Origin of the sequence: Hoylesella nanceiensis DSM 19126 = JCM 15639, assembly GCF_000379965.1 — a bacterium.
Lineage (GTDB): Bacteria > Bacteroidota > Bacteroidia > Bacteroidales > Bacteroidaceae > Prevotella > Prevotella nanceiensis.
The window spans coordinates 1-57,671 of sequence record NZ_KB904332.1; the positions used below are offsets into that span (position 1 = coordinate 1).

General features: G+C 38.2%; 50 protein-coding genes, 2 tRNA genes, 1 other RNA gene and 2 pseudogenes (1 of these 55 running past the window's edge). 32 read left to right on the forward strand and 23 right to left on the reverse strand.

Annotated features, from left to right (window positions below; all coding sequences use genetic code 11):
- Positions 1–111 precede the first annotated feature (111 nt).
- From A3GM_RS0107790 to A3GM_RS0107830, 9 genes and pseudogenes are all read left to right on the forward strand, one after another.
- Positions 112–3,426, forward strand: coding sequence for a SusC/RagA family TonB-linked outer membrane protein (locus A3GM_RS0107790; protein WP_018362826.1), 3,315 nt, complete (start codon positions 112–114; stop codon positions 3,424–3,426).
- Between the two features lie 18 nt (positions 3,427–3,444).
- Positions 3,445–5,011, forward strand: a pseudogene (locus A3GM_RS11145) (RagB/SusD family nutrient uptake outer membrane protein).
- 57 nt (positions 5,012–5,068) lie between these two features.
- Positions 5,069–6,112: a glycoside hydrolase family 18 gene (locus tag A3GM_RS0107800; protein ID WP_018362827.1), complete on the forward strand. Its 1,044-nt coding sequence runs from the start codon at positions 5,069–5,071 to the stop codon at positions 6,110–6,112.
- A gap of 6 nt (positions 6,113–6,118) precedes the next feature.
- Positions 6,119–7,258 (forward strand): DUF1735 and LamG domain-containing protein, encoded by a 1,140-nt coding sequence (locus A3GM_RS0107805; protein ID WP_018362828.1) that lies wholly within the window; start codon positions 6,119–6,121, stop codon positions 7,256–7,258.
- A gap of 31 nt (positions 7,259–7,289) precedes the next feature.
- Positions 7,290–8,681 carry a BT_3987 domain-containing protein gene (locus tag A3GM_RS0107810; protein ID WP_018362829.1) on the forward strand — a complete coding sequence of 464 codons (1,392 nt, stop codon included), beginning with the start codon at positions 7,290–7,292 and terminating at the stop codon, positions 8,679–8,681.
- Between the two features lie 46 nt (positions 8,682–8,727).
- On the forward strand, positions 8,728–9,708 hold the full coding sequence (locus tag A3GM_RS0107815) for a porin family protein (protein ID WP_026216158.1): 981 nt from the start codon (positions 8,728–8,730) through the stop codon (positions 9,706–9,708).
- A gap of 413 nt (positions 9,709–10,121) precedes the next feature.
- Positions 10,122–10,697, forward strand: a complete 576-nt coding sequence (locus A3GM_RS11150; protein WP_018362831.1) for an RNA polymerase sigma-70 factor — start codon at positions 10,122–10,124, stop codon at positions 10,695–10,697.
- Between the two features lie 227 nt (positions 10,698–10,924).
- An RNA gene (gene ffs, locus A3GM_RS11445) (signal recognition particle sRNA small type) lies at positions 10,925–11,022 on the forward strand.
- Position 11,023: 1 nt separating this feature from the next.
- Positions 11,024–11,097: transfer RNA gene (locus A3GM_RS0107830), tRNA-Thr, on the forward strand.
- Between the two features lie 115 nt (positions 11,098–11,212).
- On the opposite strand, the gene A3GM_RS0107835 is transcribed toward A3GM_RS0107830, so the two are convergent.
- The 5 genes from A3GM_RS0107835 to A3GM_RS0107855 form a co-directional block, all read right to left on the reverse strand.
- Complete coding sequence (locus tag A3GM_RS0107835) at positions 11,213–12,373, reverse strand: glycoside hydrolase family 76 protein (protein WP_018362832.1); 1,161 nt, start codon at positions 12,371–12,373, stop codon at positions 11,213–11,215.
- A gap of 19 nt (positions 12,374–12,392) precedes the next feature.
- Complete coding sequence (locus A3GM_RS0107840) at positions 12,393–13,553, reverse strand: SusE domain-containing protein (protein ID WP_018362833.1); 1,161 nt, start codon at positions 13,551–13,553, stop codon at positions 12,393–12,395.
- A 30-nt stretch (positions 13,554–13,583) separates the two neighbouring features.
- Positions 13,584–15,197, reverse strand: a complete 1,614-nt coding sequence (locus tag A3GM_RS0107845) for a RagB/SusD family nutrient uptake outer membrane protein (protein ID WP_018362834.1) — start codon at positions 15,195–15,197, stop codon at positions 13,584–13,586.
- 49 nt (positions 15,198–15,246) lie between these two features.
- Complete coding sequence (locus A3GM_RS0107850; RefSeq protein WP_018362835.1) at positions 15,247–18,324, reverse strand: SusC/RagA family TonB-linked outer membrane protein; 3,078 nt, start codon at positions 18,322–18,324, stop codon at positions 15,247–15,249.
- Positions 18,325–18,718: 394 nt separating this feature from the next.
- Positions 18,719–19,162, reverse strand: coding sequence for a DUF2147 domain-containing protein (locus tag A3GM_RS0107855; protein ID WP_018362836.1), 444 nt, complete (start codon positions 19,160–19,162; stop codon positions 18,719–18,721).
- Between the two features lie 674 nt (positions 19,163–19,836).
- On the opposite strand from A3GM_RS0107855, the gene A3GM_RS0107860 reads away from it, so the two are divergent.
- The 11 genes from A3GM_RS0107860 (at position 19,837) to A3GM_RS0107910 (ending at position 30,195) form a co-directional block, all read left to right on the forward strand.
- Complete coding sequence (locus A3GM_RS0107860) at positions 19,837–20,358, forward strand: DUF4199 domain-containing protein (protein WP_018362837.1); 522 nt, start codon at positions 19,837–19,839, stop codon at positions 20,356–20,358.
- Positions 20,359–20,430: 72 nt separating this feature from the next.
- A complete protein-coding gene (locus tag A3GM_RS0107865) occupies positions 20,431–21,381 on the forward strand; it encodes a glycosyltransferase family 2 protein (RefSeq protein WP_018362838.1) in 951 nt (316 codons plus the stop codon).
- Between the two features lie 35 nt (positions 21,382–21,416).
- Complete coding sequence (locus tag A3GM_RS0107870) at positions 21,417–21,893, forward strand: DUF6452 family protein (protein WP_018362839.1); 477 nt, start codon at positions 21,417–21,419, stop codon at positions 21,891–21,893.
- Positions 21,844–22,566, forward strand: coding sequence for a DUF6048 family protein (locus tag A3GM_RS0107875; protein ID WP_018362840.1), 723 nt, complete (start codon positions 21,844–21,846; stop codon positions 22,564–22,566). Before A3GM_RS0107870 ends, A3GM_RS0107875 begins: the two co-directional genes overlap by 50 nt.
- Positions 22,567–22,652: 86 nt before the next feature.
- The gene (locus A3GM_RS0107880; RefSeq protein WP_018362841.1) at positions 22,653–23,681 is read left to right on the forward strand and encodes an FAD:protein FMN transferase; all 1,029 of its coding nucleotides are present in this window, start codon (positions 22,653–22,655) and stop codon (positions 23,679–23,681) included.
- A 3-nt stretch (positions 23,682–23,684) separates the two neighbouring features.
- Positions 23,685–24,371, forward strand: coding sequence for a Crp/Fnr family transcriptional regulator (locus A3GM_RS0107885; RefSeq protein ID WP_018362842.1), 687 nt, complete (start codon positions 23,685–23,687; stop codon positions 24,369–24,371).
- A 17-nt stretch (positions 24,372–24,388) separates the two neighbouring features.
- Entirely contained in the window at positions 24,389–26,470 is a 2,082-nt protein-coding gene (locus A3GM_RS0107890) for a M3 family metallopeptidase (RefSeq protein WP_018362843.1), read from the forward strand.
- Positions 26,471–26,479: 9 nt separating this feature from the next.
- Entirely contained in the window at positions 26,480–26,911 is a 432-nt protein-coding gene (locus A3GM_RS0107895; protein WP_009228337.1) for a dCMP deaminase family protein, read from the forward strand.
- A gap of 21 nt (positions 26,912–26,932) precedes the next feature.
- A complete protein-coding gene (locus tag A3GM_RS11155; RefSeq protein ID WP_422723606.1) occupies positions 26,933–28,594 on the forward strand; it encodes a S41 family peptidase in 1,662 nt (553 codons plus the stop codon).
- Positions 28,595–28,609: 15 nt separating this feature from the next.
- Positions 28,610–29,152 carry a 5-formyltetrahydrofolate cyclo-ligase gene (locus A3GM_RS0107905; RefSeq protein WP_018362845.1) on the forward strand — a complete coding sequence of 181 codons (543 nt, stop codon included), beginning with the start codon at positions 28,610–28,612 and terminating at the stop codon, positions 29,150–29,152.
- A gap of 401 nt (positions 29,153–29,553) precedes the next feature.
- Positions 29,554–30,195: a porin family protein gene (locus tag A3GM_RS0107910; RefSeq protein ID WP_018362846.1), complete on the forward strand. Its 642-nt coding sequence runs from the start codon at positions 29,554–29,556 to the stop codon at positions 30,193–30,195.
- Between the two features lie 89 nt (positions 30,196–30,284).
- On the opposite strand, the gene A3GM_RS0107915 is transcribed toward A3GM_RS0107910, so the two are convergent.
- Positions 30,285–30,578, reverse strand: a complete 294-nt coding sequence (locus A3GM_RS0107915) for a DciA family protein (protein WP_018362847.1) — start codon at positions 30,576–30,578, stop codon at positions 30,285–30,287.
- Position 30,579: 1 nt separating this feature from the next.
- On the reverse strand, positions 30,580–31,689 hold the full coding sequence (gene recF, locus A3GM_RS0107920; RefSeq protein ID WP_018362848.1) for a DNA replication/repair protein RecF: 1,110 nt from the start codon (positions 31,687–31,689) through the stop codon (positions 30,580–30,582).
- A 265-nt stretch (positions 31,690–31,954) separates the two neighbouring features.
- Between recF and A3GM_RS0107925 the strand changes: the two genes are divergently transcribed.
- The 3 genes from A3GM_RS0107925 to A3GM_RS0107940 all read left to right on the forward strand — a co-directional run bounded on the left by A3GM_RS0107925 (position 31,955) and on the right by A3GM_RS0107940 (position 33,728).
- Positions 31,955–32,656, forward strand: a complete 702-nt coding sequence (locus A3GM_RS0107925; RefSeq protein WP_018362849.1) for a tetratricopeptide repeat protein — start codon at positions 31,955–31,957, stop codon at positions 32,654–32,656.
- Positions 32,657–32,661: 5 nt separating this feature from the next.
- Positions 32,662–33,138 (forward strand): 6,7-dimethyl-8-ribityllumazine synthase, encoded by a 477-nt coding sequence (ribH, locus tag A3GM_RS0107930; RefSeq protein WP_018362850.1) that lies wholly within the window; start codon positions 32,662–32,664, stop codon positions 33,136–33,138.
- Positions 33,139–33,344: 206 nt separating this feature from the next.
- Positions 33,345–33,728, forward strand: a complete 384-nt coding sequence (locus A3GM_RS0107940) for a hypothetical protein (protein WP_018362852.1) — start codon at positions 33,345–33,347, stop codon at positions 33,726–33,728.
- A 102-nt stretch (positions 33,729–33,830) separates the two neighbouring features.
- Here the strand turns inward: A3GM_RS0107940 and A3GM_RS0107945 are convergent, their stop codons facing one another.
- Positions 33,831–34,280 carry a nucleoside deaminase gene (locus tag A3GM_RS0107945; protein WP_018362853.1) on the reverse strand — a complete coding sequence of 150 codons (450 nt, stop codon included), beginning with the start codon at positions 34,278–34,280 and terminating at the stop codon, positions 33,831–33,833.
- Between the two features lie 99 nt (positions 34,281–34,379).
- Between A3GM_RS0107945 and A3GM_RS0107950 the strand changes: the two genes are divergently transcribed.
- Genes A3GM_RS0107950 through pyrH form a run of 3 tightly spaced genes read left to right on the forward strand, consistent with a single transcriptional unit; the run spans position 34,380 to position 36,257 of the window.
- Positions 34,380–34,754 carry a YraN family protein gene (locus A3GM_RS0107950; protein WP_018362854.1) on the forward strand — a complete coding sequence of 125 codons (375 nt, stop codon included), beginning with the start codon at positions 34,380–34,382 and terminating at the stop codon, positions 34,752–34,754.
- A 9-nt stretch (positions 34,755–34,763) separates the two neighbouring features.
- Positions 34,764–35,501 carry a biotin--[acetyl-CoA-carboxylase] ligase gene (locus A3GM_RS0107955; protein ID WP_018362855.1) on the forward strand — a complete coding sequence of 246 codons (738 nt, stop codon included), beginning with the start codon at positions 34,764–34,766 and terminating at the stop codon, positions 35,499–35,501.
- A gap of 45 nt (positions 35,502–35,546) precedes the next feature.
- On the forward strand, positions 35,547–36,257 hold the full coding sequence (gene pyrH, locus A3GM_RS0107960; protein WP_018362856.1) for a UMP kinase: 711 nt from the start codon (positions 35,547–35,549) through the stop codon (positions 36,255–36,257).
- 506 nt (positions 36,258–36,763) lie between these two features.
- On the opposite strand, the gene A3GM_RS0107965 is transcribed toward pyrH, so the two are convergent.
- The 3 genes from A3GM_RS0107965 to A3GM_RS0107975 are packed head-to-tail and all read right to left on the reverse strand — an operon-like array spanning position 36,764 to position 38,533.
- Positions 36,764–37,033, reverse strand: coding sequence for a DUF4834 family protein (locus tag A3GM_RS0107965; RefSeq protein WP_018362857.1), 270 nt, complete (start codon positions 37,031–37,033; stop codon positions 36,764–36,766).
- A gap of 23 nt (positions 37,034–37,056) precedes the next feature.
- Positions 37,057–37,803 carry a CDP-diacylglycerol--serine O-phosphatidyltransferase gene (gene pssA / locus A3GM_RS0107970; protein ID WP_018362858.1) on the reverse strand — a complete coding sequence of 249 codons (747 nt, stop codon included), beginning with the start codon at positions 37,801–37,803 and terminating at the stop codon, positions 37,057–37,059.
- A gap of 34 nt (positions 37,804–37,837) precedes the next feature.
- A complete protein-coding gene (locus A3GM_RS0107975) occupies positions 37,838–38,533 on the reverse strand; it encodes a phosphatidylserine decarboxylase family protein (RefSeq protein ID WP_018362859.1) in 696 nt (231 codons plus the stop codon).
- Positions 38,534–38,660: 127 nt separating this feature from the next.
- Here A3GM_RS0107975 and dnaE point away from each other — a divergent pair, with 127 nt between their 5' ends.
- Together dnaE and trxA are read left to right on the forward strand one after the other, a co-directional pair.
- Positions 38,661–42,371, forward strand: coding sequence for a DNA polymerase III subunit alpha (gene dnaE / locus A3GM_RS0107980; protein WP_018362860.1), 3,711 nt, complete (start codon positions 38,661–38,663; stop codon positions 42,369–42,371).
- A 55-nt stretch (positions 42,372–42,426) separates the two neighbouring features.
- Positions 42,427–42,741, forward strand: coding sequence for a thioredoxin (gene trxA / locus A3GM_RS0107985; protein ID WP_018362861.1), 315 nt, complete (start codon positions 42,427–42,429; stop codon positions 42,739–42,741).
- Positions 42,742–43,081: 340 nt separating this feature from the next.
- Here trxA and A3GM_RS11620 read toward each other — a convergent pair whose 3' ends face one another.
- The 5 genes and pseudogenes from A3GM_RS11620 to rsmI form a co-directional block, all read right to left on the reverse strand.
- On the reverse strand, positions 43,082–43,231 hold the full coding sequence (locus A3GM_RS11620) for a hypothetical protein (protein WP_154648132.1): 150 nt from the start codon (positions 43,229–43,231) through the stop codon (positions 43,082–43,084).
- A gap of 476 nt (positions 43,232–43,707) precedes the next feature.
- Positions 43,708–44,289, reverse strand: a complete 582-nt coding sequence (locus A3GM_RS11160; RefSeq protein ID WP_018362864.1) for an SMI1/KNR4 family protein — start codon at positions 44,287–44,289, stop codon at positions 43,708–43,710.
- Between the two features lie 698 nt (positions 44,290–44,987).
- A complete protein-coding gene (locus tag A3GM_RS0108005; protein ID WP_018362865.1) occupies positions 44,988–46,523 on the reverse strand; it encodes a sulfatase in 1,536 nt (511 codons plus the stop codon).
- Between the two features lie 339 nt (positions 46,524–46,862).
- A pseudogene (locus A3GM_RS11165) lies at positions 46,863–47,716 on the reverse strand (Cbp1 family collagen-binding glycoprotein adhesin).
- 24 nt (positions 47,717–47,740) lie between these two features.
- Complete coding sequence (rsmI, locus tag A3GM_RS0108015) at positions 47,741–48,418, reverse strand: 16S rRNA (cytidine(1402)-2'-O)-methyltransferase (protein WP_025829927.1); 678 nt, start codon at positions 48,416–48,418, stop codon at positions 47,741–47,743.
- A 93-nt stretch (positions 48,419–48,511) separates the two neighbouring features.
- Between rsmI and A3GM_RS0108020 the strand changes: the two genes are divergently transcribed.
- The 3 genes from A3GM_RS0108020 (at position 48,512) to A3GM_RS0108030 (ending at position 50,435) form a co-directional block, all read left to right on the forward strand.
- The gene (locus tag A3GM_RS0108020; RefSeq protein ID WP_025829929.1) at positions 48,512–49,096 is read left to right on the forward strand and encodes a thymidine kinase; all 585 of its coding nucleotides are present in this window, start codon (positions 48,512–48,514) and stop codon (positions 49,094–49,096) included.
- A 102-nt stretch (positions 49,097–49,198) separates the two neighbouring features.
- The gene (locus A3GM_RS0108025; protein ID WP_018362868.1) at positions 49,199–50,299 is read left to right on the forward strand and encodes an AI-2E family transporter; all 1,101 of its coding nucleotides are present in this window, start codon (positions 49,199–49,201) and stop codon (positions 50,297–50,299) included.
- A gap of 63 nt (positions 50,300–50,362) precedes the next feature.
- Positions 50,363–50,435: transfer RNA gene (locus tag A3GM_RS0108030), tRNA-Lys, on the forward strand.
- A 373-nt stretch (positions 50,436–50,808) separates the two neighbouring features.
- On the opposite strand, the gene A3GM_RS0108035 is transcribed toward A3GM_RS0108030, so the two are convergent.
- Positions 50,809–50,976, reverse strand: a complete 168-nt coding sequence (locus A3GM_RS0108035) for a DUF362 domain-containing protein (protein ID WP_018362869.1) — start codon at positions 50,974–50,976, stop codon at positions 50,809–50,811.
- 278 nt (positions 50,977–51,254) lie between these two features.
- On the opposite strand from A3GM_RS0108035, the gene porT reads away from it, so the two are divergent.
- On the forward strand, positions 51,255–52,001 hold the full coding sequence (gene porT, locus A3GM_RS0108040; RefSeq protein ID WP_018362870.1) for a type IX secretion/gliding motility protein PorT/SprT: 747 nt from the start codon (positions 51,255–51,257) through the stop codon (positions 51,999–52,001).
- A gap of 324 nt (positions 52,002–52,325) precedes the next feature.
- Here porT and A3GM_RS0108045 read toward each other — a convergent pair whose 3' ends face one another.
- The 6 genes from A3GM_RS0108045 to A3GM_RS0108070 all read right to left on the reverse strand — a co-directional run.
- The gene (locus A3GM_RS0108045) at positions 52,326–53,741 is read right to left on the reverse strand and encodes a tetratricopeptide repeat protein (RefSeq protein ID WP_025829931.1); all 1,416 of its coding nucleotides are present in this window, start codon (positions 53,739–53,741) and stop codon (positions 52,326–52,328) included.
- Positions 53,742–53,818: 77 nt separating this feature from the next.
- Positions 53,819–54,778 (reverse strand): PstS family phosphate ABC transporter substrate-binding protein, encoded by a 960-nt coding sequence (locus tag A3GM_RS0108050; RefSeq protein ID WP_018362872.1) that lies wholly within the window; start codon positions 54,776–54,778, stop codon positions 53,819–53,821.
- 779 nt (positions 54,779–55,557) lie between these two features.
- Positions 55,558–56,124: an energy transducer TonB gene (locus tag A3GM_RS0108055; RefSeq protein WP_018362873.1), complete on the reverse strand. Its 567-nt coding sequence runs from the start codon at positions 56,122–56,124 to the stop codon at positions 55,558–55,560.
- Between the two features lie 109 nt (positions 56,125–56,233).
- Positions 56,234–56,827: an energy transducer TonB gene (locus A3GM_RS0108060; RefSeq protein WP_018362874.1), complete on the reverse strand. Its 594-nt coding sequence runs from the start codon at positions 56,825–56,827 to the stop codon at positions 56,234–56,236.
- A 131-nt stretch (positions 56,828–56,958) separates the two neighbouring features.
- Positions 56,959–57,441 (reverse strand): energy transducer TonB, encoded by a 483-nt coding sequence (locus A3GM_RS0108065; RefSeq protein ID WP_018362875.1) that lies wholly within the window; start codon positions 57,439–57,441, stop codon positions 56,959–56,961.
- A 120-nt stretch (positions 57,442–57,561) separates the two neighbouring features.
- Positions 57,562–57,671, reverse strand: the final stretch of a protein-coding gene (locus A3GM_RS0108070) for an energy transducer TonB (protein WP_018362876.1). Its footprint extends 451 nt past the window's final position; only the last 110 of its 561 coding nucleotides appear in the window; its start codon lies beyond the right edge, outside the window; the stop codon is at positions 57,562–57,564.

Sequence of the window (57,671 nt, forward strand, 5' to 3'; positions counted from 1 at the left end):
CTGTTAGGCATGTGTTAACAGTCAATGGATATGGGGGAAGACAGACAAAGGAAAATGAGAAAAGTTAGTGTTTTAAGGGGTGGGAAACTTTAGTAACTAAAATACTACATCATGTCTAAACAGAAAAAACAAATCATGACATTGTGTTTTCTCTTGGGAATGAATGCTGGCGCAATGGCACAGAACGTACAAATGAAACTTGGAAAGGTTTCTGTTAAGCAAGCCATCGCTACATTAAAGGACAAGAGCGGATACTCTTTTGTTTATGAAATGAATGACCTCGACTTGAACAAGAAGGTAGATGTAAATGCAACTACTTTGTCTGAGAGCATTCAACAAATTCTAAATGGTCAACAAGTAAATTACGAAATCAAGGGTAATACCGTGATTGTGAAACATCAAGGCGTTACTAAAGACCAAAAAGAAAATGCGACTCACACAGTAAGTGGAATCGTTAAAGATGAAAACGGCTTACCAATTATTGGCGCAACCGTTAAAGTTCGTGGAGCACAAATGGGCGTTGTGACCGACATCGACGGTAAGTTTAGCTTAAAAACAAGCGTTGGTTCTGTCTTAACCGTATCTTATATTGGTTATAAAACCCAAGATATCAAGGTGCAAGAAGGCGGTAGCTTGAATATTAAACTTGAGCCAGAATCAAAGCAACTCAATGAAGTTGTAGTGACAGCTCTTGGTATTAAGCGTTCACAAAAAGCCCTAAGCTACAACGTTCAACAAGTAACTAGCGACGAGTTAATTCGCAATAAAGATGCGAACTTCATCAATTCGCTTGCAGGAAAGGTTGCTGGTGTGAACATTAACACCTCTTCTGCGGGTGTAGGTGGTGCTTCTAAAGTGGTGATGCGTGGTGCAAAAGCTATCGAACAATCGAGCAATGCCCTCTATGTTATCGACGGTGTACCTATGTTTAACTTAGGACAAGAAGGCGGAAAGGGTTTTGAATCGAGCGGAACAACTGAGGCAATTGCCGACATTAACCCTGAAGATATCGAGAGTATGTCGGTGTTAACGGGTGCAGCTGCAGCGGCTTTGTATGGTAGTAGAGCTGCCAATGGTGCAATTGTTATTACAACTAAGAAGGGAAAGGTTGGACATACTGAAGTAACTTTCTCGCAAAACACTGAGTTTTTAAGTGCTTTTAGATTGCCAGAGTTCCAAAATCGCTACGGAACAGGTTCTCAATTGAGTTCTGTTGAGGTTGCTGATAAGAGCTGGGGAAAACGCTTAAACGAAGTAAATTCATACGGATACGATCCTAAGAGCGACTATCTAAAGACTGGAGTCGTTACAACTGAAACCGTAACACTATCTACTGGCTCTGAAAAGAATCAGACTTACCTTTCTGCAAGTGCTGTAAACTCTGCAGGAATTGTACCTAACAACAAATACAATCGTTATAACTTCACTTTTAGAAACACTACTTCTTTCTTACAAGACAGAATGACTTTAGACGTTGGAGCTAGCTATATTAAGCAAAACGACTTAAATATGGTGAACCAAGGAAGTTATTCTAACCCTCTTGTTGAGGCTTATCTCTTCCCACGTGGCGATGATTGGCAAACCATAAAGATGTATGAACGTTATAACACTCAACGTAAAATATATACTCAATACTGGCCTCAAGGACTTAATGAGTTCACTGGTCAGAACCCATATTGGATTAATTATCGTAACCTACGCACCAACTTTAAAGACCGTTATATGCTTAATGCGGGCTTAACCTACAAGATTTTGGATTGGTTAAACGTTGCTGCACGTATCAGAGTGGACAACTCTGCAAACAAATACGAACGTAAGTTGTATGCAAGTTCTAACACTACACTCACAGAAGGTTCTGGAAATGGTTTCTATGCCATATCAAAAACCGACGATAAGCAAACCTATGGCGACCTAATGGTCAACATCAATAAGAGCTTTGAGAATACACTTAGCCTACAAGCAAACGTTGGTGCATCGCTTTCTGATATCCAACAAGATGTGTTAAGCAATTCAGGTCCATTACGTAATGATCTCTTTGCTAATAAATTCACTGTGTTCCAATTAGATGATAGCAAAGCTGCTCGCTTCCAAAGTGGATATCACGACCAAGTGAAATCTCTCTTTGCGAGTGTTGAATTGGGCTATAAGGGAGCTTATTACCTTACATTAACAGGTCGAAACGATTGGCCTTCTCAACTTGCAGGACCCAATTCAACTCAGTCTTCGTTCTTCTATCCATCAGTAGGAACATCATTTGTGCTTTCAGAAATATTCCATTTGCCAAAACAAATCGATTATTTAAAGGCACGAGCATCATATGCTTCGGTTGGACTTCCATTCCCTCGATTCCTTGCTAACCCAACTTTTGAGTGGGATACAGCATTAAGACAATGGAAGAGTAAGGCCAATTATCCTTTGTATAACCTTAAACCTGAGAACACAACATCATGGGAAATTGGTTTAACAGCTCGTTTCTTGAAACACTTTAACCTTGATGTTACATTGTATCATACAACAACTTACAACCAAACATTTAATCCTCAAATATCTGTTTCTTCTGCTTATAGCACTCTATACGTACAAACTGGTAGCGTATCTAACAAGGGTATAGAGCTTTCTTTGGGCTATAAAAACAAGTGGGGAGACTTCGGTTGGGCTTCAAACTACACCTTTAGTGCCAACAGAAACAAAATTAATGAATTGGTTAGAAACTACGTTCACCCTGAAACAGGAACGGTTATCAACAAAGACCGTCTTGATGTTGGAGGACACGGACAAGCTCACTTCATTCTAAAAGAAGGCGGAACTCTTGGCGACTTGTATTCTTTATCAGACATCAAACGTGATAGTCAAGGTAGAGTTTATATCGACAACGAAGGCAAAGTCTATACAGATAACAACGTTGGAGATATTAAATTGGGTTCAGTATTCCCTAAATGCAACATGGCTTGGCGCAATGATTTCTCTTGGAAGGGCTTAAATGTGGGCTTAATGTTCAGTGCTCGCTTCGGCGGTATTGTTTATTCGGCTACACAAGCAACGCTAGATACTTATGGAGTGTCTGAAACTACAGCGCAAGCACGTGACCTTGGCTATGTAGAAGTAAACGGTGGAGACCGCATTAACCCTGAAACTTGGTACACAACTATCGGTAGTAAGAATGGAGTTCCACAATATTATACTTATAGTGCAACAAATATTCGCTTACAAGAAGCAAGTATTGGCTACACCATTAAGAAGAATAAGCTTTGGAATGTTGGTGATATCACCTTGTCACTTGTAGGTAGAAACCTTCTAATGCTTTACTGCAAGGCTCCTTTCGACCCTGAAGCTACAGCCTCAACAGGTAACTATTATCAAGGAATTGACTATTTCATGACTCCTAGCACAAGAAGTATTGGTTTTAATGTAAAGGTTAAATTCTAACAATCAACAATCATCATTATGAAAAAAATAATATTAAATATATTGTCAATTGGCATTTTAACGGGTGTAACTGCTTGTACAAGCGATTACGTTCACTATAATACTAACCCTTATGATGCCACTCAAAACGAGATGGAACGTGATGGATACAGCACTCGTTCTGCTCTAACTAACTTACAAGGATGGGTTGTTCCTCTTGATGTTAACACCAATCAGTTTACTGAATGTTTGTTAGGTGGTTCGTATGGAGGTTACCTTGCAGACTCAAACAATGGTTTTAATGGCAAAAACTTTGCACAACTCAATCCTGAAGAGCATTGGCTTCAAGTGATGTTTAACAGCGTTATTCCTAAGATTTTCGAGAATTATAAGCGCATAAAGGGTGTTACTAAAGACCCAGTTACATTGTCGGTGGCTCAAATTGTGAAGGTAGCAAGTCTTCAAAAGAGTAACTGATACTTATGGACCTATGCCTTATTCGAAAGTTGGAGAAGATGCAAAAATCACTGCACCATACGACTCTCAGAAGGATATTTACACTAAGATGTTCGCTGAACTCGATGAGAGTATTGAGCAATTGACCAACCATCGCACCGAAGACTTTAACGAACAAGCCGATTGGGTGTTCCAAGGTAAGGTTGAAAAGTGGATTAAATTTGCTAATTCTCTTAAGCTTCGCATGGCCATTCGCATTTCAAATGTAGAGCCACAGCTAGCAAAACAAAAGGCAGAAGAGGCTGTTTCGCACTCTATTGGCGTGATGACAAGCAATGCCGACAATGCTTTTGTAACCTGCCAGAACATCAATCCATTTAAAGTGGTGATGTATGATTATAACGAAGGCGACTCTCGTGTTTCTGCAGACCTCACCAGTTACATGACAGGTTTGAAAGATCCACGTTGCGAAAGCTATTTCACTAAGTCTACATTCGACCTTCCTGAGGCTAATGGTTTTGTGGGATTGCGTTCTGGAATACAAATTCCTTCAGGCAAAACCATCAAACAATATAGCAATATGAAGGTGCAATCAAATAGCAAAATGCTATGGATGAACGCTGCAGAAGTGGCTTTCTTAAAGGCTGAAGGAGCGTTAAGAGGTTGGACTATGGGCGCAACTGCAAAGCAATTGTACGAAGATGGAGTTAAACTTTCATTCGAACAACACAATGCAGACGGTGTAGATGCTTACTTAGCAGACAACACTAGCACTCCAGCTCTTTACAAAGACCCAGTGAATCCTGCATTCTCTTATGCTGGAACTGCACCTACTATCACTGTAAAATGGGACGATTCTGCTGAGTTTGAGGTGAACTTAGAACGTATTATCACTCAAAAATGGATTGCTAACTTCCCTCTTGGACTCGAAGCATGGGCAGAATATCGCAGAACAGGATATCCTCTTCTTATGCCAGTCACTAAAAATAACAGTGGAGGCGTTGTTTCTTCTACTCGTGGTGCACGTCGTTTACCTTATCCTCAACGTGAAAGAACAGACAACACAGAGAACTATAATTCTGCAGTTAGCAGTCTTTTAGGTGGACAAGACAATATGGCTACCGACTTGTGGTGGGCAAAGAAAAACTAAATCTCTATGTTGTATATCTAAAATTCTTTCACTATCACAACAATAAAAACATATAATATGAAACGAATATTTAAACATACCATATTTGCTTTATCGGCCATTGCATCTACAATAGCATTCAGTAGCTGCGACACCGATATCGAATCGGTGAACATTGTTACTCCTGGTATAGAGCAACAAAATCCTGAGTTGCATGCAAACTATCTTTCTGATTTAAGAGCTTACAAAGCATCTCAACACAACATCTTTATTGGTTATTTCGATAACAGCCATAAACAACCTGGCAATCAATCACAACGTATCAACGCATTACCTGATAGTATTGATTATGTTTGCTTGAGTACACCCGACTCTCTCACTGCAAATGAGTTGAAAGAGATCGAAGCTGCTCGCAAAGACAAGGCCACTAAGTTTGTTTATCGCATCAACTTCGATGCCATTAAGTTGCTATACGACACTCGTAAGGCTGATTTCTACAAAGAAGCTGAGAACAAATCGAAATCGTATATCGAGTTTAATACTTTCTTAGTAGACTCTTTACAAAAGGCATTAAGCTACTATGACAAGTACAAATTCGATGGAATTATCTTTGCTTACAATGGCAAACCCAAGCAATATATGTCTGATCTTGAGCGAACAACATTTATTGGATATGAAAACGACTTTATTCTTATTGCATTAGACTGGGCTGAACGCCACCCTAATGTAGAGATATTGTTCCAAGGAAAGCCACAGAATGTAATTGACAAGCAAATCTTTGAAAAGGCTAAATACATCATTTTGCCTTGCTTAACTGCTACTTCTACATCTGAATTGAGCTACACAGCAGGTATGGCTGCAGACGAAAATGTGCCTACCAATAAGTTTATTCCTTTGGTGCAAACAACCTCTTTGGATAAAGCAGACGTAAAAACAGGATATTTCAGCAACAAAACAACAGCTATAAAAAGCGCTGCTCGCTGGGTAGCCTCTGCACATAATGGCTACTCTATCGTTGGACTTGCGGTTGAAAACATGGCAACCGACTATTTCAATCCAGCGTTTGTTTATCCTAATATACGTGTAGCTATTAACACAATCAATCCTAACATAAAAAAATAGAACAACATGAACAAGCTATATTTATTTTTATCATGGTGCACTTGCGTTGCTCTTTTCTCTGCATGTCAAAGCAGTGACGAGCAATTCGACAATAAAGCCTATATCTCAGGAACCACTATGCGCAACGAAATTGTGGTGAAAGGTGCCTCACAAAGCGTTACTAAAACACTCAACGTATCGGTTGCGAAGCCTGCAGAGAAAGACATCACCATTCATTACGTTGTAGAATCATCGCTTGTAAGCAACTATAACAAAGCTTATGGCGAAGAGGCTGAGTTGCTACCCGACTCTTGTTATACTCTAAAGTCAACCACTGCCACTATTCCACAAGGTGGAGTTAAGTCGGATGATATCACCATTGAGTTCTCAAAGTTAGACGATATCAAAGGCAACCGTGTCTGTGTTTTACCCGTAAAGGCTCAATCTAACGATATAGAGTTGGTGCAATCGCAAAAGGTTTTCTATTATGTATTCAAGGCAGGAGCATTGATTAATGTTGTAGCCGACATCGAACAAAACTATTTAAGCGTTAATTGGAAGAACCCAGGTGTGGTAAATAACCTTTCAAAGCTCACCATGGAGGCTCTTATCCGTGCACGTAATTTCGACAGAAAGATTAGCACTGTAATGGGTATTGAAGGCTATTTCTTAATTCGTATCGGTGATGCTGGATTCCCACCAAACCAAATTCAAATTGCAACAAGCGACGGAAACTTCCCTAATGCCGATAGCAATAAGGGACTACCCACAAACAAATGGGTTCATGTTGCCTTAACTTACGACAGCACAACAGGTGAAATGGTGGTATATGTAAACGGTAAAGAGCAATCACGTGGCATTAAAAACGTTGGTAGTGTCAACCTTGCTTCGGGCGGTTCTAATCCTTTCTACATTGGATATTCATACAGTGCAAACCGCTATCTTGCAGGAGATATTGCAGAATGTCGTATCTGGAATGTGGTAAGATCACAAGCAGACATTGCAAGAGACATTTACAGTGTATCGCCAAAGAGCCAAGGTTTGGTTTCATATTGGAAGTTCGACGACGAAACTCCTCTATTAGTTAAGGATCACACCGGTAACGGAAACGATGCAACTGCTAACAAAGCATTGAAATGGACCTCTGTTTCTCTTCCTGAAAGATAAAACAATCTAAACACATTAATGAGTTTTAATTATGACTATAATAAAGAAAAACATCAATAAGTTATTAGTATCTCTTGGCATTTTGCTATCTGTATCATGTTCTTCGGACGTGAATGTTATGCAGGTAGACGAAGCCAACTACCAGGTATCTAACAACAACTATGCAATGCTTTCTAACAACAACGGCTTGCAAGTGAGCGATTCTATCAGCTTTTCTACAACTGGTTCTACTGGTTTCTTTGTGCAACTACAAAAAGCAAGTGATGCAGATGCAGTTTTCGAGCTAACTTATAACGAAGCCATCTTAACTGAGTATAACTCTAAACACGCTTCTCAATATAAAGCTCTTCCTACTGATTTGGTGCAACTTCCTACTGAAATAAAAATCAATAAAGGCGCAACTAAATCGGCAGAAGCAAAGGTTAGCTATAACACTGCAGCTAATCTCGACAGCTTAGGCACCTACGCTATTCCCCTTTCAATAAAGGTTAAGAGTGGCAATGTGGTACTTTCTGAAAAGCAATCGTCGTTTGTTCTTTTGGTAAACGACCTTTCTAAGATGCCTAACTGCGACAAGTCTACTGGCATTAAGATTGTGAGCTGTATGGAGGTGAACGATTGTAACCCTCTAAACAACCTTTGTTTCACTCTTAAGAAGAGCGGAAAACCACTTATCGACATGGTTATTCTTTTCTCTGCCAACATCAACTACAATGTTGAAACAGGACAAGTGTATATCTACAACAACGACAACGTAAGACACCTTCTAAGCAATAAAGAGAAATATCTTAAACCATTGCAAGACAAAGGCATTAAGGTTGTTCTTGGCATCTTGGGTAATCACGATGCATCGGGTATTGCAAACCTCACTCCTAAGGGTGCAAAACTCTTTGCAAAGGAAATTAAAGAGGTGTTAGATGCTTACCAACTCGATGGCGTTTTCTTTGACGATGAATATTCAAAATATAGCGGTGCGCCTGGATTTGAACCCTCTCCAAGTAGTGAAGCAGCTGCTCGTTTGTGCTATGAAACAAAGAAAGCAATTGGTGATAAAATCGTTTCGGTTTATGTCTACGGCAGAACTTCTTCGCTTCCCGCTGTTGATGGCGTTCAATCAGGTAACTTTGTAGACTACGCTTTGCACGACTATGGTCGCTCATCAGACTTATCTAACAACTATCCTGGTATGCCTAAATCTCGCATGGGCTTGTATTCTCAAGAATATAACCGTGGCTATTGGGCTAACACAGCTGGTTTACAACGCATCAGAACCGAAGGTTATGGTTGTCATATGATATTTGCTATGGATCCATTCCGTAGAAATTTCTCTTACGGACAAATTCCTTCTATGCAAAACATTGCTAAAGAATTGTTCGACGATGAATTGGTTTACAACAACAAACCTTATCGTAAAGACTGGTAACACACCATAACTCATTATTAATTAACAATTTAAACATAGAATAAAAATGAAGATTCATTATTTATATACGATGTTGATTACCTTAACGAGTGTATGCTTTATGTCTGCTTGTAGTAGTAACGACGACCCTATTCCTGTTGAAACTAAAACAGCAACACTATCTATCGACACCGATACTCTTAAGGTAAATGTGAGCGAATCGGCATCATTCAAAATCAAAGATGGTGGTGGCGACTTTAAAGTTTTCACCGAAAATCCTGAAATTGCAACTGCTTCTCTTAGCGATAACACTATCACTGTGGTGTCTAAAGAAAAGGGAAGAACTGCCGTTGTCATATCTGATAAGAGCGGAAACTATAAACGTGTGCCTGTTCTTTCAATGTATAGCAAGATTGTTCTTGGTGAAACAAGCGTGTCTGTAACCAACAAAATTGGTCAAGTGGGCTATGCTAAGATTGAAATTAAGGGCGGAAACGGCAACTACACTGCAGAGAGTGACGACAGTAATATTGCTGAAATCTCGTCTGTTAACGATGTTGAAGTGCGCCTCAAACTTAAGAAAGAGGGTACAACAACTGTGCATGTAACCGACATGATGGGCTTAAAAGCAACTATCAATGTTGAGGTGAAGACCACCAATGTGGCTTATACTGATGAGGAAAAAGAGGCTCTTAAGAACTCTACTGTTGAGCACATGACTTGGGATAACGAAGAATGGAAACCTGTTAGTGGTTCTTCTTACAAGTTCTATGCTAAGACTAACGCTGGTGTCAGCTCTCTTGGTTGGGACCAAATGTGGGGAAGTTATGTGTATGGATCGCTTAAAGTGACCTACACTGGCGACCTAACAGTGGGCGTTAAGGCTGATGCTAAGCTCATCAACGATTCTGATTATCCAAGTGTTACTTATCAATTAGATTCTTTCGAGATTCTTAAAAACGACGGAACTCGTGTTTGGGCGGTATATTCTGTTATCAAAGATGGTGTTCTACACTACGGAAAACTCTGTTTAGCTCTAAGCAACTAAGCGACAAGTTTTAATTTATATCTATTTAAAGAAGGGGTGCTTTCACAGCATTCCTTCTTTTTTTATGCCTCTATTTTCCTCTTTTCGACAACTCTTCTCATTGTAAAATATATTCTTATACCACCCTATCGCATCTGCTCTTCATTGTCAATGCTTTATCTTTGCACGGCATCAATCCCTTAAAAGCATTGCTTTTAATATGTAATATCAATGTAATTGCACCCTAACATCAATGCTTTTACCTTGCAATAGCATTGGGGTGAGAAATAGAAGCATTAGAAGTGCTTATCTATTGATGAAAAGAGCGACAGAACATTGTTTCTTTTCGCCGACAACTGTATAGCACAAAAGAAATAAATGACATCATTTTACATTTTATAAAAATAATCTTTATATCTTTGCCATAGCAGAACATGAATATTTTGAACAGCGAAATGCCTTTTGATGAAATTATCATTATAAACCAATTGCATAACGGGGACGAGAAAGCCTACCAATATCTCTACGACACCTACTATGCTACACTATGCACCTATGCCAATTCTTTGGTTCACGATGCATTTTGGGCAGAGGCTATTGTTGGTGATGTTTTTTTCAATATGTGGCTAAAACATAATTCGTTATACATCAAAAGCTCTCTAAAAGGCTATCTCATGCAGTCGGTTCGCAATCGTTGTATCGATATTCTACGCTCCAAACAAAGTAGAAAGCACTTCTTAAAAATTGCACTCACGCACGAAACGGAAGAAACAATCGCTGACGATTTATCTCACTCACACCCCATTAGTAAGATGATGGCAGACGATTTGTCTACCCAAATCAACGACATTATCTCTTCACTGTCACCCGAATGTCAAGAGGTTTTCATCTTAAGTAGATTCGAAGAGAAAACTTATCCCGAGATAGCACAGCACTTAGGAATATCTATCAATACGGTGAAATACCACATGAAACAAGCTTTAAAGAGATTAAAGCAATTAGATACCTAAGCTACAAGCACCCTTATAAAATTAGAAATCACTGATAGTCAAGACACATAGACTATCAAGGTTATTACAAAGTGGCTCGCAACCAATTCTAACAAACTGTTTATTGACATAAAAACACGCCTCTACAACAAGGTATTTCTGTTGATTTGTTTTGTTAAAAAAGAATAAACGAGATCTAATTCCTCCCCAAATATAAAGAATAATATATACCTTTGCAACCGCAATACGGGCAAGTCTTACACGACCAGCTCCTTTCGAATCCTCCAGGATAGGAATATAGCAAAGGTAGAAGGTTGAGCGGTGCGATGTAAGTAGCTTGTCCACCCGCCTCTTTAGCTCAGTTGGCCAGAGCACGTGATTTGTAATCTCGGGGTCGTTGGTTCGAATCCGACAAGAGGCTCAGACAGCAATTAGGTTATAAACAGCAACAACATACTTTTTATAACATGCAAAAAAACAAAAAGGAATAGATTTTCATCTATTCCTTTTTTTGTTATATTACTCTACCTTTCTTATTATTTCAAGGTAGCTTTCGCCTCTATTGCCATGCAAGCAGATGTTTGAGAGGTAAGCTGATTGGTGCCTTTTATGGCATTAGCCCAGTTTGGTCCCATCATAAGAGTTTGCTTGTTGGTTCCTTTTTGCCATAGAACAGCAACATTATTATTGAAGAATGTGGTGAATTTCTTCTTATATCCTTCATCTAATGTGGGTTCTTGTATCAACAAAGCGAAGTATCGCATAAAGATACCTTTAAACAAACCGCCATCTCCATTGCCCTCATCTCGCAATATATTGTTACCAAGATCGAGCATAGAAGCATCTGAAATGCAATAAAAAGCTGCCTTTCTTGCTTCGTTTAAGTAGGCTTGTTCGCCTGTAATTTTAAAGAGTTCGAAAGCTGCTCCCACAAAAGTACCTTGATTATAAGACAAGGTTGTTTTGTCGATAACATTGGTATTGCCGTTGATATTGTCGTAGATAGCTCCTGTTGCAGGGTTAAAAAGAGTTGCTTTTTCCCAGTTATAAATCTTCAACGCCCAGTCTAAATATTCCTTTTCGTTGGTGATTTTATACAAACGAGCAGCAATAATGGCAGCAGGTCCATTAGCACAAGCATTCTTACTGTACATGTGTTGAATGCTTTCCCATGCTATTCCGCCTCCTGCAAGGTTGTTCCAACCGGTCTTAATCCATGTCCATAGTTGTTTTGCAGTGGTTAAATAACGCTCTTCTTTTGTTACATCATAAAGGCGAAGAAGGGTTAAAGCAATCCATTCAGAGTCGTCATAGAAGTTATTTTCATAACCACTTGCCCCTCTAAAGCTATTCACTTTCTTAATTCCTTCATACCAAAGGCCAAACATATTGGCATACTTTTGGTCGTGAGTGCGTTGATATGCATCGATAATTACGTCCATAGCGTGAGCTTGAGGCCAATAACCTGGATCGGTAGTTGTATCGAATTCATCTGAATTGTACACAAAATAGTGTTTGTCTTTATGCCAAAAATGCTCTACAAGTGCGTTAGTTGCACTGTCTGCAACCTCATTCCACTTGATATTCGATGTGTTATTCTCGTAGAAATAGGTATCTTCAATATTGTTACATGCTGTTAGGTTCGTTGTAAGAGCAACAAACGCAGATAATAACAACACATTATTTATTCGTTTCATCATAATATTCTTTTAGTTATTATTGTGCTATTTCGGTTGTATGATGATAAGGAGCGTCTCCGTTTAGATATAGAGTGAACTTGGTTTTGTTACCTGTTTTCTCTGTATCAAAGATGCCATGAAGCTTCCATTTGTTGTCCCATTGACTAGGATTCCATTGCTTTACTAAGAAATAATCACTGCCTTCGTTATCGCTTGGACGGCTGTCTAAGCCACTATTTACAGGTCCCCAGTGAATTGTTTTGCGTGTTCCTTCCTTGCTAACAACCATCTCAAACTTGTAACGTTCATCTCTTCCCCATCCTTCTTGTCTAAAAGGTGTGGCGCCACTACCCTGCCAAATACCATTACCTTGATAGCTTAAAGGAATATCTACCTGACCACTTGGACTGAAATACCAACCTACGCTCTCTACTTTTTCCAATACACTTGCTGCAATATTAAAGTCGAGTGTGATGTGATAAACGCCTCCTTCAGTAACAGTTGCACTTGGAGTACCTTCTGTTTGCTCTTTAATTGCCTTTCCTGAAAGATAGAACTTGCGAATGATACCATCTTTATTATCTACAAAATAATAGTTCTTTCCAGCCTCTAAGCGTGTGAAGATTTCGTAAACACCACTTTCTGTAGAAGTAAAGCGAAGTGCTTTTTGCATGTCAGCACCACCCTCTGAGCCTTCACCTGTAATGAACAATTGAGTTGGAATCTCTGCAAATCCTGCCAAACGAGTGATTGACAAAGTGCCATGTTCTGCACTCTTCACTTGCTTAATGCCTCTCGAAGCCACCACAGTCCATATCACTGAACCTGTTTCTGCATTGGCAATACCAGCCTTTTGAGCCACTTTGTCTAAGATTTTATGAGTGATTGTTGCGTGATGACGTGCGCCATTATCGTCAGAAGGCACTACATATAGAGGCTTAGAGAAGTCTCCATTGGGTAAATCGAACAACACTTCGTAAACGGGTTCATAACCATCTGCACAGAATGCAGGTGCCCATTCGAAAAACATTGAAGCTGTTGCAGAAGCAACAAGTTTTGCACCTTGCTCTTTATTGGGCGACAATAGTTGAGTAACAGCAGTTACTTGAGGTTCTTTATATTCAAGTTCATTGCTACAATTTACGGTTATAAAAGCAATGCAAACAGCAATAATGCTGTAAAAAATATTTCTTTTCATATTGTAATTCTTTTTCTTTTGTAAAACAATTTAGTTGGCATAGCCTGGGTTATTAGGCTTAAGATTCGCATTAATGTCGATCTGTGATTGTGGAACAGACCATAGATAGTCTCTTGATTCGATAAATTTATAGTTATCTAATTGTATGTAATTGTTGTTAGGAGCAAAGCGAGCGCCACGCACAACACCATTAAGATATTCTGAACCAGCCTTCCATCGTTTGATATCGAACCATCTTAAGCCTTCTAAAGCCAATTCTGAACGACGCTCAACACGCAATAACTTTTGCATTTCTTTATTGCTTAAGCCACTTGGATAGTTAAGAGCTTGAGCGTCTGTAAAGCCTGCACGCACACGAATTGGGCGTATTGTAGCATTCCAAACATCTTCACTCATCTTGTTTTGTTCGTTCATTGCCTCTGCATACATCAACAAAACATCTGCATAACGCATTGTAATGATGTTAGTGCTAAGAGCCAATTGAGCTTCATGATGTGGGTCATAATACTTTCTTATGTAGTAACCTGTAGCCGAAGAGTTGGCATTTATGCCTTTATAAGCATCAGGAGTGTTGTTTGAAGGGTTAGTATATATCACCTCATTCACACTTCCATCGTTCACGTTTTCACTCCATTTGTAATTGTCATAGATAACAGTTGCAGTTAAACGTGGGTCTCTTTTGTCGTAAGGATGAGCAGGATCGTAGTTCGAAGACTGATCTATCGACTTGCCATCGAGCATGATATAGTTATCAACAAGGCTCTGAGTAGGAGCTGTATTGATTAATCTTCCACCCTTAGACAATGGCACCATGTCCCATAACTCACCCCAAGTGCGAATTGATGGCACATAAGCATAATCTAAAATAACCTCACTATTGTATTCATTTTTGATCTCAAACAAACCTGTATAGCTTGGGAATAGCTCGTATTTGCCATACTTTCCGCTCATAATCTCATTGCAATAGTATTCTGTTTTAGCCCAATTCGACTCGTAAAGATACACTCTTGCCATAAGCATTAGAGCTGCTGCTTTGGTTATTTTTCCATTATCTGCAGTTGCTAATTCTTCTCTTTTAGGTAGATCAGACACTATTTCTTGAAGCTCTTTCACGATAAACTCAATGATGGTTTCATGTGGAGTTCTTCCAATAGTATTTGATTCTGCAAGCGAAATGTCTTTATCAAAGAAAGGAACAGCACCGTAGAAGTTAGTCAAACGGAAATAAAGAGCAGCACGAATATAGCGTGTTTGCGCCTTCATATTTTGTTTAATCTTATCCGAAGCCTTTAAATTATCGATGTTTTCAAGAATGATATTGCAGGTTTTTATGCCCTCATACATTCCCTTCCACTCATCTGCAAAGATGTTAGTACTAGGATCTGCGAGTCCATTTCTTATCGTTCTTTGGTCTGTAAAGCTACGAGCTTGAAACACATTGTCGGTTAATCGCTCGTCGTTCCACATTCTTCCTGCTCCATAAAGCTGATTATATGCCATGTTTAACATATTCTGTGCCTTATCAATAGATGTCCAGAAGTTAGAATCTGTGTATTTATCTGTAGGTGGATTGTCCATTCCATTGCAGGCGAAGAGAATCAAAATAAGACCTAAAGAAATTGCTGTTTTTATATATCTTTTCATTTTATGTCTCTTTTATATTTATATACTATAATGTAAAAACAGTTCTCTTTTAGAATTGAACCTCAACTCCCATACCATAATATTGTAGAGTTGGATAGTTACGAGCACTGTTTGCGCCATTATTTCCCATTTGATTATTAAACTCAGACGACTCTGGATCGATGAAAGAGTTATGACTAAAGGTCAACAAGTTATGTGCTGTTGCATACACTCTAAGCTTATTTATTCCTATATTTTTCAATAGTTTCTTTGGCAAAGTGTATCCTATTGTGATGTTCTTAATTCTCAAATAAGCAGCATTCAACATGTACATGTCCGACGCTTGACGATAGTTATTAGCTGTAGAGCTTGATCCTGGCGCTGTTAAACGAGGATATTTAGCATTCGTATTGGTTGGAGTCCAGAAGTCTAATTGATGCTTAAAGATCACATAAGAATAGTTTTCGTGGAATGGTTCGATCAATTCTCCACGCACCATCATATCTCTTTTGCCCACACCTTGTGCGAAAACGCTAAAATCAAGACCCTTCCATTCAAGCGAATAGGTTAGTCCAAAGGTATAACGAGGGAAGGCATTACCAAGAATAAAACGGTCTCTTGAGTCGATAATACCGTCATTATTGCGGTCAACATACTTATTATCACCTGGTTGAGCACTCACTCCTACAGGCAAAGCAGATGTTTCTATTTCTTTATAGCTTTGGAAATGGCCTGCTTTCTTATATCCATAATAAGATCCAAGGGGCACTCCTATTCTACGAATGAATTGAATTTCATCTGAACTTGTTATCTCTTCTCTACGTGGGAACTTCTTTAATTTATTGAAAGTATCGCCAATATTTCCAGAAATAGAATGGTTCACCTTTCCTGTTTTGAAGTGATAATTCAATGAAAACTCCCATCCTTCGTTACTCATCTCACCAATATTATCCATGTTTTGCACTGTTCCAAATACCGAAGGAACCACAGGGTGCATCAAAATACCACTGGTGTATTTGTAATAATAGTCAAAAGCTAGGTTCAAATGGCTTTTCAATAGGCTCGCATCAATACCGATATTCAGTGTCTTAGTCTTTTCCCATTGCAAGTCACTACTACCTAATGAGAATCCAGCTCCAGTCACTGCGCTATTGTTATAGGCATAAGTATTAGGATAAAGTGTATAAGTTGTGAATCGATCATATATACCAATGGTTTGGTTTCCCAATACTCCATAAGAGCCTCTCAACTTCAATTCGCCCACTTTCGAAGCAAAATCGTGCATCCATTGCTCGCTTGTTAGTCGCCAAGCCAATGACAATGAGGGGAAAAAACCCCATCTATGCTTCTTTGAGAACTTTGAAGATGCGTCTTCTCTAAAGCTAAATTCAGCATAATAACGCTCGAGATAGTTATAAGAAAGACGTCCTAATACAGAAGTTATACTTGTTCGAATGGTATTTTCTGGATACACAGTTGAGCCTTCTCCAACAGGTATTATAGCCTTATCATATGCTTGTGTACCCAAATCAGGATTGGTATAATAGATCTTTATCTCATTACCTTTACCCGTAAACGATTCGTTTGTTACACCAAACAAAGCACTAATACTATGTTGATTGAATGTTTTATTATAATCTAAGAGCAACTGTGAGTTGATAAGATAAGAGTTATAGTTCCAGTTGTCGGTATAGTTTTTCTCGTTAGAGATATGCGATGGTTTTTCATCTTCTACCTTATAATAGTAAGGAACTTGAAAAGTTCGAGTATAACGAGTTTGATTACCCACATCAACACCTACGATACCACGAAGTGACAAGCCATCGAATAAATTGATTTGAGCATTGAGGTTTGCCACAAAGTTATGGTTTCTGTATTTGTTTCTGCCTGCTCCTTCGAGTGTTCCAAGTGGATTAAACTCTGATAATACATTGTTCAAAAGATACTTTCCTTGATCTTTCATCTTATAATAGTAATAAGGTGGAGTTCTAGAAGCATCGATTTCGAATGCTCCTCCTGTAGGAGAAATGGTATTATTTTGAGTGAAAGCTAAAAGAGCTTGCAACTTAACTCGTCCTAAAGTGGTTGTTACATTAGAACGAAGGTTATAGCGTTGCATTCCAAAAGTCTTGTTACCCACATAGTTACTTTCTTGATTATAATAACCAAGACTCACCATATAGCTTGTAGAAGCACTACCTCCTGTTACGCTGATATTGTGGTTTTGTTGTAGAGCAGTGCGGAAGATTTGATTCAAGAACCACGACTCTTCGTTGCGATGATCGTACAAGTCTTGTATTTGTGCAGGTGTAAACTCTGCAGGTCTATTGCTATTTACAAGCGCAAGGTTCTTTAATGAGGCGTTTTGATAGCCCATTACAGGGTGGAAGAGCAAACGAGGTGACTCGAAACCAACAGCAGAAGAGAGTTTAATTTCTGTGGGATTGTTGTTCTTTCCTTTCTTAGTTGTAACCAAAATAACACCATTAGACGAACGTGATCCATAGATACTTGCCGAACCAGCGTCTTTCAAAATAGAGATGTTATCAATATCATTAGGATTCAAGTCGTTTAAGCTTCCATCAGAAGAAACAAGTCCATCAATCACAATCAGAGGCGCATTACTATTGATTGTGCTAATTCCTCGAATATTGATGTTAGTACTTTCGCCCGTTGGGTTGTAGCTTTTACGTTGAATAATGAGGTTAGGTGCCACACCTTGAAGGGCTTGTGTTACATTAGCAACAGGCTTATCCTCTATCAATTCTTTTTTAACTTGATCTACAGAGCCTGTTATACTGCGTTTTTTCACAGTACCATAACCAATTACAACCAATTCGTCAAGCACCTTAGAATCTTCTTCTAACACCACATTTATGGTGCTTCTGCCTTTCACATGTTGCTCTTTTGAGGTGTAACCCATAAAAGAAAACTGAATGACAGCATTCGACGGTGCCTGCAAACGATAGTTACCTTGCACGTCACTAACCGTTCCTACAGAGCTACCTTTTACTTTAATGGTTGCTCCAACAATTGGTTCTCCACTCTTATCGATGATCTTTCCTACTATCGTTCCTTCTTTCTTGTCTTGCAAAGAAGGCGCACTCTCTATTTTGTTACTATGGACATAAGTAGGAAGAATGCCCATATTCACTGGCGTTTTAGCAACAACAGGATTATAATTTGCTAAACACGTCAGACACAAACACAAATAGAGTGTTGTTTGTTTTTTGTCTTTCATTTTGTCAAAAGTATATTAAACTTAAATCGTTCGCTGTAGTCTTGAGGTATAGTTTTTCTTGAACTCCCAAATAGATGCTTTTTAATTATGTTGCAAAGATAAAGAATAAAAGTTATACAAAAACAAATATCGTTGACTTTTATCAAAAATATTACATAATGTTAATAGGCTAATTAGATTATAAAGAAAAAGACTTTAGCTTGTGTTTGCACTATATATAAATATGATAAGACACAAAAAAATGCTGCAACAAGGCGAATCAACCATGAAGCAGCATATTCTATAAAGCTAAAGAGAATTATTATTGAATTTTATTCCAATATACTTTCTTAAAGAAAGGACCAAGTTTTCCTTTCACTGTCAATACGTTTGGCTTTTCAAAATACATTTCAACACGATACACCTTACCACTTGTTGGGTCGTATATCTTGCCATCTTCCCAAGCATCTTCGCCGTTATAAGTTACCTTATCTACCAAAACAATTTGGTTAGAAGGGGTCTTTCGCTTCGATTCATCAGGATTTTTAACATCTGTACGCAATGTACCATCAGGATTTTTCATATTCTCGAGCCACACAACTTGTGCACGATAACCATTTCCATACTTAAAAATCTTTACCTTAGAGTTGCGTCCATCTTTCACAACATGATAAAGACCAACGATTTTATCGGCTGCAGTTTGTGCCGACAAGGGTAATAAACACACTGCAAAAAGCAATGTAAAGGCAATAAAAAATCGCTTCATTCTTTGTTTTATTTTTATGATTTAACTTGTTTCTCTATTGAGTTTTTTAGATACTTACATCTTGCTTTTGTCGTATTATTTGTTCTAAATACGAACGAAAAGAGCGAGTGCAAAGGTAATTATTTTTAAGAATTACTCAAAAAAATCGACTAAAAAAGCACTATTTTCAGCATAAAAGGACTCTAAAATCGTCTATTTTAAAGCCTCTGCACGCACAAAACACTTCTAAAATCAGCCTCACTCTCGCCCAATAAAAAAGCTGTTCGTTTTCATCTTCATTTCTCTCACTTTTAAAAAGCTATGAGATTGCCTTGCAAAAGCAGTGTTTTTACATGCCAAAAGCATTGAGATTACAACCTAAAAGCAATGCTTTTTAAAACAAATAAAACAACGCCCTTTACACAAGGCGAATGGGATTGAAAAACAAGTAGATCGCAAATCTATTTATTCTAAATAACTTTCACGAAAAATAGCGACAACAAAAAACAGTAAAATGCGCCTGTTTATAAAATAAAATACGTAAATTTGTAGCTAATTTAGGACCAAAAAGCGGTCTTTTATCAATATTGGCACAATCAAAACGACCATATTTTGCACAACACCTTGCAAACAAGAAAGTTACAAGGACTATCATTTGTGCTACGAAACAACATAAAAAGTGAATAAAAAAATAAATGGATATAGCAAACTCTTTCAAGCAACTAAAGGCTTATGCACGCATCGAAGGCGCCATCTTAGGCGTTATTTGGGTGGCTTCATTTGCCTTTTTAGTTTATATGCCACAAAGTTTGTGGGGCAATTTAATTATTCTTTCTACCCCATTCTATGCAGGTTGGCGCATCAAAAACTTTCGAGACAAGATCCGAGAAGGCTTTATCTCGTTTAAAGCAGCATACTTATTTTCGGCTTATACGTTTTTCTATGCCTCATTGATCTTTGCTGCTTGTCTGTTTATTTATTTCCAATGGCTCGATAGTAGTGCCTTTATGAATCTCTTCGACCAGACAATTCAAACTGCAATTCCTACCTACAAGCAATTGGGAATGGACATTAGCGAGTTGCAAGAAGGCATGAAATTGATTAGAGAAATGAGTGCAATAGATATCACTTTTACCATTCTTATGCAGAATATCCTTATCGGAACTCTTCTAAGTGCTCCGCTTGCACTATTCTATAAGAAAGAACCCACCAACTAAGGAGCAGTTCTTTGGGAATACAAAATAATGAATAATCGTTTGAATACATAACACAACAAATCAACAACAACTATGAACATTTCGGTAGTTATACCCTTATATAATGAAGAAGAATCGTTACCAGAGCTATATGAGTGGATTGAACGAGTGATGAACAATAACAACTTTAGCTTTGAAGTGATTTTTATTAACGATGGTTCGAGAGACAATTCGTGGAAAGTAATCGAAGAACTAGCTCAAAAATCACCTCATGTTAAAGGCATTAAGTTTAGACGTAACTACGGAAAAAGTCCTGCTTTATACTGCGGTTTCAAAGAAGCTCAAGGCGATGTGGTGATTACTATGGACGCAGACTTACAAGATTCGCCCAACGAAATACCCGAGTTGTATCGCATGATTACTGAAGAAGGTTACGACTTGGTGTCGGGTTACAAAGAGAAACGCTACGACCCACTCTCTAAAACCATTCCTACCAAGCTCTTTAATGCAACAGCTCGCAAGATAAGTGGTATTCATAACCTTCACGATTTCAATTGTGGTTTGAAGGCATATCGCTTAGATGTAGTGAAAAATATCGAAGTTTATGGCGAAATGCACCGCTATATTCCTTATTTAGCAAAGAATGCAGGTTTCGAAAAGATTGGAGAAAAGATCGTACAACACCAAGCTCGCAAATATGGAACATCAAAATTTGGTCTTAATAGATTCTTTAATGGCTATTTGGATCTTATCACTTTATGGTTCTTAAGCAACTTTGGTAAGAATCCAATGCATGTCTTTGGCTTCTTAGGTTCTATCTTCTTCATCATTGGTTTCTTTGCAGCTGCAATTATAGGAGCCGATAAATTGTGGGCATTGTCGCAAGGCATTCCACAGCGTTTGGTTACTGATTCGCCCTATTTCTATATCTCTTTAACAATGATGATATTGGGAACACAGTTGTTTATGACGGGCTTTATCGGTGATTTGGTGAGTCGTTCGTCGGCAAATCGCAACGACTATCAGATTGAAAAGACCATCTAAAACGAATTATCTCACAACAACACAAGTATAAAAGAATGAAAAAATTAATATATTTCTTTTTTCTCTCGCTTTTCATTTCAGCGTGTTCATCAACCGATTGCCCTCTAAGTAGTGGTGTATTGTCACGCTATAAGCTAATGGGAAACGTCAAGAAATTAGCCGATACGCTCACCATCTCGACCCAACGCCATACCAGTGGCGACACGATTTTATTGAATAAAGCGGTGAATGTGGATAGTTTCGACTTGCCAATGAGCTTTCAAGGAAACGAAGATGTGTTGTTTTTAAGTGTAACAGACACCAACAAAGTGACTTGGAAAGATACTATTCGCATCACAAAGACCAACGAACCACATTTCGAGTCGGTTGATTGTGCGGCTGCATTCTTTCATACTATTCAAAAAGTAACATTCTCTCGCAACGCAATAGATTCTGTTGTCGTTCATAAATCAAAAGTAACAAATGACAATTCACAAACACATTTCTACCTATATTTTAAGAGTCAGCGTTAGTATTCTGCTCTTTTACATCGGTATTGCAGTGCAGGCACAACCAAAAAAGCTGCCTTTTAAGGCGAAAAGCGATTCGGTTGCGTTTTTCAATGGCGTGACATTGTCGGTCGACCTCATTGGAATTGGACAGAACTTACTAAGTAACGAAGGACAATACGAGGCCAGTTTGCGTGCCAACTTAAAGGATAAATACTTCCCTATCATTGAGTTAGGATATGGAAAGAGCGACACTAAGGGCGATGAAACTAAGATTTTGTATAGCACAAAGGCACCATACGGTCGCATTGGTATCGACTTTAATGTGATGAAGAATAAACACGACATCTATAGAGTATTCGTTGGAGGTCGTTATGGCTTTTCTTCTTTTAAATATAACATCGAAGCTCCTGGTGTAGTTGACCCTGTTTTCGGTGGCATTGCACCTTTTGGTGCCAACAACATCAGCGGTTCTTATCACTGGTTTGAGGCTGTATTTGGGCTCGATGCACACATCGTTGGACCTCTAAGAGCTGGTTGGAGCGTTCGATATAAAAACAGATTGGCAAAGAAAGTGGGCGAAATTGGAGAGCCTTATTATGTTCCTGGATATGGAAGAGGAGGCAGTTCTACCTTTGGAGGCACTTTTTATGTGGCAATAGAGTTATTGAACAAAACAAAGAAAGGAAAGAAGTAGGCAACTATAAGCTATCTTTCTCTTTCCAACAAAAATAAAGAATAATAATTGATAACATCTCACTTTCACGATAATAGACACATAACATGGCAACAAAACAGATAAAAAAACGCCTCTATTGGCAAATACCTCTCTTGCTATTGCTCGTCATTGGTACGATATATATCAGCAAACAGCAAAGAAATATGCCTTATATAGAGAATCAAGGAACGATATTTGGAACGACATATCACATCACTTATCAAAATGATGACGACCTTCATAAAGAGATTTTAGCGGAGTTAAACAAGGTAGATACAGCCCTATCTACTTTTAATCCACAATCTATCATATCAAAAATCAATAACAATCAGCCCACACGCACCAATGAGTTGTTCGACAAGGTGTTTCTTCTTGCCGAAGACATCAGTAACAAAACAGATGGAGCTTTCGACATAACGGTTGCTCCTTTGGTTAATGAATGGGGCTTTGGGTTTAAGAAAGGCGTTGAACCTACAAAGCAAGTGATTGACAGTTTGCTTCAGCTCACTGGATATAAGAAGGTGCATTTGGTGAACAATACTGTGAAAAAAGACGACAAACGCATTATGATTGACTGCAGTGCGATTGCTAAAGGCTTTGGAAGTGATGTGGTTGCAAGCTACTTAAAGCGTCAAGGTGTGAAGAACTTTATGATTGAAATAGGCGGAGAGATAGTGACTTCGGGAATCAGTTCTAAGCGTCTTCCTTGGAAAATAGGTGTTATTAAGCCCACAGACGATATCACTCAGCAAAGTCAAGAAGTGCAAACTATCCTCAATGTAACCGACAAAGCAATGGCAACCAGTGGTAATTATCGTAACTTTTACTATAAAGGTGGAAAGAAATATGCCCACACTATCGACCCTGCAACGGGCTATCCTGTTCAGCATAACATTCTTTCTTCTACCGTAATAGCTAACAATTGCGCTACAGCCGATGCCTATGCAACAGCCTTTATGGTGATGGGTTTAGACAAAGCGAAAAGGGTTTTAGAGCAACATAAAGAGATAATGGCTTATTTTATCTATGCTGATAAAGATGGAAAGAATGCCGTTTGGTACTCACCTACATTAAAAGACAAAATCGTTAAGTAAGCTATGGAGCAGTCGCCGACATCACATCTCAAGCTATTAGCACTGCCCTTGTTTCAAGGAATCACGCAACAAGAGTTGCATAAGCTTGCTGCCCATGCCCGTTTTCACTTTCAAAAGCTAAACAGTGGCATAACCTTTATCAAAGAAGGAGAGGCATGCAAGGACTTATTCTTTTTGCTACAAGGAAAGATTGAGATAACTACTTCGGCGGCAAACAATTCCTTTATGGTAAAAGAATGGCTCGAAACGCCTTCTGTTATACAGCCTGAACGATTGCTTGGACTTAGTCCTTGGTTCTCGTCTACATACACAACGCAAGAGAAAAGCAGTATTTTAAGCATTGATAAAGAAAGTATTTTGAGTTTCATCGAGCACTCATTTGTCTTCCGAATCAATTTTATGAATATCTTATCTACCCGCATTCAAAAGATGGAACGACAGCAATGGCGTCCCTCAAGCTACTCATTAAGAGAAAGAGTTATTCGTTTTTTCGAGCAACATGTATATAATATAGGTGGCGAAAAGATATTCTTCATCAAAATGATAACGCTTGCAAAGGAAATGAATGTAAAGCGAATAAAGGTGTCGAACGTATTAAATGAATTGCAAAACGAGCACCTCTTAAAGCTAGAAAGGGGTAGAATTATCATTCCTGCGCTTGAAAAACTCATTCAAAAAGCACAATTATAAGATTAAATCAACGAAATATGGCAACACAAGATAATAAGAACTCAATAGCGAATAATCCTTTTTTTAATGATTATTCCACTCCACATAACACCGTTCCATTCCACCTTATCAAGCTAGAACACTACGAAGAAGCTTTCATGGAGGGAATGAAAAGAGAGAAAGAAGAACTCGATAAGATTATAAATAATGAGGAAGAGCCAACTTTCGACAATACTATCATATACAAAGACGAAACAAAAGGCGAGCATTATTACGACTTATTAGGACGTGCTTCTACTGTCTTTTCGTGTATGTTAGGTGCTGAAACAAACGATGATCTCGATGCTTTAGCTCAAAAGATGAGTCCTCTTCTCACCCAACATGCTAATGATATGCAGCTAAATGAAAAGCTTTTCAAACGCATTAAGCATGTTTATGAGCACCATAGAGAGCTTACTCCTGAAGAAGCTACATTGCTTCAAAAGGTGTATGACGGCTTTGTTAGAAGCGGTGCGCTATTGAATGAAGAGGGAAAAGAGCAATTTAGACGATTAAGCGAGGAAGCAAGTTTGTTGTCATTGCAGTTCTCTCAAAACCTATTAAAAGAGAATAAAGCATTCGAATTGCATCTAACTAACGAGGAAGACCTTGATGGTTTGCCTGAAAGTGCACGTCAAATGGCGGCTCATACGGCACAAGAACAAAATAAAGAGGGTTGGATTTTCACCCTAGATTTCCCTAGTTACTCTCCTTTTCTCACCTATTCTACAAAGAGAGAACTAAGAGAAAAGCTCTATATGGCGAAGAATACAGAGGGAATTCACGATAATCCAGAGAACAACTTGGCAATATGTACACGCTTAATAAATATCCGTAGAGAGCTAGCTCAATTGCTTGGACACGACACTTACGCTGATTATGTGTTAGAACACCGCATGGCAAGTAGTGTAAAGAACGTGTATAAGCTTTTCAATGACCTTATTTCTGCTTATAAGCCACAAGCTATTAAGGAGCTAAAAGAGGTAGAACAGCTTGCAAAAGAAATGGAAGGAGATGCTTTTGAGATGCAACCTTGGGACTTTGGATACTACTCTCACAAGCTACAATTACAGAAATACAACATCGATTCGGAAATGCTTCGCCCCTACTTCGAACTTTCTAAGGTGATAGAAGGAGTGTTTGGATTGGCTAATCGCTTGTATGGTATCTCGTTTAAAGAAAACAATGAGATTCCAGTTTATCATCAAGACGTTAAGGCTTACGATGTGTTTGATGCCGACGGAAGCTATCTTGCGGTGTTTTATGCCGACTTTCACCCTCGAAAAGGAAAGCAAGGCGGTGCTTGGATGACTGAATTCCAAGGCCAATGGATCAATAGAAAGGGCGAAAATATTCGTCCTCACGTCAGTGTTGTGATGAATTTCACTAAGCCAACACCACAAAAACCAGCCTTATTAACGCTTGGAGAAGTAGAAACTTTCTTGCATGAGTTCGGTCATTCACTACATGGTATGTTCGCAAATACACGCTTTGGCAGTTTAAGTGGCACCAATGTATGGTGGGATTTTGTTGAACTCCCATCGCAATTCATGGAAAACTATGCAACAGAGAAAGAATTTTTACGTACCTTTGCTTATCACTTCGAGTCTGGAGAGCCTATTCCTGATGAATTGATAGATAGAATTATTAAGAGTAAAAACTATCTTTCAGCTTACGGTTGCTTACGTCAAGTGAGCTTAGGTCTATTAGATATGGCCTATTACACACAGAAAGATGAGTTCAAAGAAGATATTATTACATTTGAGAAAGATGCTTGGAAAGATGCAATTATCACGAAACAACTTCCTAATACCTGTATGACCACCCAGTTCTCACATATTATTTCGGGCGGATATGCAGCGGGTTACTATAGTTATAAGTGGGCAGAAGTGTTAGATGCAGACGCTTTTAGCCTCTTTAAAAAGAACGGAATATTCGACAAGAATACTGCTCTTAGCTTTAGAGAGAATATTCTTTCAAAGGGAGGAACAGAGCATCCGATGACTTTATACAAGCGTTTTAGAGGACAAGAGCCCACTATCGACGCTCTATTAGAACGCAATGGAATTAAAAAGAATTAAGCCTTTACAATGACAAAGAATACAGACAAACAGCATATTTTAGATATTCGCTACCTCAGAATGGCACGAATATGGGCTGAAAACAGCTATTGCGAGCGACGCAAAGTGGGCGCAATAGTGGTAAAAGACAAAATGATTATCAGCGATGGGTATAACGGAACGCCCGAAGGTTTTGAGAATGTGTGCGAGGATTCCAACCAAATTACAAAGCCTTATGTGCTCCATGCCGAAGCAAATGCCATCACTAAGCTGGCAAGAAGCTCTAACAATAGCGAGGGAGCAACATTATATGTCACCGCATCGCCATGTATAGAATGCTCTAAACTCATTATTCAATCGGGAATAAAGAGAGTTGTTTATGGCGAGAAATACCGTTTAGAAGACGGTATTAACCTATTAAAAAGAGCTGGAGTAGACGTTGAATATCTTGAAGTAGAATAAAGATTATAGGAGAATACAAAGATGAAAATAAACCGAAACCATTCTAATCGCTACATGCCATTATTGCTTGCATTATGCGTTATCGTTGGTATCATCATCGGAACATTCTATGCAAACCACTTTTCTGGTAATAGATTAAACATCATTAATTCAGGAAGTAGCCGACTAAACAACCTCCTTCACATCATTGACGACCAATATGTGGACAATGTAAACATTGATTCTTTGGTGGATAAGGCTATTCCTCAAATCTTATCTGAGCTTGATCCGCACTCTGTTTACATTCCTGCGAAAGACGCCCAGGCAACAACTGACGAGCTAAAGGGTTCTTTTTCGGGCATAGGAGTTGAGTTTGTGATCCGTCAAGACACCATTCACGTGCAGAATGTCATTGAAAATGGACCTGCAGAACGTGCTGGTTTACTTGCTGGAGACAAGATTGTAGCAGTTGATGGTAAACCTTTTGTAGGTAAAAAGGTAACCAACGAAGAAGCCATGAGAGTGCTTAAAGGCCCTAAAGACACCAAAATTAAGATCTCAGTCAAGCGATATGGCCACAAAGAGCCTATCACTTACACCGTAACACGTGGCGAAATACCTCGCAAGAGCGTGTCGGCTGCTTATATGATCAACAGCACTGTGGGCTATATACGCATTAAGAGCTTTGGAGAAACAACCTATCCCGAATTATTAATCGCCCTTGCTAAGTTGTCACAAGAAGGCTTTAAGGAGCTAATTATCGACCTTCGAGACAATACTGGTGGTTATTTAGAGAGCGCAATACAAATAGCTAACGAGTTTTTACCTAAGAATAAGCTCATAGTTTACACGCAAGGACGCAAGAGTCCACGTCAAGACTATCGCAGTGACGGTCATGGTAGCTACCAAAAGATACCTCTTGTGGTGCTAATTAACGAGGGTTCAGCCTCAGCTTCTGAGATTTTGGCAGGTGCCATACAAGATAATGACCGTGGCACTATCATCGGTCGCCGTTCATTTGGTAAGGGATTGGTTCAACAACAGATAGGTTTCCAAGACGGAAGTCTTATGCGTTTAACCATTGCACGCTACTATACCCCTTCAGGTAGATCAATTCAGAAACCTTATGTCGCTGGAGATGAAGCTGCTTATGCACAAGATTTGATTTCAAGATACCAACATGGAGAGTTCTTCTCACAAGATAGTATCAAGCACACAGGCCCTGCTTATCACACAAGTATCGGTCGAAAGGTTTACGGAGGCGGTGGTATCACTCCCGACTTGTTTGTTCCTGAAGACACAACCAACTACACTTCATATTACAAACAGGCTACAATGAGCGGTTTAATTTTGCAATATGCATTTAATTATACCGATAACAACCGCCAAAAGCTAAAGGAATTGAAAACCGTTGATGCGCTTACAAGCTACCTTACTAAGCAAAATTTGGTTGATAAATTTGCAACATTTGCCGACTCGCACGGCTTAAAACGTCGCAATTTGATGATTCAAAAGTCGTATAAGTTAATCGAACAATTCATCATTAGCAGAATTGTTTACAACTTATTGAACGAAGAAGCATGGACAGATTACATCAACAGAGGAGATGCAACTATCACAAAAGCCCTTCAAGTGTTTAAAGAAGGTAAGTCATTCCCACAGAAACCCGTGCAAAAGCCCTCTGTAATGCAACCTAAAAGATAACGCAGAGAACACTCAATGAATCAAGAAAAGATTTCTATTCGAAATACAATTAAAGAACAAATGCGACATCTCACCACCGAAAAAGTGGGCGAGATGTCGCTTGCTTTCGTCCCCACTCTATTGCAACACCCCCGCATTAAGGAAGCACAAACCATTCTTTTATATTGCGCCTTGCCCACCGAAGTGCAAACACTTCAATTGATTAAAGAGTTGAAAAAGCAGGGAAAGGACATTGTTTTGCCTGTTGTTACGGGAGAAACAACGATGGAAATAAGAACGTTTACAGATGAGAACGATTTGGAAAAAGGTCCCTTTGGAATATTAGAGCCACAAGGCAAAGTACTGAACGAATTGTCTTTAATTGACATTGCCATAGTTCCTGGATTGGCTTTCAGTGCAGATGGCAAGCGACTTGGGCGTGGAAAGGGCTACTACGATCGTCTTCTTAAACGCATTCCCCAATGCTATAAAATAGGAATATGCTTCTCGTTTCAACTCATCAACCACATTCCCACTACCCAACACGACGTGATGATGAACGAAGTAATTGCCCTTTAATACCTATATATAATAAGGTGTAAGTGGGAAAAGAATTTCTTTTGAGGATTGACTAATAACGATATTCAACAAAAAAAGCAAGAGATTTAAAATCAAGTAGATACCCACTTGATAACGATAGCCGCATCCTTTGCGGCTTTTTTCTTGCTCAGCCCTGCGCAAAAGCAGTGTTTTTACACTTCAAAAGCATTGCTTTTTGCATGCAAACTCAATGCTTTTAGGACACAATATCAATGCTATTACAACCTTTGTTATTGAGTTAAAAGAGAAAGGGCATGAGCAATAGAAACAAAACACAAATTAAATGTAGTGAAATAGACCAAAATTTGTAAGTCTTTTTAATTCCTTTCTAATTGTTATCTTTAAATTTGTACATACAAACAATCAACAAAATAACAAGTATGAAAAGATTTTTTACATCATTGGCTCTTGCAACTTGTGCCTTAATTGGTTATGCACAACAACCTACAGGCACGTTTAGTGTGAAGCCTTTTGTGGGTACAACCATCACAAAATTACAGCCTATCACAGACAATAAAGTGGATATGAAGCTGGGAGCTGTGGCTGGTGCTGAATTAGAATATCAACTATTAGACAAAGCTTCGGTTGCTGTTGGGGTACAATTCCTAACACAAGGTTCGAGAGCAAAGCAGACTATAGAAGATAATGGCCCTATAGTTAGAAAATCACTGAATTCAGAGTACATCTCAATCCCACTTACATTCAACTATTATGTCATTCCAAATTTAGCTGTAAAAGCAGGAATTGAGGGTAACATTCAAACTCGTTCGCAAATGATTTACAAAAACGATGAGGGCAACACACCCTATGATTTAACAAGTAAATTCACCCACTTCCTCGTTGCATTGCCCATTGGGGTGTCGTATGAATACAACAATTTTGTGTTAGACGCACGCTATTCGCTACCTCTAACCAAGATAACTGAAGGTCGTTATATGAGTCTTGACACTGCAGGTGAATTCCCTTTGAATGGCAAGTATCACACCTTCCAAATTACACTTGGCTACAAATTCAAGATTTAAACATCTATATTGAAACACAATAACGCAAAAGTCGCCTTGCTTGCCCATGTTGCAAACAAAGCGACTTTCATCTTTTATCTATTAAAGGTCTAATGAATTCGAATGTCACTAATCACCATATTGCCCCCAGCAGCCTCGTTTAAAGCTTTAATAAGATCGGTTCTGCGCATCAACAAATCGTTTCTTACAGCAGGATTCACAATCTTAACATGCAGTGTTTGATTGTAAATATATTTTTCGGTGGTGTATTTTGCCACCACATTTCCAACCACTTCGTCCCAAGCATCAATCACTCTATGTTGCAGAAGAGGTGTTTCGAGTCCGCTTCTTCTTAGATATTGCCCCAGAATTTCATGAATTTGTTTCGCCTGTTTCTTAAACATCCTATGCTTCTTGCTTAATAGTTATCTGTCCGTTGTCTACATGAAACAACTTATAATCAAAGTTTCCCATTTTCAAAATCGAGTCAAGATGATCTCTATTGGTGTCGGTTATGAAAATTTGTCCATAGCTATCGTTGGCAACAAGATTAACAATGCGCTCCACTCTGTTAGCATCTAACTTGTCGAAAATATCGTCTAACAATAAAAGAGGCGTGGTTTTAGAGGCGGTTCGCTTTAAGAAATCGAACTGAGCAAGCTTCAATGCCAACACAAATGTTTTGTTTTGGCCTTGACTTCCCTCTTTTTTCATCTGATAACCACCGAGCAACATCTCTAAATCATCACGATGAATACCATGCAACGAATAGCCAACTGCACGATCTTTAAAGCGATCTCGCTGAATAACATCAAGTAAATCACCTCGTTGACAATGCGAAATATAATTCAAACTAACGGTTTCTTTGCCTCCAGATATCTGCTGATAAATCTGCTGAAACACAGGTATAAAATCCTCAACAAACGCCAATCGCTTTTGATAAACAATGGTTCCTTGCTCTGCCATCTCTTCTTCAAAAAGCGAAATCAATGTATTGTCGGGCTCATTCTCTTGCTTTAGTAGTGCATTTCGCTGCTGCAATGCTTTAGAATAGCGCATAAGTGCCTCCATATAAGTGACATCTAGCTGCGAAATAACAATGTCTAAGAAACGTCTTCGGTCTTCACTTGGACCTTCAATAAGGGCTACATCTGATGGAGAAACAAAGACTAAGGGAATGAAACCGATGTGTTGCGACAATCGTTTGTATTCTTTTTTGTTGCGCTTAAAATGCTTTTTCGAGCCTCTTTTCATGCCGCAATAAATCAATTCCTCATCATTCGCCTCGTTAGTGTATAGTCCTTCGAGTACAAAGAAATCCTTATCGTGCATCATTACCTGCGAATCTACGGCATTAGAAGAGCTTCGACAGAATGAAAGATAATAAACAGCATCGAGCATATTGGTTTTTCCTACACCATTATGGCCTATAAAACAATTCATCTTTGGCGACAAATCGAGCGTTATATCTTCAATATTTTTATAATTAAGAAGCGTTATCTTCTTTAAAATCATATATCAATCTTAATTCTTTTTACAATATAAAAACGTTCAAAAAAGGGTCTTTTCAATCGTAATATTATCCCCAAAATACAAGGATAACAGCCCCTTAACGACCCGTCTTCAGGCAAAGTTACTTGTTTTAAAGTAGATAAAAGAAAAAAGTAGATAATAAATTTCACTATATGAGATAAAATAATTATTTTTGCATCACATTCGATCTATTCTCAAAAGCATATTTCGAGTACTAAGAAGACTAATAAAAAAACAACAAATAATAATGGTAAACAAAAAAGAAAACGCAGCTACCAATATGGCAGAGACGATTAGTTCGTCTGAAGCATTTATGCTAAAATATAAAAAGCATATTGCAATTGCAGTTGTAGCACTTATCGTTCTTGTTGCAGGTTTCTTCCTTTACAAGAACTATGTATCAGCTCCTCGTCAAGAAAAAGCAAGCACTGAACTTGCAAAAGGTCAAGAACTATTTGGAATGCAACAATTCGAAAAAGCGTTAAATGGCGATGGTGCAACCTTTAGTGGTTTCATTAAGCTTGCAAATGATTATAGTTCAACAGACGCAGGCAATCTTGCTAACCTCTATGCAGGTCTTTGTTACGCTAATTTAAATAAGTGGAACGAAGCTGTTAAGTATCTTGATAGCTACTCACCAGGCAACGATGCAATGGTAAGTCCAGCAGCAATCGCAGCTTTAGGTAACGCTTATGCACACGTAGGAAAGATAGATGAGGCAATTAAAGCATTGAAGAAAGCAGCAGACAAGGCTGACAGCAAGTCTGAAGATGGTGCAAACAACAGTCTTTCTCCAACCTTCTTACTTCAAGCAGGACAGCTACTTGAAAGCCAAAACAAAAAGGCTGACGCTTTAAAAGTTTATCAAGACATCAAGAAGAAATATGTAAATTCGGCTATTGTTCAAAGCCAAGAGATTGATAAATATATCGAACGAGCTTCTTTATAATAAGGATGGCAACAGCATTAAGAAACCTATCAAGCTATGATGCGACTAAAGTTCCAGACGCAAGTAATATGTGTTTCGGTATAGTTGTATCAGAATGGAATCCTGAAATCACAGGAGCTTTATTAGAAGGTGCAGTAAATACACTCGAGAGACATGGCGCAATTCCTGAGAATATCCATGTAAAGACAGTTCCAGGAAGCTTCGAATTGATCTACGGAGCACATCAAATGGTTCTCAATGGAGGATATGATGCACTCATAGTGTTAGGCTCTGTAATCAAAGGAGATACTCCTCACTTCGATTATATCTGCCAAGGTGTAACCACAGGAATAGCTCGTTTGAACACAACAAGTGAAATTCCCATTATCTATGGCTTATTAACTACCGACAATTTGCAACAGGCTTTAGACAGAGCAGGTGGTAAATTAGGTAACAAAGGCGATGAATGTGCAGTGGATGCGATAAAGATGGCTAAGTTTTAAGACCACTATTGCGACACACTAAAACACCAACTCAAAAGAACAGACAATAGAGTAAAGAATAAAAAGAGGGGCAGTTCTATTATGTTCTGCCCTACTTTGTTTCAACAAGTCAACTTTTTACGAAGCAAACCTCAACACCTTGAGCTTGCAACGTGCATTGAACCACATTCTTTATTCATCAACAACACAAAAGAAATAACAAGGATATGAAATTAAAACAATTATTTCAGGCATACGAATTTGAAGAGATTATGCCCGTAATCAACGAAATGTTTCCAGGAACAAGCAAATATCGTGAGCCTTTAAAAGTTGCTTACGACATATTACTTGAGTTAGAACCCATTCCAAGTAAGAAAGGTATTCTATACAAAATCATAGATAATAAAGCGAATGGAGAGACCTATATGGGTGCAGATGATAACAACTTCAGATCAACATGGCAGGTAGCACTGGGCAAAAGCGTCTCAAGAGCCAAAGGAGTTACATTGAGTGACGCTGAAGTTGCAGCCAACTGTTTGGTTAATCTTTGCTTCTTAGGCAAGTATCCACCAGCATTTGAAGCAGCACACAAAAAGCTATTGAAAGACTAAAAGGTGCTATATAGATAAAGGTGATAGAAGTTTTAAATACTTTCTATCACCTTTATTCGTTTCTATACCTCTCCTATTTCCTATAAGAAAAGCAGAGGTTTGTTATCTTTTACTTTTAAAAAAGTCTTGAATAATCGCCTTACATTCTTCCTCCATCACCCCTTTTGTAACCTTAGTCTTAGGGTGTAAGGCTTCAGGAGCAAAGCGCATAAAACCTCGTTTGTCGTCACTTGCACCATAAACAAGGCGTCCTAACTGCGACCAACCTATCGCTCCAGCACACATGATGCATGGTTCTAGCGTCACATACAAAGTACATTCGTTTAAATACTTACCTCCTAACGAGTTCGTTGCAGATGTAATGGCTTGCATTTCGGCATGAGCTGTGACATCACAAAGCATCTCTGTAAGGTTATGCGAGCGTGCAATAATCTTATCTTTAGCCACAACTACCGCTCCAACAGGTATCTCTCCAGCCTCAAAAGCAAGCTGAGCTTGTTCCAAAGCCTTAGCCATAAACCACTCATCGCCTTTCACTTGCGGTTCAATCATTCGTATTTCTTTTGTTATTATATTGCAAAAGTAGTGCTTTATTTTGATTATCTAGAATATTATTGTAAATTTGTAATGATATAGTAATTACATTTATTCATGGCGAAACATAACGAGCTAGGACACTGGGGTGAAGCTTTTGCTGCGAAATTCTTAGAGAACAAAGGCTACACTATTTGTGAAAGAGATTGGCATTATGGTAAACGTGACATCGACATCATAGCCTTTAATCCACAACATAACATCCTTGTTTTCATAGAAGTCAAGACAAGAGCCGACGAAACAATCACCCATCCTACTCAAGCTGTCGACAAAAGGAAGATTAAAAACATTGCTATTGCTGCCAATAGTTATGTAAAAGAGCGCAAAATTAGCTATGAATTACGATTCGATATCATATCAGTTATTGGGCACAATGAACACAATGCCAAGATAGAACATATTGAAGATGCGTTTAACCCCATGTTAATATAATTTCTATTTATGAAGATTCATATTGATTACATCGACCAGACAGAGTCTACAAACAGTTATTTAGCTAAGCAATCTGCTCCTCCAAGCAGTTTAATGAAAGTGATTGTTGCTCGTTCGCAAAGCGCAGGAAGAGGTCAAGGAACCAACTCTTGGGAAAGTGAAGACGGTAAAAACCTCACCTTTTCTCTTGATATCACTCGTCCGCAGGTTCCCCTTCATCTCAATTTTTACCTGTCAATGATTTCCGCTTTAGCAATACATGACGCCTTAAGTCGTTACTCTAAGGATCTAACTCTTAAGTGGCCCAACGACGTTTACTATAAAGATAAAAAGATTAGCGGCACACTTATCGAAACAAGTGTCAACTCTCAAATCATCACTCGTTGTATTTTTGGTATTGGAATCAATGTCAACCAAAAAGAATTTGTTAGTGATGCCCCCAATCCCATTTCGCTTATCAACATCATAAACTGCGAAACCAAGGTCTCAGAGATATTGTCTAAGACCCTAAAAGCCTTCCAAAAATATTACGACCAGTTGCGTCTCGGCTATTATAAGTCGGTTAAATTACAATATATGAACGTACTTTATCGTTCTAAAGGCGTATTTCCTTACAGAGATAAAGATGGATTATTCGAGGCAGAGATTGTGGAAATAAAAGACAACGGACATCTTTGTTTGAAAGATACTGAAGGAAGAATAAGAGAATACGAACAAAAAGAGGTGCAATTTGTGCTCCCTCAATAAAACAAAGCAACACAAACCAAAAGACAATATTAATATAATTAGAATATGGCAAGATACAAAAGAATTCTTTTAAAGCTAAGTGGTGAGAGCCTAATGGGCAGCCAAGGCTATGGAATTGATTCGCAACGACTACAAGACTACGCTCAACAAATCAAAGAAATACACGAGATGGGCGTACAAATAGGTATCGTTATCGGAGGTGGAAACATCTTTAGAGGATTGAGTGGAGCATCTAAAGGCTTCGATAGAGTGAAGGGAGACCAAATGGGTATGTGCGCAACTGTTATCAATTCGCTTGCTTTAAGTAGTGCACTTGGCGCATTGGGCGTTAAGAATAAAGTATTAACTGCCATCAGAATGGAGCCTATTGGCGAGTTCTACACAAAGTGGAAAGCTATTGAAAGCATGGAAGATGGATATGTTTGTATCTTCTCTGCGGGCACTGGTTGCCCTTATTTCACAACCGATACAGGTTCTTCTTTGCGTGGAATTGAGATTGAAGCAGACGTAATGTTAAAAGGAACAAGAGTAGATGGCATTTATACTGCCGACCCAGAGAAGGATCCTACTGCTACAAAGTTCAGCGAAATAACATACGACGAGATATATACTAAGGGATTAAAGGTGATGGATCTCACTGCAACAACAATGTGCAAGGAAAACAACCTACCTATTTATGTTTTTAATATGGACGTTGTTGGTAACCTTAAAAAGGTGATTGACGGAGAGGATATTGGTACTTATGTACACAACTAAATAGGTTTTACGCCCATTATTTTATTTCAATCCGTTAGGTTACGCAATGATTTTATAAGTTCAGTTGCCCAACTTAACGGATTTTCTTTTGCCCTAAAACCATCTATTTTCGTTACCATTTCAACCTTATAGCCTCAACATTCTCATTCAAAAGAAGTGATATTCTTCCCCTATTCTTTTCTTTCTCCTTCTAATTCTACTGCTATACATTCTGCCTTTTATCTCATTCTTCAACGCAACAGAACTATATATATAATATAAGGTGAAAGGACTTGTTGAACTAAGGCAATAAAGGGTGAATATAAAAGGATTGCTATTGTGGTGTAAAAGCAATGAAATTAGTAGGCAAAAGCATTGAGATGGGAGAGTAAAAGCACTGACATTACAAGTCCTACTCAAGAGAATAGATAAAGAAAAATCTATTAGTACATACAAAAAGAAAGCCTTATAGCCAACAAGCCATAAGTATTAGGGAATAAATCCAAATGAGGTAAGAATCTTATTGATTATTTTTCTTCTTCATAATCCACATATTCGCCTTCCTCTTTTGTAAAGATTTTGCGCCCTGTTTCTTGTGGATTGCGATAGTCTACAATAGTTTCTCCATTATCAGCACGATAGGTTCTGCCTCTTTCTTGTCGCTGTGTACTTTGTCGTTGCTTATTAAACATATTGGTAACATTCTTCACTCGACGATAAAGAATGAAGATCATGAGCCCAATAAAGATAAGTGCTGATAAAAATAAGTAGAAAATAAAACTCAAAAAACTTGCCATATCCTAAAAACAAAATGATAAAATTATGCCTTATTTCTTTCCATCAACGCCACAATTGCAGACAAAGCAACATAGCAAGCAATAACTATCCAAAAGCCATTGATGATGCCTGTTAGGGCGAACACAATGATTGAAAATGCTACAAAGCCATATTTTAGTTTGTTTTCTGCAAACGCATAGGTCTTAAACTTTAGTGCAAACATAGGTAGTTCGCATACTAATAGATAAGAAGTGATGAAAAGAAGGGCGATTATAAGCTGACGAGCGAATGAAAAGGTCTCGATAGTTGTGCTATGAGCAACAAGTAATGACGACCAAAAGAGGGCGTTTGCTGGTGTGGGAAGACCAATAAACGAGGTGGTTTGACGTTCGTCTAAGTTGAATTTTGCAAGTCGAAGGGCTGAAAAAGCGGCTAAGATAAATGCCACAAATGGTAGTATTGGCTGCACTTTTAAGCAGAATGTGCCACACGATGCAGTTGCAAAACAAGAGGTTGTAAGTGCTGTTAGCTCTGTAAAGATCATCGTTGCAGGAGCTACTCCGAATGTAATAACATCTGCTAATGAATCTAACTCTTTTCCAATTGGAGATGATACGTGAAGTAAGCGTGCAACCATTCCATCAAAAAAGTCGAATATTGCACCTATGATAATAAATAAAAAAGCTTCTTTAAAACGTGCTCCAAATGCAAAATACACGGCAATACATCCTGAAATGAGATTGCTACATGTTAGCATGTTGGGTATGTTCTTCTTCAAACTGTTGATCATCTTCTATTTAAAAACGCCCCTTTCTTGGCTTTTTCTATGATTTAAGCTTTGCAATTACTGTTTGATTTCCAGTGGTTTTTTGACCCATCTTCACACAGATCTCACTACCAACAGGTAGATAAAGGTCTACTCTTGAGCCTAACTTGATAAAGCCTAAGTGTTCATCAATATAGCAATCTTCGCCTTCTCGTGCATAAGTAACAATGCGACGAGCCATCGCTCCTGCTATTTGTCTACATAAAATATCTTGTCCATCGGGTGTTGTTATCAACACATCTGCACGTTCATTCTCCTCACTTGCTTTGGGAAGCCACGCTTTATGGAAGTTACCATCGAAGTGACGGATAAGCTTTACCTTTCCATCTACAGGGAACCAGTTAGCATGAACGTTGAAAAGATTCATAAAGATACTTACCATTATTCTCTTTTCGTGGAAATATCGGTTCTCTTCTACTTCTTCTATTACAACAATTTTACCGTCTGCAGGAGCTACAACGATACCTTCTGTGTCCTCTTCTCCAAAATAACGAATAGGACTACGATAAAAATTAAGTACAATGAGATATGCTATCGTTCCAATAGTTGTAAAGATCCAGAATGGAATTTTTGTATCAATGAAACGCCAAAGTAGAATAGAAATGGTAGCAAGTGCAATAAAACTATAGATGAGAGTATCGGTTCCCTCATGATGTATCTTTATTTTCTTTAGCCTTTTTATCTTTTTTATCATAGTAACAAGATCTCTTATTATTTATGCAAAGATAGCTGTTTTTCTTCATTCTGCAAACTTTTTTAATGCCATTCTTTTGGTAATCCAATGTAAAGAAGTAATTTTACATCTCATTTGAAAGATATTTATGGAAGATTTCGTTCACTTACACGTACATACTTACTATTCTATTCTGGACGGACAGTCGAATATTCAGAAGTTAGTTGATAAGGCAATTAACGACGGAATGCGTGGTTTGGCCATCACAGACCATGGAAACATGTTCGGAATAAAAGAATTTTACAACTACTGTAACAAGGTAAACGGCAAGAGAAAAGAAGAGGGTTTGCCCCCTTTTAAACCTATTCTTGGCTGTGAGATGTATGTTGCAAGAAATAAAAAAGAAAGCAAGATCAAGGAAAATGGTGACATGGGAGGTAAACACCTCATTGTTCTTGCAAAGAATCTCCAAGGGTATAAAAACCTCATTAAATTGGTTTCACGCTCTTGGGTTGATGGCTTTTACATGCGTCCACGTACCGATCACGAGGATTTGGAGCGCTATCACGAAGGACTAATTGTGTGTTCGGCATGTATTGCGGGCGAAGTTCCATCTAAAGTATTGAAAGGTGACTACGAAGGAGCACGTGAAGCGGCTCGCTGGTTCAAGCGAGTTTTCGGCGATGATTATTATCTTGAGCTTCAAAGACATGAGGTTAAGGATCCTAGTCTGCGTGCAAATAGACAAACATATCCACTCCAACAAAAGGCAAATCAAGCCTTATTAGAGATTGCTAAGGAGCTTGACATCAAGGTTGTGTGCACCAATGACGTGCATTTTATCGAGAAAGACGATGCAGAAGCGCACGACCATCTTATCTGTTTGTCTACCAACAAGGACTTGAACGATCCCAATCGTCTTCTATATACAAAGCAAGAGTGGTTTAAATCGAAAGAGGAAATGAACGAAGTGTTTGGAGATTTGCCTGAAGCAATGCGCAACACTTGCGAAATTTTGGACAAGATAGAACTCTATTCGATTGACAATGCCCCCATTATGCCTTTCTATCCTATTCCAGAAGACTTCGGAACGGAAGAGGCTTTGCGCCAATCTATTTCTGAAGAGGATCTCTTTAAGGAGTTTACTTCTGATGAAAACGGACAGAACCAACTACCTCTTGAAGAGGGAAAGAAGAAGATTGAGAAGTTAGGAGGTATTGAAAAACTATACAGAATTAAGTTTGAAGCCGACTATTTAGCTAAACTTGCCTATGATGGAGCAAAGAAGTTATATGGCGAACCTTTAACAGATGAGGTGGACGAGCGTATTAAGTTCGAGCTACATATCATGAAAACAATGGGTTTCCCTGGCTATTTCTTGATCGTACAAGACTTCATTAACACCGCAAGAAACGAACTTGGGGTGATGGTTGGACCTGGAAGAGGATCCGCAGCAGGCTCTGTTGTGGCCTATTGTTTAGGTATTACGAAGATAGACCCCATCAAATACGATTTGCTTTTTGAGCGTTTCTTGAACCCCGATCGTATCTCTTTGCCTGATATTGATACCGACTTCGATGACGACGGTCGTGGACTTGTGCTCGAATGGGTTGAAAATAAATACGGACACGAGAACTGTGCGCACATTATTACATACGGAACGATGGCCACAAAGAACTCTTTAAAAGACGTTGCACGTGTGGAAAGGGTTCCATTAGACCAAGCGAACTACCTATGTAAGAGCATTCCTGACAAGCTTCCCAATGATCTTAAGATGAATTTAACGAACGCTGTGGCTTCAATTCCAGAGCTTAAGCAAGCGGAAGAATCACCAGACGAGAAGGTTCGAAATACAATTAAGTATGCAAAGAAGCTCGAAGGAACCGTAAGAGGAACGGGTGTACATGCCTGTGGCTTTATTATTTGTAGAGACCCGATTAGCGATTGGGTTCCTATCTCTGTGGCAGAAGACAAAACAGACCCTGGACATAAGTTGCGATGTACGCAATATGACGGTCATGTTATCGAGGATACAGGACTTATTAAGATGGACTTCTTGGGCTTAAAAACCCTTTCTATCTTAAAAGAAGCGGTGGATAACATTCAATTCACCAAAGGCATTAAGATCGATTTGGATAACATTCCTATCGATGATGCGTTGACTTACGAGTTGTATTCGGCAGGAAAAACTATTGGAACTTTCCAGTTTGAGTCGCCAGGCATGCAGAAACACTTGCGTTCTTTGCAGCCAACTGTGTTTGAAGACCTCATCGCTATGAACGCATTATATCGTCCAGGACCAATGGATTACATTCCTGATTTCATTGAAAGAAAGAAAGATCCGAGCAAGATTCAATACGATATTCCTTGTATGGAGAAGTATCTTAAGGATACATACGGCATCACTGTGTATCAAGAACAGGTGATGTTGCTTGCAAGACAGCTTGCAGGTTTCACACGAGGACAAAGTGATACGCTCCGAAAAGCAATGGGTAAGAAACTTATTGCACAGATGGATAAGCTCGAAACCTTGTTTTATGAGGGCGGAGTGAAGAATGGTCACGATCAAAAAGTGTTGAATAAGATTTGGGAAGACTGGAAAAAGTTTGCCTCTTACGCTTTTAATAAGAGTCATGCAACATGCTATTCGTGGGTTTCTTTCCAAACTGCGTACCTAAAAGCACACTATCCCGCCGAATATATGGCTGCCGTTCTGAGCCGAAACTTGAACAACATTACCGAAGTTATTAAGTTTATAGACGAGTGTAAGACTCTTGGTATCAAGGTATTAGGACCTGACGTAAACGAAAGTAGACAGAAATTCAGTGCCAGCAAAGATGGAGTTATTCGCTTTGGACTATCTGCAATCAAGGGAATGGGCGACGCTGCGGCTCAATCTATCGTTGAAGAACGTACAAAAAATGGCCCTTATAAAAACATATACGACTTTATTGAGCGTGTAAATATCAATGCGGTCAACAAAAAAGCACTTGAGCTTTTGGCGCTAAGTGGTGCTCTCGACGGATTTAAAGAATTGAAACGAGAACAATATCTCACCAAAAACATTAAGGGAGAACCATTTATCGACCTTTTAGTTCGATATGGACAACGCTATCAAAGCGAGCAAAATCAATCGCAAAACTCACTCTTTGGCGGTGACGATGCTGCGGAAATACCTCACCCGACACCTCCTGAATGGGAAGAATGGAGCCACATTGAGCTTTTAAATAGAGAGCGAGATTGCATCGGAATCTACCTTTCTGCTCATCCACTCGACGAGTTTAGCATGGTAATTAACAACCTATGCAATGCCAATTGCAATGAACTTGCCGACAATTTGGCACTTGCTTCTAAAGAAAATGTAGCTCTTGGAGGAATTGTTACCTTATCTGAAGCAAGAACAACAAAGAAAGGTTTGCCTTGTGGTTTTGTGACTATTGAAGATTTTAACGGCTCAGGTAGACTTGCTTTGTTTGGTGAAGACTGGGCTAAATGGCAAGGAATGTTGCAAGAAGGCTATCCCATTTTGGTGCGAGGAAAGTCTACTCAAAGGTTTAGAAATAGCGATGTTTATGACTTTAAGGTAAGTGATATAAAGCTATTGCAAACCGTTAGAGACACTGAAATACAGAAAATTACACTCGCTATCGATAGTAATGATATCAATGAGAACCTTGTTACCGACATCGTTACACTTGCCGAGGAAAACAAAGGCAAGGTTGAATTGTGTTTTCAGATTATAGATAAAGAACATAACACAAAGCTAACGATGCGCTCGCAGACACAAGGTGTGGACCTAACTCGTTACTTTATGCGTTATATTGAGCAGAGTGAACAAATAGAATATCACATAAATTAAATACTTTGGCATAATGTTTGCCGTAAGACTAATATCAAATTAAAAAAAACAGATTATGGAAGTAAAGATTACAAGCGAAAATTTTAAAGAGTATAGAAATGGTGATTTACCATTAGTAGTTGACCTTTGGGCACCATGGTGTGGTCCTTGTAGAATGGTAGGACCAGTTATTTCTGAGTTAGCAAACGACTATGACGGTAAGATTGTTGTAGGAAAATGCGACGTAGATGAGAATGATGAGGTTGCAATTGAGTTTGGTGTACGCAGTATTCCAACAATATTGTTCTTCAAAAATGGCGAATTGGTTGACAAGTTCGTTGGTGCTGCATCAAAAGCAACACTTGATGAAAAGTTCCAAGCATTGCTATAAGAAATTATTTATTCAATAAATAAAGATGAAAGTCTGCCAAGTTATTCTTGGCAGACTTTTCTTTTTATATTTAAACTTTCAATTGGTTATAACGCAAAAGTAATGCTTTCGTATTCCAAAAGCATTACTTTTACCACTCAAAAACATTGATTTTATCTTCTAAATACATTGCTATTATATCCAACATACAATTATTATGTATGGATAGCAATGCCTTTTTAAAATTATTTAGAGCGATTTATCGATGTAGGCGAATAAAAAAAATAGTTTCATTAACGATATAACTCTCCCTGTATAGAGCTTTTTCTATACAAACGTCATCGTCAAAGTACTTTATTTTTTAGATTTCTCCAGCACCACCGTCTACTTCTTTATCTGCATTCCAGCCACCCTCACTACTATTTTTATCTGGAGTTACAGTTGCACAGATAAGAGAATAGTTCTCCATTGCTAAACGTTGACATGTTGGTGCGATATAAAATGCTTTCATAAAGTTATTCTTTATTGTCATAATTCTAATATTTTTTTAAGACACAGAGACAGGCAAATTACAACATTGTTATCCTGCAAAAAGTCTGCATCATTGTTATTAATTCGTATTATAATAGCTTTTCTGTGCCTAATTTATTGTGCACAATTTGCGTATTCACAAACAAAGTCTTATATTTTAAACCAATTCTTTTGGTATTATTATTCTTAATAAAACCAATATTGCCACTTTCCTTTGAAAGTTTTTCATCTGTTTGAAATGCAAAGGTCGCAATTATTTGTGAGATTACAATGCTTTTCTTAAAAAAAAACACCAAAACATGAATGAAATAAATTTATATCAATTAATTATCACCCTACCATAAATATTTTCATAAGGCCTCTCTGCTTAGAATATTCAACACTACACATAGAAAAAAATGTCGGATGAACTACCTCTTAGAAGAAGTATCAACCAATATTGTGGCATATTTATACTTAGGTAATCGGGAGAGTCTCTTCTCTTGGAACTTGAAGCATTCCGTCTGCGCCATGTAGAGATTTGAGTCTTTGAATCTCTTCTATGAGCATCTCAGAAAAGCTATTCCACTCTTTGAGTGGAGTTGCATCTCGCCGAGCACAATAATATACTTTATCAGAATCATCCTTCATGTATAAGCGAGAACCATCTTTGCTATAAGAGGCAAAAAAGAAACAACTCTTATCTGCATTTTTAGGACGTTCGTACACATTAGGAACCAATAAATCAAATGGACCTTGAATGCCCAGTTTCCTGTTTATGCTTCCTTGGTGTCCGTAGAGAGAGAGCCCTCTATGGAATATGTAAAGCCCATTGCTAACATGGGTGAGAAATGTTCTATATTGGCAAAGGATTTCTCTTCCAATATTTTGTTCCACCAGTGCAAGTCGCTCTTCTGTAAGGGGTGCAAATATATAGATATTATATGCCTCTGGTGCTATCTGAGGAATATGTCCATATCTTGAAACCACCTCCTCTTCTACAGCCCCTAGGGCTTTTTGCTCTTTTATCAGAACTTGTATGTATCTTATATACTCCATAATTACTATGTTATAAAATAAGGATATTTAGAATTTTCCTAACTAATTGTTTCCAGTGTGATATATTATTTGTACGTTGTCAAGCAAAAGTGCACAACTGCAAATATAGTTATTTACTCTGATATTTCATTGTTTTATTATCAAAATGGCTCTTCCAAAATTTGGAGTGATGCTATGATGTCCTTTATGCTACTTGTTAGTAAAGAAAATTTGCAAATAGTTCATTATAAGCTTTTGTAGCGTGTATAACCCATGTGTGTACAACAACTATTTTCGTAATCTTTAAATTAGTAATTTGTATTCTTTAATATCAGTAAACAAAGGGGATGTAAAAGTATATAACTTTGTAAAAGTTATTGATAATCAGATATTAAAAACTATCACTCCAAAATCCCGAAGACCCTAAAAGTTATCACTTCCCAACTCCCCAAAAACAGGATAAACTATAGCGATAGAAAAGAATCCAAGAATTGATCAAGAAATAGTTAATCACTTTATTCACCGCATTGACCTCGAAGAAGAGCGTATGCGAAAAGAATAAGCACAAGAATAGAATAAGAAAAGATACATAACTTAAAAGGTGTGATGCTAAAATTTTGCATCACACCTTTCTATTTGACATACTGGCATACGCCCATTATATTTCATTTGCATCAAATTGAAACAACAATCTATTTCAGCTATTATTGCATAAAACATCATTCATCGGGCCAAGCACATGGTTTCGACGTTGCTGTTACAACGGGTCTTTGAGCATTCATTTGCCTTAGTTTCTTGCCAAGGATAGACGATAGCTCTTTTACTTTTGAAGGATTAGCATGAACTAAGTTGTTGTTTTCACCAATATCTTGCGGAATGTTATACAATTCTTTCTCGCCTGTTTCATAATTGTATATCAATTTCCAATCTCCTTGACGTATTGCACAATTCAAGTTGATACCAGGTCCTGTGTTTCCCCAAATATTTGGGAAGTTCCAAATAATGCTCCTCTTATTAAATTCGGCTTCATTCTTACCCTCAAGAAGTGGCACCATATCCTTTCCATCAACTATTTGTGGCACCTTATAGTCGTTAACCTGTGCCATATGAAGTAGTGTTGGGAAAAGATCCTCAATCATTATACTTGTATTATTGCGTGTATCGGGCTTTACAACTCCATTCCACTTCACCATAAATGGCACTCGAATGCCACCTTCATACATTGATCCTTTACCGCATTTTAGTGGTGAATTCTGCGTATATAGAGGTCCTTCACGCCACTCTTGCGATGTTGCCAAGCCCCCATTGTCGCCTAAAAATACAATAATGGTGTTTTTCGCCTCGTCATTTTTGTCCAACCAGTCCATAATATCGCCCAAACTTTTATCCATTCCCTCAACTAATGAGGCGTAGGCAGCGTCTTTATCAGACAGACCTTTGCGCACATATTTGGGGAAGAAACGCATATCTTTGTCGATAGGGATATGCACCGCATAATGAGACATATAGAGATAGAAGGGCTGATCGTATTTCTTTGCCTTGTCGAGAGCCTTTATTGCTTCTTTAGTTAGTGCCTCGGTGACAAACGTTCCCGTTCCCCAATAATCTTGAAGTCCAGGTATTGAGTTAAGAGCATAAGCCTTTCCGTCACGTGTATGACCATAATTTCGCTCGCTTAAATAGGTTGCAAGCCCTCCAGCTGCTGTTCCTGTGATATTGACATTGAAGCCAAAATGACATGGATTTTCACCCGGAGTATCGATAGCTCCCCAGTGTGCTTTACCACAATGTATGGTGTGATAACCACTATCTTTTAGCAATTGGACGAAAGAGGTGGCAGAAGCAGTGTGCGGAACGGTTGCAACTTGGGCAATTCCATTGTAGTTCCAATCGGGAAGGCTTATGGTTTTGCTTTTATCATCAGTGGGTTTATCTCGTTGTAAGGTCCAGTTGGTAACACGATGTCGTGCCATATTCATACCTGTCATTAAGCTACAACGAGTCGGAGAGCTCACAGGACAAGTGTAAGCCTGCGTAAACATAACGCCTTGCTTTGCTAATCGCTCCATATTAGGAGTCTCATACATCTCGTTATACTTTGTTTTCTGGTTCCAAAATGGCAGAGATGTGTCTTGCCAACCCATATCATCAACAATAAAAACAATGATATTAGGACGATTGTTTTGTCGTGCATACAAGCTTCCATACCCTACAAAGGAGGTAGTTGCTATTGCTGCTAGAAGTTTTTTATTCATATTTATGTTCTTTCAGTAGGTCTACAATCAATCTATATCCATATCTTGGGCATAGAAACTCTTTGCTTCCCACCTACTATTCTACTATACTTATAGTGGTATATAATTGTTTAAGTCTGCAACTTTGGCTATTTGTTTCTGCCCATTGCATCGTGTCAAATAAAAGTTACTATTGCAAATTTAAGTATTTGCTTTGATATTCATTATCTTATTTCTATAAAATCTACTGCAATTTGATTTTTATAAGGATTTATTTCTCACTATAAGGCAAAGAAAAAGGGCAAGAAACATAAACTGTTTCTCGCCCTAAATACTTAAAACTAATTATTTATTACGTTCTTATTTTACAAGAACTACAAGATATTTGCTTGTGCTCCAGAACAATTCTGGATTGGTAATGCGCAATACATATTGGTTGCTTGCATCTTGAGAAAGCTTGTAACTGTCTGCAGGGTGAACGGTTAAGATCTTCGCAGACTTTGTATATAGCTTGATTTCTTTATCTACTCTAATATCTATTTTGGTGAAATAGTTCTTATTAAAGTTAGATTGCATAAGCTTACCATCAGCTAAAATGCGTTGTTCTTTAAGCTCTTTCTTTGTACCAAACACATACCATGCAGTGTTAAGTTGCTTGTCTTGTGTGTTAATGGTCTCTGTTTTCTTGTTCGATTCCTCTGTAAGTTCGTTTACACTTGTGTTAAGTGTGCCGATAGTTTCATCGAGTTCTGCAATGTGAATGTCTTTAGCACTAAGCTCAGCACGTAGCTGTTTCAATTGCATCTCTTTGTCTTCGATTTGTTGCATCAACGAGCTTATGGTCTTCTTGAACTGATCTCCTTTGAAAGAACTTTCACGAAGTTGTTGGCGAAGCTTTTGAATGAGCTCACGATTGCGAGTCATTGTTGTAGAGATAAATTGTATATTCTCTTTAATCTGAGTAGACTTGTTAGCTCCTTCTCCGTCTTTCACGATATTTACTCTATTCTCAGCTTCGTTAATTCACGCAATCCTTCTTGAATTTCGTTGATGGTTCCCATCATATCGTTTATCTCATTGTCCTTTTGTTCAATGATTCTAGAAAGCGAGTCGCTTTGTTCTAGTCCGTCATCTTTACTATTTTTCTTATCACCATTACAACTGTAAAGAGTGAATACACCTATGGCTAATGCCATAAATAATACTTTTTTCATCATATAGATTCCTTTCTTTAGGGATTATTTACTATCTTTTCCTGCTAAAACAATAACGATTTCGCCCCTTGGAGCTTTCTCATCGAAATGCGCTTTCACCTCACTTAGGGTACCTCTTACGCTTTCTTCGTGCAGTTTAGATATCTCTCGGCATACAGAAACCTGTCTTTCGGGTCCAAAGACCTCTACAAATTGACCAAGAGTCTTTACTAATCGATGGGGAGACTCATAGAATATCATTGTTCTATGCTCGTCAACAAGCGAGTTTATCAACGTTTGTCTTCCCTTCTTTTGAGGCAAAAAGCCTTCAAAGCAGAATTTATCGCAAGGCAATCCCGATGCCACTATGGCAGGAATACAGGCTGTTGCGCCTGGCAAACACTGCACTTCGATATCGTTTCGGGCAGCTTCTCGAGCTAAATAAAAGCCTGGATCGCTTATACCAGGAGTGCCTGCGTCGCTTATAAGAGCTATATTTTGACCTGCTTTAAGGCGTTCGATGATTCCTTTTGATGTCCCATGTTCGTTATATTTGTGATGAGATAACAAGTGATTTTTGATATCGAAATGCTTTAAAAGCATGCCAGAAGTCCGAGTATCTTCGGCTAAAACCAAGTCAACTTCTTTTAATACACGCACTGCTCTGAATGTCATGTCTTCCATGTTTCCCACTGGTGTGGGTACAATATATAGGATTCCCATAGCATTTACAAAAATAGATAAATTATTATCATACACAAAAAAGACACAATATCTTTTGCATTTTTTAAATCGTCTTTGTACTTTTGCAGTAATATGGCAGATTTATTTACAGGTGAGAACCATCGTCCTGGTAGGATAGAGGTTATATGTGGCTCGATGTTTTCAGGCAAAACAGAGGAGCTTATCCGTAGATTAAAGCGTGCAAAGTTCGCTAAGCAGAAGGTAGAAATATTCAAACCTTCTATCGATACACGCTATTCTGAGGAAGAAGTTGTGAGCCACGACAAGACAAGTATAAAGAGTACGCCCGTTGATGCATCGGGTTCTATCCTCTTGTTATCATCAGATATCGAAGTTGTGGGTATCGATGAGGCACAATTTTTCGATGAATCGCTCGTTGATGTATGCAACCAATTAGCCTATAAAGGCGTTCGTGTGATTATTGCAGGATTGGATATGGACTTCAAAGGAATTCCTTTTGGACCAATGCCAGCACTCTGTGCCATAGCAGACGACGTGACTAAGGTGCATGCTATCTGTGTAAAATGTGGCGCATTGGCTTATGTTAGTCACCGACTTGTTGAGAATGAACGTCGTGTTTTACTTGGAGAACAATTAGAATATGAGCCTTTATGCCGTGAATGCTTTCAAAAAAGCAAGAAAGAACACACACCATAAGAACACAAATTGATTGAAAACAAGAACAAAACTCATAAACAACAATCTTGTAATGGTCTGCAAATTGGATAACACCTCTATATAATATAATACTTTAAGAATATGATTGAGCAAAAGATAATATTCGATAAACTGGTTAGATGGGTAGGAATTGTGGCTGCAGTAGGCCTCAGTTATTGGGTAATTAACAGCCTAAGCGGGGTTCTTTTGCCCTTTTTCATTGCTTGGCTCTTTGCTTATTTGCTCTATCCCCTCGTTCTTTTCGTTCAAAACAAATTGCATGTAAAGATAAGAGCCTTGTCTATTATCATTGCATTGTTATTGGTTTTGGCAGTGATTGGTGGCGTTGTGTATTTAATTATACCGCCAATGATTAGTCAGTTCACCAAACTTGGAACTGTAGTCTCTGCCTATGCGGATCAAAAAGGCACAGTGAATGAGGTTACAAGATACATTCAAGAGTGGATAACAAGGAACCATCAAACCATTGAACACTATTTTACCAGCAAAGAATTTACAGACACTTTGCAGAAAACACTACCACAAGTATTTTCATTCTTAGGACAAACTGCAAGCGTAGTAATCAGCATTGTAGCTTCGTTCATCACCTTATTATATACGTTCTTCATTCTTCTCGATTACGAATATCTAACAGAAAACTGGATAAAGATATTCCCAAAGAAGAACAGAAGCTTTTGGGCTGCATTGGCACAAGACGTAGAACGAGAGCTAAACAACTATATTAGAGGACAAGGAACGGTTGCTCTTTGCATGGGAATTATGTTCTGTATTGGTTTTACCATCATCGATTTCCCTATGGCTATCGGCTTAGGTATTCTCATTGGAATACTCGATTTGGTTCCATACCTACACTCTTTTGCTATTATTCCCACAGCTTTCTTAGCCTTATTAAAGGCTGCTGACACTGGACAGAACTTCTGGTGGGTATTTGGTTTAGCGCTTTTAATTTTCATTATCGTTCAACTTATAAGCGATATGATCGTTACTCCGAAGGTAATGGGCAAGACCATGGGACTCAATCCTGTCGTTCTTCTGCTCTCATTGTCCATTTGGGGAGCATTACTTGGATTTATTGGACTGATAATTGCATTGCCACTAACCACTCTTATCATTGCTTATTGGCAGAGATACGTTACAAAAGAGGGCGAAATTGAAAATAATTTGAAAAAAGATTCAAAATAATTTGGAAGTTAAGAAATAAACTCTTACCTTTGCACTCGCTTTCAAACAGGAAGTAAACATGGAGATCCGTTAGCTCAGTTGGTAGAGCACAACACTTTTAATGTTGGGGTCTTGGGTTCGAGCCCCAAACGGATCACCTCTTAAAAATAAAGGGAATTCTTTCAAAGAGTTCCCTTTTTTATTTGTAATAATATTTCATCTACACCTTGGAAACTCCACACTTGCATTCTATACCTACTTATGATGATACAGGAATTCGCAGTATCTCTTTAGCAAGTAGACAATATTAAACAGAATACCCCTACCCTTTTCAGAGCAAAAGGAAAGATTTTACGCACGAAAAAAGAATATTATTGTGAACCAAAAGAATTAGCTTTTCGAAAAATAAAAAGCGAAAAGCCACTATAAATGTAACAATACAAGATGCGATAAGCACCAAAAGAAAAGAGAGAACGTCTTCTATCGGAACGTTCTCTCTTTATATTTACCTAACTTTAAAGATTTCCCAATTAAGGAAGGCTGATACATTCTGTTGGACAAACAGCTGCACAAGAACCACATTCTGTGCATGCATCAGGGTTGATAGAATAAATAGATCCTTCTGAGATTGCTTCTACTGGACACTCGTCGATACAAGTTCCGCAAGCAACACAGTCATTACTAATTACGTATGCCATAATGTTTTTGTATTGAAATATTTATAATGTTTTATTAATATGTATCAGGCGATACTTGCTTTTGTATGATGCAAAGGTACAATTTTTATTTTACATACCAAGAAATGGGGATACTTTTTTACAAAAAACTTTTATTGGTCATCATTTTTAGTGATTAAAATCATCTCTAAAAGCATTTTCTCACACAAAAAGCATACTACATACTAATTATAAATAGGTATTGAAAAATCGTCTATCCTACTACAATAAGCACGCCAATAATACGTTAATTATAATATATGAAAAGGAAAATCAAAGCTTTATTGCTAGCTCTTATCATCAGTTCTACTGCCTCGGCACAATACCAAGCAGTACAAAACCGCCCTTATACTGACTTAAGAACGTTTCATTTTGGAGTGATCTTAGGAACTCATGTACAAGACATTGAGTTGAAAAACATTGGTCCTCAAGACATTCTTTACCCCGATGGAACAACCAAGAACAGTAATATTTCGGTGGAGCAAGACCGCTGGGACGCTGGTTTTCATGTGGGGGTGTTGGGTGAATTACGTCTCAGTACCCACTTTCAACTACGCATTGCGCCCACAATGTACTTCGGAACACGACACCTTATACTAAGAGATGAGGTTGAAAAAGCTGCTACTGGCAAGATAATAGAGCAACGACAAGAACTGAAAACCGCCTATATTTCAACTCCTGCAGAACTTATTTTCGCTGCACCAAGAGTAAATAACCACCGACCATACGTTCTTTTAGGCTTTAACCCAATGATTAATTTAAGTGGAAAAGAATCGGATTATATCAAGTTAAAGCGATATGATGCCTTTGCAGAGATTGGAGTTGGCTGTGATTTTTACTTGCCATTCTTTAAGCTTCGCCCTGAGTTGAAGTTCATGTATAGCCTCATTAACAGCATAGATGCCAACCATATAAAGAATACCAAGGCAGAAAATATGATTCCATATACCCACGCAGTTAAAGAAGCACGAACCAAAATGATTGCTCTAAGCTTTTATTTTGAATAATCATTTCACGACACTTTTTGTTTTTAAGCATAAAATCAGTGCAGCAATACTATCTTCTACATAGTGTTGCTGCTTTTTATTTGTGCGATTGAAAGAACAATATAAAAGAATAAAAGCTATTCCTTTTCTTTTAAACTCATCGACAACTAAAAGAAACCTTTCGACAAAGAAGAATCAAACAAACACAAAAAAAGATTGAAGATAATTGTCTTAACAATCTATCTTCAATCTTAGTTAGACCTTTAGAATGAACTATTAACCTATTTCTAAGCTACCAGTAGCCACCCTATAAGGCCTCTTTCAAAAATGATATACTTAACTTGATTATTTATCTTTCAACAACTTAGCGTTAGCATCTGTTGGATCCATATCATAAACCTTTTGCCAGTATGCTTGATAGTTAGCCTTGTCGTTCTTCTTTGTGTAGTAGAATGCAAGATATCTATAAGCTTCTAACAAACGAGCATTGTCGCTTTCGTCTCTGTCAGTCTTAGCTTGTAGAGTGTTAGCCAATGTTTCATAGAAAGGTTTAGCTTGGAAAGTCTTCATATCAGGATCAAGATTTGAGTTGATACGAGCTTGCCATAGTGTTGCAAAGTCTGCAGCTGCAGGATACTTTTCGCCAAGTTCTTTATATGTTTGAGCAGCCTTTTCGTAAGCAGCTCTTTGTTCGTCACCCTTTGTTTCTTGTGCTTTCTTCAAATAGATACTAGCCAAACCTGCGAAGTTTGCAGCTGTAGGAGCTTTCAAAGTCTTTAGATATTCAGCGTAGTTCTTTGCTGCATTATCGTAATCGCCTTGCTCTTCATATGCTGTAGAGATGTTACTCAAAGCGTCAGCTCTATCGCTTTCGCTCTCAGTATTGTTCTCTAACACTTTCTTAAACATACCTATTGCGTTGCTATAATCTTTCTTTCCAAGATAAGCGTGACCATAATATAGGTAGTCGCTTGCGCTAATCTTAGTGTTTTCGCTCTTGTTAAATAGTGCATCTGCATATTTAAGAGCCTCGTCGAAACGCTTTAAGTTGGTTAAGTTGTAGAACGCAATACGGTTAAGAGCTGCATTCTTTGGGAATTTGTTTACACCAAATTGAGCTACTTCTAAACTCTTATCGAATTCACCTTGTAAGAAATAGTCAAGTGCGAAAGTAACAAGTTGATAGTCTTCCATCTTGTTTTTGTCTACTTTATTAAAGTATTCGATGGCTTTAGACAAGTTACCTGCCTTGTCATATATCTCTGCAGAGATGATATCTACAGGGTAATCAGGACGTTGTGCACGTAGCTCTTCTAACTTAGCAACAGCTGCAGTTGGACTGGTTTTACTGTTGATTTGAGCATAACGACGGTATCCTTCTGGATTCTTTGGATCGAAATAAGTTGCTTGTTCGAACCAAGAAGAAGCAGCACCACCATTGTCTTTAGCCACTTCTACATCACCCATAAGAATGTATGAAGCACCATAAGACTTATCTCTATCAATAGCTAACTGTGCATATTTAGCGGCATTGATTGTATCTTTAACATCAAGATATGCTCTACCGATACCAACAAGAACCTCAGGATTCTTTTTGTTAGCCTTAAATATTTCCTTAACTTGGCTTTCTGTGTCTGCACCTTTAGCCTTAATAATCTCAGATACTCTTGCAACAACAGCTTTATTGTCTTCTTGAGCATAAACGGTTGTAGTTGCTCCTGCAAGCACAACCCCCATCATTAAATATTTTATTGATTTCATAATTCGTTGTTTCTATTTGTAGATACTGGCTCTTTAGACGTTAAAGAGCATTGCTTAACTCTAAAAGGGCTTTATCTTTAATTACGTACGTTGACGTTTCGAATAGTGATATTGCCCTGAACTGGAAGCAAACCCGATTTTAATATAATGAGTTGTCCTTTTGGTGAGGCGATAAATTGTGCGAATCCCCATGGTAAACCATTAATAGGGTCGTTGATTAACGCATATATTGTGCGCACAAGTGGATAGTTGCCGTTATACAAGTAATATTGGAATGGTTTCCAACTGTTCTCTGGTGTGGCATTATCCAACTTACTAACCGACATCACTCTAATGTTTTTATTAAAGGTTAAGTTGGTACTATCTCTTCTATCATTCAACCAATTGCTTCCAATGATGCCTATTGCACCAGGATTTTTCTCTACAAAGTCAACCACCTCTGCTGTTTTCTTCACTGCCGAAACAGCTACTGCTGTGATGGGTTTTCCGTTAAGTAGAGAATCTTCTACAAAGCGAACAGAGCTTGACTTGTTGTTATCAAAAACCAAAGTGATATTTCCACGTGTTGAAGATGGATAGATATCGCTCCATTTCTTTGCCGAACCTATTAGAATGCGCTTTACATCTCGAATGCTGATGCAGGTATCTTGGTTGGCTTTGTTCACGATAAGTGCCAAACCATCGTATGCAATAGGCATGCTTTTAGGTGCAAAGTTGCGTTCTTTTAAGTTCTGTTTTTCTTTCTCGGTGAAGTCTCTTGCAGCAATAAGCAAATGTGTTTCGCCACGAAGAAGCATGTTCATACCATCTACCTCGTTACTATATATAGGTGTAACTTTGGCTTTGGGGTAGGTTGCCTCAAAGACATCACGTTCTTCTTCGATAATGGGTGAGAAGCTTTCATCTGCAACAAACGACACTGAACCAGACGAATAGGTGTCTGTTCGGCCGTCTTTTGATTTCTTTTTTCCACAAGAGAGCAACAGCATTGATGCTGCAACACCCACGAAAATATATGTATAGATTCTTTTTATCATAACTTCTCTCATTTTTATTGATCGCCACTTCACTTGATAAAGAAACGATTTCTACTATTATTATTATATATTTTGTTCGTAAACTTTTGTAGCTACACTAATAATCTATAGGTTATAAACCAATTTGATATGCTAATTTACTACTTTTTACCGAGATAATACAATAAATGCGCAAGAATTTTAACTTATTTTTCACCGCTTAACGATTCTTGAGTTCAAACGAATTGACTTGCAAATGCCTATTTAAAGGCTTTCTTTCGCATGAAAAGAAAAAGAAAGAAAGGGTATTTTATTGTGCATCAGCTTATAAGTTATCTTTACGATACTATGTAAAAGGGAAAAGGAGCAATTTTTCTTATTTCTAAAACCATTGTTTTTGCCTTTCAATTGCTATGCTTTTACAGTCTAATTACAACACTTTTACAATGCAAAAGCAATGCCTTTAAACCTCACCCGCAAAACTTCTCTGTTCCACTTACATTCGCTATCAACAGGGACTTATCGCTCTTTTTATCTATCACTACAAAAGGAAAACGGCCAGAGCATTACAACTCTAGCCGGTAAAATAAAACAAAACTGCCTATTTGACTACATAAAGCCACAACGACAAAATATAATTATGACCTTTACAAGACCCTCTTATAAAAGACAACAATTTTCTATTGGTCTGCAACAAGCTACTTTTTGCCTTCAACTGCCATACTGACAAAAGCCAAAAGTGATTAGATAGAACAAGAACTAAAAGACTTTATCTTTCTTATCTTGCCTTTCTTGTCAACTTATAGTCTAAATGCTATAGGCAAACTATATCTAACACGCACTTTGTTTCCACCTTGTTTACCTGGCGTCCAGTTGGGCATTTCGCTCACAACACGCAATGCTTCTCGGTCGAGATTAGCATCTACGCTACGCACAAGCTTTACATTCGAAATGGAACCATCTGGTTCTACGATGAAAGAAACAATAACTCGTCCTTGAATTCCATCTCTTTTAGTGGCTGCAGGATAGTGAGTATTCTTGCTTAGATAATTCATTAGCTCTGTTACTCCACCTGGGAAAGTTGGCATATCTTCTACAATTTCATACACTTTTCCTGTAAACACTTTCTTAGGGGCTGAGCTTTCGGCTGTTATCTCACCTGTTTCTGTTGTGCTCTTAACTGCTGGCGTTGTCTCTTCTGTCTCACTTGCATGAGCCAAAGAATCGTCACTGATTATACCATTTTCTACTTGTTCTGGTTCATCAAACTTATCTTTAATGTCTTTTATCTTCTTCATACTGCAAGAAAATAAGAACATTGATATCGCAACTGCAACAAAAGCTGTAATAATTTTTATTCTTCTCATAAACTATTTCGTATTATTATATTCATTGTTATATATTTAGGATACAATCACTTGTCTTTTTCTTGAGCGCTCCTTACAAGGGGAAGATCTAGAATAAATACCCTTTCATTTATTTCTTTTCGCTAGGTTTACTCTCTCCTAGTTTAAACTTTATGGGTAAACAATATCTTACTCGAACTGGTATTCCTGCTCTTTTGCCAGGATTCCACTTTGGCATTTGACCTACAAGGCGCAATGCTTCTCTATCAACCATTGGATGTACTGAATGAATAACGGTGGAATCACTAAGTGATCCATCTTTTTCTACAATAAACTTAAGTATAACACGGCCCTCTATACCATTTTCCCGAGCAACCGCAGGATATTGAACATTATTATCAATCCATTTATATAGTTCTTCTAGTCCACCAGGAAAAGAAGGCATTTCGTCTACAAGATCATACACCTTTCCTTTAAACACCTTCTTAGGAGCTGATCTTTCGGCTGTTATCTTACCTGTTTTGGTAGTGCTTTTAACTGTAGGCATTGTCTTTTCTGTCTCACTTGCATGAGCCAAAGAATCGCCACTTATTACACCATTCTCTACTTGCTCTGGTTCATCAAACTTATCTTTAATGTCGTCTATCTTCTTCATACTACTGAAAAACAAGAGCGTTGTCAAAGCAAGGCCAATAAGAACAAGGGTGTAATTTATTCTTTTCATAAATGGACTTTATTTTATATTATTGCTTTTACATTGATGATGAGAGATGTTTCTTACTCTGTTCTATCGCTAATTGATCATAATGGGAAGCAACAAGGGTTGAAGTATGGATATTTCTCGTTCGTATTCTACTATTCCAGCATAAACTTTATTGGCAAATGAAACTTAACACGAACTGCGTTTCCATCTTGCTTACCTGGCTTCCACTTTAGCATTTGACGCACAACACGCAACGCTTCTTGGTCGAGATCAGTATCTACACTACGCACAATTTCTACATTCGAAACGGAACCATTTGGTTCTACTATGAAAGAAACGATAACTCGCCCTTCAATACCAGCTTTTTGAGCGGCTGCAGGATAGCGAATATTCACACGTAGATAATTCATTAACGCTGTGAGTCCACCAGGATATTCAGGCATTTGCTCTACAATTTCATACACTTTTCCAGTGAACTCCTTTTTAGAGAGTGACTTTTCAGCTCTTGTTTCTGCAGATTCTGTATTGCTGTTAGCGGTTGATGTTGCATCTTCTCTCTCACTATCACCGCAAGAAAATAAAAGCATTATCAAAGCAACACTGGTTAAAATAAGGCTATAATTTATTCTCTTCATAAATGGATTTTATTTTGTATATCTCTTTTATATTGACGCTGAAAGATATTTCTAACCCTGTCCCATCGCTCCTCTTTCATAATGGGAAGCAAGGAAAACTGGCGTTATTGAGATTTCTCATTAATAGTCTATTTTTTTCAGCGTAAATGTTATGGGCAAACGATATTTCACTCGCATTGCAACTCCATTTTGCGTGCCTGGCTTCCACTTTGGCATTTTATTCACAATTC

Excerpts from the sequence above, each read along its gene's own strand:
- A3GM_RS0107790 (WP_018362826.1), top strand. The coding sequence starts at position 112 with ATGTCTAAACAGAAAAAACAAATCATGACATTGTGTTTTCTCTTGGGA.
- A3GM_RS0107800 (WP_018362827.1), top strand. The coding sequence starts at position 5,069 with ATGAAACGAATATTTAAACATACCATATTTGCTTTATCGGCCATTGCA.
- A3GM_RS0107805 (WP_018362828.1), top strand. The coding sequence starts at position 6,119 with ATGAACAAGCTATATTTATTTTTATCATGGTGCACTTGCGTTGCTCTT.
- A3GM_RS0107810 (WP_018362829.1), top strand. The coding sequence starts at position 7,290 with ATGACTATAATAAAGAAAAACATCAATAAGTTATTAGTATCTCTTGGC.
- A3GM_RS0107815 (WP_026216158.1), top strand. The coding sequence starts at position 8,728 with ATGAAGATTCATTATTTATATACGATGTTGATTACCTTAACGAGTGTA.
- A3GM_RS11150 (WP_018362831.1), top strand. The coding sequence starts at position 10,122 with ATGAATATTTTGAACAGCGAAATGCCTTTTGATGAAATTATCATTATA.
- A3GM_RS0107835 (WP_018362832.1), bottom strand. The coding sequence starts at position 12,373 with ATGAAACGAATAAATAATGTGTTGTTATTATCTGCGTTTGTTGCTCTT.
- A3GM_RS0107840 (WP_018362833.1), bottom strand. The coding sequence starts at position 13,553 with ATGAAAAGAAATATTTTTTACAGCATTATTGCTGTTTGCATTGCTTTT.
- A3GM_RS0107845 (WP_018362834.1), bottom strand. The coding sequence starts at position 15,197 with ATGAAAAGATATATAAAAACAGCAATTTCTTTAGGTCTTATTTTGATT.
- A3GM_RS0107850 (WP_018362835.1), bottom strand. The coding sequence starts at position 18,324 with ATGGGCATTCTTCCTACTTATGTCCATAGTAACAAAATAGAGAGTGCG.
- A3GM_RS0107855 (WP_018362836.1), bottom strand. The coding sequence starts at position 19,162 with ATGAAGCGATTTTTTATTGCCTTTACATTGCTTTTTGCAGTGTGTTTA.
- A3GM_RS0107860 (WP_018362837.1), top strand. The coding sequence starts at position 19,837 with ATGGATATAGCAAACTCTTTCAAGCAACTAAAGGCTTATGCACGCATC.
- A3GM_RS0107865 (WP_018362838.1), top strand. The coding sequence starts at position 20,431 with ATGAACATTTCGGTAGTTATACCCTTATATAATGAAGAAGAATCGTTA.
- A3GM_RS0107870 (WP_018362839.1), top strand. The coding sequence starts at position 21,417 with ATGAAAAAATTAATATATTTCTTTTTTCTCTCGCTTTTCATTTCAGCG.
- A3GM_RS0107875 (WP_018362840.1), top strand. The coding sequence starts at position 21,844 with ATGACAATTCACAAACACATTTCTACCTATATTTTAAGAGTCAGCGTT.
- A3GM_RS0107880 (WP_018362841.1), top strand. The coding sequence starts at position 22,653 with ATGGCAACAAAACAGATAAAAAAACGCCTCTATTGGCAAATACCTCTC.
- A3GM_RS0107885 (WP_018362842.1), top strand. The coding sequence starts at position 23,685 with ATGGAGCAGTCGCCGACATCACATCTCAAGCTATTAGCACTGCCCTTG.
- A3GM_RS0107890 (WP_018362843.1), top strand. The coding sequence starts at position 24,389 with ATGGCAACACAAGATAATAAGAACTCAATAGCGAATAATCCTTTTTTT.
- A3GM_RS0107895 (WP_009228337.1), top strand. The coding sequence starts at position 26,480 with ATGACAAAGAATACAGACAAACAGCATATTTTAGATATTCGCTACCTC.
- A3GM_RS11155 (WP_422723606.1), top strand. The coding sequence starts at position 26,933 with ATGAAAATAAACCGAAACCATTCTAATCGCTACATGCCATTATTGCTT.
- A3GM_RS0107905 (WP_018362845.1), top strand. The coding sequence starts at position 28,610 with ATGAATCAAGAAAAGATTTCTATTCGAAATACAATTAAAGAACAAATG.
- A3GM_RS0107910 (WP_018362846.1), top strand. The coding sequence starts at position 29,554 with ATGAAAAGATTTTTTACATCATTGGCTCTTGCAACTTGTGCCTTAATT.
- A3GM_RS0107915 (WP_018362847.1), bottom strand. The coding sequence starts at position 30,578 with ATGTTTAAGAAACAGGCGAAACAAATTCATGAAATTCTGGGGCAATAT.
- recF (WP_018362848.1), bottom strand. The coding sequence starts at position 31,689 with ATGATTTTAAAGAAGATAACGCTTCTTAATTATAAAAATATTGAAGAT.
- A3GM_RS0107925 (WP_018362849.1), top strand. The coding sequence starts at position 31,955 with ATGGTAAACAAAAAAGAAAACGCAGCTACCAATATGGCAGAGACGATT.
- ribH (WP_018362850.1), top strand. The coding sequence starts at position 32,662 with ATGGCAACAGCATTAAGAAACCTATCAAGCTATGATGCGACTAAAGTT.
- A3GM_RS0107940 (WP_018362852.1), top strand. The coding sequence starts at position 33,345 with ATGAAATTAAAACAATTATTTCAGGCATACGAATTTGAAGAGATTATG.
- A3GM_RS0107945 (WP_018362853.1), bottom strand. The coding sequence starts at position 34,280 with ATGATTGAACCGCAAGTGAAAGGCGATGAGTGGTTTATGGCTAAGGCT.
- A3GM_RS0107950 (WP_018362854.1), top strand. The coding sequence starts at position 34,380 with ATGGCGAAACATAACGAGCTAGGACACTGGGGTGAAGCTTTTGCTGCG.
- A3GM_RS0107955 (WP_018362855.1), top strand. The coding sequence starts at position 34,764 with ATGAAGATTCATATTGATTACATCGACCAGACAGAGTCTACAAACAGT.
- pyrH (WP_018362856.1), top strand. The coding sequence starts at position 35,547 with ATGGCAAGATACAAAAGAATTCTTTTAAAGCTAAGTGGTGAGAGCCTA.
- A3GM_RS0107965 (WP_018362857.1), bottom strand. The coding sequence starts at position 37,033 with ATGGCAAGTTTTTTGAGTTTTATTTTCTACTTATTTTTATCAGCACTT.
- pssA (WP_018362858.1), bottom strand. The coding sequence starts at position 37,803 with ATGATCAACAGTTTGAAGAAGAACATACCCAACATGCTAACATGTAGC.
- A3GM_RS0107975 (WP_018362859.1), bottom strand. The coding sequence starts at position 38,533 with ATGATAAAAAAGATAAAAAGGCTAAAGAAAATAAAGATACATCATGAG.
- dnaE (WP_018362860.1), top strand. The coding sequence starts at position 38,661 with ATGGAAGATTTCGTTCACTTACACGTACATACTTACTATTCTATTCTG.
- trxA (WP_018362861.1), top strand. The coding sequence starts at position 42,427 with ATGGAAGTAAAGATTACAAGCGAAAATTTTAAAGAGTATAGAAATGGT.
- A3GM_RS11620 (WP_154648132.1), bottom strand. The coding sequence starts at position 43,231 with ATGAAAGCATTTTATATCGCACCAACATGTCAACGTTTAGCAATGGAG.
- A3GM_RS11160 (WP_018362864.1), bottom strand. The coding sequence starts at position 44,289 with ATGGAGTATATAAGATACATACAAGTTCTGATAAAAGAGCAAAAAGCC.
- A3GM_RS0108005 (WP_018362865.1), bottom strand. The coding sequence starts at position 46,523 with ATGAATAAAAAACTTCTAGCAGCAATAGCAACTACCTCCTTTGTAGGG.
- rsmI (WP_025829927.1), bottom strand. The coding sequence starts at position 48,418 with ATGGGAATCCTATATATTGTACCCACACCAGTGGGAAACATGGAAGAC.
- A3GM_RS0108020 (WP_025829929.1), top strand. The coding sequence starts at position 48,512 with ATGGCAGATTTATTTACAGGTGAGAACCATCGTCCTGGTAGGATAGAG.
- A3GM_RS0108025 (WP_018362868.1), top strand. The coding sequence starts at position 49,199 with ATGATTGAGCAAAAGATAATATTCGATAAACTGGTTAGATGGGTAGGA.
- A3GM_RS0108035 (WP_018362869.1), bottom strand. The coding sequence starts at position 50,976 with ATGGCATACGTAATTAGTAATGACTGTGTTGCTTGCGGAACTTGTATC.
- porT (WP_018362870.1), top strand. The coding sequence starts at position 51,255 with ATGAAAAGGAAAATCAAAGCTTTATTGCTAGCTCTTATCATCAGTTCT.
- A3GM_RS0108045 (WP_025829931.1), bottom strand. The coding sequence starts at position 53,741 with ATGAAATCAATAAAATATTTAATGATGGGGGTTGTGCTTGCAGGAGCA.
- A3GM_RS0108050 (WP_018362872.1), bottom strand. The coding sequence starts at position 54,778 with ATGATAAAAAGAATCTATACATATATTTTCGTGGGTGTTGCAGCATCA.
- A3GM_RS0108055 (WP_018362873.1), bottom strand. The coding sequence starts at position 56,124 with ATGAGAAGAATAAAAATTATTACAGCTTTTGTTGCAGTTGCGATATCA.
- A3GM_RS0108060 (WP_018362874.1), bottom strand. The coding sequence starts at position 56,827 with ATGAAAAGAATAAATTACACCCTTGTTCTTATTGGCCTTGCTTTGACA.
- A3GM_RS0108065 (WP_018362875.1), bottom strand. The coding sequence starts at position 57,441 with ATGAAGAGAATAAATTATAGCCTTATTTTAACCAGTGTTGCTTTGATA.